The organism is Micromonospora sp. WMMD998, from assembly GCF_029581235.1.
Classification (GTDB): Bacteria; Actinomycetota; Actinomycetes; order Mycobacteriales; family Micromonosporaceae; genus Micromonospora.
Window position 1 is genome coordinate 2924021 of record NZ_CP120740.1, and the last position, 56814, is coordinate 2980834.

The window sequence follows — 56814 nt, forward strand, 5'->3', positions numbered from 1 at the left end:
CCGGTTCGACACCGGGTTACGCAGGGTGCCGTTGCTCTGGGCCTGCCAGACCTGGGCGCCGGTGCCGTTGCAGTCCCAGATCTGGATCTTGGTGCCGTTCGCGGTGCCGGCGCTCGTCACGTCGAGGCACTTGCCCAGCGCCCGCAGGGTGCCGTCGCCGCCGACGGTCCAGCTCTGCGCGGCGGTGCCGTTGCAGGCGTAGAGCTGGACCGCGGTGCCGTTGGCGCTGCTGGCGGCGGCGACGTCGACGCACTTGCCGCCGATGCCGGTGACCGGGCCGGTGCGTCCGGACGGCGGCGGGGTGGTGCCGCCCCCGGTGGCGGCGTCGTAGATCGCGGTGACCAGCGACGTCGCGCCGGTGGTGTCCTGGGACAGCTCCCAGTTCATCATCCCGCCGGCGTTCGCCCGGGCCCACTGCGTCTTGCGCTTGACCGTGGGCAGGCCGTTGTAGCACTGCTGGACGCCGCCGGCCGTGGTGCAGTCCCGGTTGGCGTTCGCCGGATCCATGCCGACCAGCGCGGCGTACGTGTAGTAGCCGGGCCGGCTGTAGAAGGGCACGCCGAGCACCGCCTTGGCGGCGGGCACGCCACGCGCCTTCCATCCGTTGACGCTGGCGATCGCCCAGTCGTAGTTGGCGTGCGGGCTGCCGCCGTCGTACGCCATGATGTTCAGCCAGTCGACGGCGCCGAAGACCGCCGTGGGCACCCCGTTGACGTAGTAGCCCTCGGCGACCACGGCGGCGGTGAGCAGCTTGCCGCGGCTGTGCAGCGCGCTGCCGAGCTGCTGCATCAGCAGCGTGTAGTTGTTCGCCGACGCGCCCGGGTCGGGATATTCCCAGTCGATGTCGACGCCGTCGAGGTTGTACTGGTTGACGAAGTTGACCACGTTGGTGACGAACGCGCCGCGGGCGCCGGAGTTGGCGGCGAGCGCCTCGAACGCGGAGTCGTCGCCGTCGTTCCAGCCGCCGATGGCGATGGATACCTTGACGTTGTTGGCGTGGCCGAGCGACACCAGCGAGGAGAGCTTGCTCGGGTTCTCCACCGCGCGCAGGCTGCCGTCGCCGTTGGGTAGCGCGAAGGCGTAGTTGACGTGGGTGAGCTTGCCGTACTGGATGCTGTTGACGCTGCCGCTCCAGGACGGCATGTAGCCGACGCTCTTGAAGCCGTTGGGCAGCACGGCCGCCTCGGCGGCGGACGGGGCGAGGGCGAGCGTGGCGGTGGCGGTGGCCAGCGCGAGCGCACCGGCGGTGAGGCGACGCCGGAGGTGAGGTCTGGGCATCGAGGGCCTTCCCGGGGGACGGGGGCGGATGGGGTGTTCCTCGAGGTGGCCAGAATATTAAAGAGTATTAACTAAGCCGTCAATGCATGTCGGTCAATAAAAGGAGGGGCGGCCCGCCGTGGCGGACCGCCCCTCGCCGGTGCGTCGGTCAGGCGACCGAGGCCGGGAACCGCTCCCAGACCCGGTGCGCCGCCATCAGCCCCTGCACGGCTTCCAGCACCTCGGCGCCGGAGCCGCCGCCGACCACGCCCGGCGAGCCGGCGACACCGGCCCGCTGGAGCACCTCCGCGCCGGCGCCCCACGCGCCGATCGCCTTGGCGTGCCGCCACGCCTCCTCGACCAGCAGCAGCACCCGGGGGTCGACGGCGGGGGAGCCCGCCGCGCCGGCCTTGGCGTCCCGGGCCGGCAGCGCGTCCGGCGCCGGCGCCGGGGCCCCGGCCAGCAGGACCGCGTCGAACTCGACCGAGCGGGCGGTGGCGAACGTGCGCTGCACCGGCAACCCGCCGACGGTGCCGCCGTGCGCGGCGATCAGCAGCGGCACCATGCCGGCGGCGAACACCGCCCGCTGAACCTGCCCGACGTCGTCCAGGTCGCCGTCGGCGTCGACCACGATGCCAACCATCCGGCCGTCCGCCGGCCACTCCCGGCCGACCTGGGACAGCGCCGGGCTGGGCTGCGCCTCGGCCAACGGGACGGTGGGCTGCGGCGCGGGCAGGCCCAGGCCGGTGGCGACCTGCTCGCAGAGCACCGGGTCGATGTTGGCCAGGCACTGGAGCTGCCGCTCCTTGATCGCCTGGTGGTAGCACTTGCCCAGCTCGAACGTGTACGCCCGGACGATGTGCTCCTTCTCCACCGGCGACATGCTCGCCCAGAAGAGCCGGACCTGGCTGAAGTGGTCGTCGAAGGAGGCCGGGGCCGCCCGGACCTTCGGCGCCTCCGCCACCGTCACCGGTACGTCGACGAAGGCGTGCTCCCGGTCACCGGCCGGGAACGGGTTGCCGCCGTCGAGCGAGTTCGGTCGGTAGGGGGCCACCCCGGCGTGCACCGCGTGCTGGTGGAAGCCGTCCCGCAGCATGTCGTTGACGTCGGCGTGCGGCCGGTTGATCGGGATCTGGGTGAAGTTCGGCCCGCCCAGCCGGGTGAGCTGCGTGTCCAGGTAGGAGAAGAGCCGACCCTGGAGCAGCGGGTCGTTGGTGACGTCGATGCCCGGCGGGAGGTGCCCGAGGTGGAACGCCACCTGCTCGGTCTCGGCGAAGAAGTTACGCGGCGTCCGGTTGAGCGTCAGCGTGCCGATCGGCTGCACCGGTGCCAACTCCTCCGGGACGATCTTCGTCGGGTCGAGCAGGTCGATCCCGGCGAACGTCTCCTCCGGCGTGTCCGGGAAGACCTGGATGCCCAGCTCCCACTCCGGGAACGCGCCGGCCTCGATCGCGTCGTAGAGGTCGCGCCGGTGGAAGTCCGGGTCCATGCCGCCGATCAGTTGGGCCTCCTCCCACGTCAGCGAGTGCACCCCGAGCTTCGGCTTCCAGTGGAACTTCACCAGCACCGTCGCCCCGGCGTCGTCGACCAGGCGGAAGGTGTGCACGCCGAAGCCCTCCATGGTCCGGTAGGACCGCGGGATGCCCCGGTCGGACATGTTCCAGATGGTGTGGTGCTGCGCCTCGGTGTGCAGGGAGACGAAGTCCCAGAACGTGTCGTGCGCGCTCTGCGCCTGCGGGATCTCCCGGTCCGGGTGCGGCTTGCCGGCGTGGATGATGTCCGGGAACTTGATCGCGTCCTGGATGAAGAACACCGGCATGTTGTTGCCGACCAGGTCGAACGTGCCCTCGTCGGTGTAGAACTTGGTGGCGAAGCCCCGGGTGTCGCGGACCGTGTCCGCCGACCCGCGCGAGCCCAGCACGGTGGAGAAGCGGACGAAGACCGGCGTCTCGCGTCCCTTCTTCAGGAAGCCGGCGCGGGTGACCTTCTCGGCGGCGCCGTTGGCGACGAAGACGCCGTGCGCGCCGGCGCCCCGGGCGTGCACCACGCGCTCCGGGATCCGCTCGTGGTCGAAGTGCATGATCTTTTCGCGCAGGTGGTGGTCCTGGAGCAGCACCGGGCCGCGCGGACCGGCCTTGAGCGAGTGGTCGGTGTCGCGCAGCCGGGCGCCGTTGGCGGTGGTGAGGTACGCCCCCTGCTGTCCCTTGGCCGCCTTCGGCACGCCGGTCTCCGCGCCGGTCGGGGTGCGGGTGTCCGGTGCGCCCTGCTCGCCCTTGGGCGGCAGCGGGCCGCGCGGGGTGGTCGGCTCCTCCCGCGAGGGTGGCACGCTGCCCGGCGCGCCCGGCACATCCGGCGTCAGCGCGTCGCCGACCTTCTCCACGGCGGTCTCGACGACATCCTTGACGACCTGGGCGGGCTTGCTGGATTCCATCAGGCTTTGTCCTCCCTGCGGCGATTTATCAAGCCCTCAGGGCCCTACCCGTGGCGGAGGAGGACAAACACGGATCACCCGGACGGGTCGCCGGGGTGCGGCACGACCACGGCGGTCACCACCAGCCCACCGGCGACCAGCCATCGACCGTCGAGCACGCGCAGCGGCGGCCCGCCGTCGGCCCGGGCGCCGTCGACAAGGATCCGGGCGGCGAACCGGCCGCCCGGAGCGATGGTCAACGCCGCGTCCTCGAACCCGAGCCAGCGGCCGGTCAACGGGTACCACGCCTTGTAGACGGACTCCTTGGCGCTGAACAGCAGCCGGTCCCAGTGCGTCGCGGGGTCGGCGGCGCGCAGCGCGGCCAGGTGCGCCGGCTCCCCGGCGGTGGTGACCGCCTCGGCCACACCGTCGGGCAGCGGCCCGTGCGGCTCGGCGTCGACGCCCAACCCGGCCAGCGCGGCGGCCCGCGCCACCACCGCCGCCCGGTAGCCGGCGCAGTGGGTGATGCTCCCCACCACCCCGGACGGCCATACCGGCTCCCGGCGCGGGCCGGGGAGGATCGGCGCCGGCGCGTACCCGAGCCGGCCCAGCGCCTCCCGGGCGCAGCGACGGGCGGTGACGAACTCCCGGCGGCGACCCTCGACCGCGCGGGCTACCAGGTCCTCCTCCCCGGGGTACGGCGTCTCGCCGGGCACGTCGGTGAACGCCTCGACGGCCACCGCCGCCGCCGGCAGCAGCGCCTCGATCACCCGGCACCGCCGAGGATCCGCCGCATCGGCCGGGGGTCACCGCCCCGGCGACCCCACTCCCGCGGGTAGCCGAGCGACACCTCCTCGAACCGCACCCCGTCGTAGTGGGTGGTGCGGGGGATGTGCAGGTGGCCGTAGACCGCGACGGCGGCCCGGTGCCGCACGTGCCAGTCGGCGGTGCGGTCGGTGCCGCACCACTGGGCGAACTCCGGATACCAGAGCACGTCGGTGGGCTGGCGGACCAGCGGCCAGTGGCTGACCAGCACCGTGGGCAACGCCGGGTCCGCGGCGGCCAGCCGCCGCTCGGTCGCGGCCAGCCGCGCCCAGCACCACGACTCCCGATCCGGGTACGGGTCGGGATGCAGCAGCATCTCGTCGGTGCACACCACGCCGGAGGCGTACGCCACGCGCAGCGACTCCTCCTTCGTCGTCGTCCCGGGCGCCCGGAAGGAGTAGTCGTAGAGCAGGAACAGCGGCGCCACGGTGACCGGCCCGCCTGCGCCCCGCCACACCGGGTAGTCGTCCTCCGGGGTGAGCACGTCCAGGTCGCGGCACATGGCGACGAGCGCCTCGTAGCGCGCCACCCCGCGCAACGTCACCGGGTCGGCCGGGTGCGTCCACAGCTCGTGGTTGCCGGGCGCCCAGATCACCCGGGCGAACCGGTCGCGCAGGTCGCGCAGGGTGCGTTCGATGTCGGCGAAGGCCTCGCCGACGTCACCGGCCACGATCAGCCAGTCGTCGGCCGTCTCCGGTCGCAGCCCGTCCACCACCGCGCGGTTCTCCGCGTACGACACGTGGAGGTCGCTGACCGCGTACAGCCCAGCCGTCACCCCGTCGATCTTGCCAGTGGCGCTCCCGGAAGGCCAGGCGTGGAGCCCGGTCAACCGGTCGGATCGGCGACCCGGTCGACGGCGCGCAGCAACTCCCCGGCGATGCCCGGCTCGGCCGCCGAGTGACCGGCGTCCGGCACGATCCGCAGCTCCGCCTCCGGCCACCGGCGGGCCAGGTCGTACGCGGACACCGGCGGGCAGCACAGGTCGTACCGGCCGTTGACGATCACGGCGGGCAGGTGCCGGATCCGGTCCACCCCGTCGAGCAGTTGACCCTCGGCGAGAAAGCCGCCGTGCACCGCGTAGTGCGACAGGATCCGGGCGATCGGCAGCGCCCGCTCGTCGTCGGTGAAATGGGCGAGCGCCTCCGGGTCGGGCCGCAGCGACGAGTTCACCGCCTCCCACCGTCCCCAGGCGCGGGCGTACGCCCGGGCCTCGTCGACGTCCGGGCCGTGCAACCGGCTGTGGTAGGCGGCCAGCACGTCACCGCGCTCGGCCGGCGGGACCGGGGCGACGAACCGCTCCCACTCCTCGGGCTGGAGGTGGCGCAGGCCGCCCTGGTAGAACCAGTCCCGCTCGCTGCGCCGCAGCAGCAGCACACCGCGCAGCACCAGGCCGGTCACCCGGTCCGGGTGGGTCTGCGCGTACGCCAGGCCGAGGGTGACCCCCCACGACCCGCCGAAGACCAGCCACGACTCGATGCCCAGGCGCTGCCGGATCGTCTCCAGGTCGGCCACCAGGTGCCAGGTGGTGTTGGCCCGTAGCTCGCCGAACGGGGTGCTGCGGCCCGCGCCGCGCTGGTCGAACAGCACCGCCCGGTAGCGCCGGGGATCGAAGAACCGCCGCGCCGCCGGCACCAGGCCGCCGCCGGGCCCGCCGTGCAGGAACACCACGGGTACGCCGTCCGGCCGCCCCACCTCCTCCACGTGCAGGACGTGACCGTCGCCGACCGGGATGCGGTGGGTGGCGTACGGCTCGACGGGCGGGTGGAGGACGGTTCCGGTCATGCCAGGTGATTCTGCCCGCCCGGCACCCGTCGGGCGGGCCGGTCAGCAGGCGACGTTGGCGCCGAGGTTGTCGAGCAGCGCGTCGGCGGCCCAGCCGGACACCCCGGTCGTGGTGTCCTTCAGGTAGGTCCAGGTGTAGGTGGTGCGCCCGTTGGCGCTGACCCGGTCGCCGCTGGCGAAGCAGTGGAAGTCGACGCCGTGCGAGAGCTGGCCGTAGCCGAGCGACCCGCAGCTCGTGTGCGGACCGGTGCGGATGTTGACGTTCGTGGCGTTGAAGAGCTGGCCGAACTTGTTGTCCACGTTGGAGTGGGAGTGGCTGCAGCTCGCGCTCGCCGGTGCGCCCGCGCCCACCACCGCGACACCCGCCGCGGCGACGGTCAGGACGACCGCCGCGCCGATCGAGGACGCCTTGCGCATGCTCATCAACCCCCGGGCTAAGGCCGCCATTGATCCACATATTTGCATATGGCAAAGGCAGGTGGCAAGCACGCCGGCTCGGTAAGGAGGGGCCCCTTTTTAACACACGTGTGTTAAAAAGGGGCCCCTCCTTACACCTCAGGCTGGGGTGCGGACGTCCGTCTCCTCGTCGGGCACGGGGCGCGGCGCCGGCGTGCGCACCGCGAACGCGTCGAAGCTCGGCCCGTCCAGCCGTTCGATGAACGGCTCGGCGCTCGGCCGGTCGGCCTCGCCCCGCTCGGACTCCGCCCGCTCGGACTCGGCCCGCTCGTTGTCGGCCCGTTCGGCGTCGGGCCGCCCGGCGTCCGTCCGCCCGGCGTCGGGTGCCGGCTCGGCCACCGCCGGCACGGAAGCGGCCGGGCGCGCGAGCACCTGCGGGTACTCGGCGGTCTCGCCGCCACCCGCAGCCGCCGCCATCACCGCCGCCGCGGCCAGGTCGGCCACCCGCTTGGCCTCCCGCTGCACCCGGGCCCGGGTCTCCTTGGCGTGCTGCTCCGCCAGGTCCGCCGCGCGCCGCGCCTCGTCCAGCCGTCTGGTCTCGGCGGCCAGGTCCCGGCGTACGCCGACCAGCCGCTCCTCCAGCTCCGCGCCGGCCCGCTCGATCGCGGTGATCTCGCCGCGGGTCTCCTCCAACTGCTGGCCGACGGTCTCCATCTCGGTCTTGAGCTGGGCCAACGCCTCCTGCCGCTGCTGGATCTCCCGCTGCACGCCGGTGAGCTGCTCCTGGTGCGCGGCGTTCTCCTCGTCGGCCCGCTCACGCACCTCGGTCGCGTACTGCTGGGCCTCGGCGACAAGCGCGGCGATGTCCCGCTCGGCGGCGGTGGCCCGGTCGGCCAGCTCCTGCTCGGCGGCGGCCCGCCGCTCGTCCAGCTCGCGGGCCATGGTGGCCTGCCACTGGGCCAGCTCCTGCTGCGCCTTGCTCCGGTTGGCCTGCACCTCCTGCTGGATCTGGGTGCGCGCGGCCTTCACCAGCGCCTCGGACGCCGACCGCGCCTGCTCGACCTGCTGGGTGCTCTGCTCAGTGATCCGCTTCGCCTCCTGCTGGGCCCGGTCGTGCACGGCCTGACCCTCGGTGCGCAGCTTCTCCGCCAGCTCCCGCGCGGCGGTCAGCTCCGCCTGCGCGGCGGCCCGCCGCTCCTCGTCCGCGCGCTCCTGTTCGGCCCGGCGGGTGGACAGCTCCTCGTCCAGCTCGCGCCGGTCCCGGGCGGCCTGCTCCTGGGCCGTGGCCAGCACCTTCTCCGCCTGCGCGTGGACGTCCTCGGCGCGCTTGGTGGCCATCTCGGTGATCTGGCCGGCCTGCTTCTCGGCCAGGTCGAGGATCTGGTCGACCATCGGGCCGAGGTCCCGGAAGGACGCCCGGTCGACAGGCGTCGGGCGGTCGCGCAGCTCGACCGCCTCGGCCTGCGCCCGCTGCATCTGCGCGGTCAACTCGCGGACCTGCGCGTACGCCCGGTCCCGGGCGGCGGTCAACGAGCTGACCTCACCGTCCATCTGCTCGACGTACCTGTCGACCTGCCGTTTGTCGTAACCGCGCAGGGCCGGGTCGAACCGTGGCCGCGCGGACACGTCGTCGTGGGGTGCGAACGGTTCCTCACCGTTGGACATGCGCCATCCTCCGTGGGTTCGCCAGCGCCGGGCCGCGGGGCACGATGAGGCGCTACGCTACCGTGTCCGCGCGCGCCGTTGACCCCGCCCCGCCCCGGGACCGCCGGTTGGTCGGTCGGTCAGACCGGGAAGTGGGGATTCCCCGCCGTCAGTCGGATGGTGAAACCGTCGGCGTCGCGGTGCGAGGTCACGTGGTCGCAACTCTGGTGGGTGATCCAGAGCCCCAGGCCGCCCTCGCTGCCGTCGCCCGCCGGCAGCAGACCGGCGTACGGGTCCTTGGGGCCGGGACCCCGATCGTGGACGGTCACCACGATCCGGTCCGCCGCGCACCACACCCGCATGCGCACCGGCGTCGTCCCGTGCCGCAGCGCGTTGCACACCACCTCGCTGACGGCCATCACCAGGTCGTCGACGCCGTCGGGCGGGAGCAGGTGGCGGTCGGCGGAGCGTACCGCTTCCCGGGCGCGCGCCGGCGTCGGATCGGTGAGGTCGACCGCGGGCGTGGTGTGCTGGAGCGGGTCGAGCGGGGCCGGGCGGTGCTCGGCCAGGTAGCTGACCGGTTCGGTGTAGACGCCTGTCGGCTCGTGGGCGTCGTCCGGCCCGGCGATCCGGGGATGGGTGCGCGCCACGTCGGCCAGCACGTGCGGCGGCGCGACCCGCCGGTCGTACGCGCACATGCTCCAGAGCGGGAACTCGTCGTAGGCGTGGTTTATCGCCGACTCGTAGCGGGCCCACCAGTCCCAGGTCGCGCCGAACATCACCGGCGGCAGTTCGCCGACGATCCGGATCTGCGTCGCGCCCGCCGCCACGTGCCCGGCGAGCAGTTCCCGGTAGGCGCGGATCGCCGCGGTGGGCCGGGCGTAGACGTCCCCGCCGGGCAGGAACGTGACCCCGGCGCCGGCCGGCAACGCCCGGCGCACCAGGTCGGCGTTGCGGGCGCCGAGGCCCACCACGGTGGGCTCACCGGCCTCGACGCCGCCGGTCAGGAACGGCAGCACCACAGCCAGCAGGTGCTCGTCGGAGTCGTAGAGGATCGCCTCGTGGAAGTAGCCCACGTGCCCGGCCGCCGCACCGGTCCTCATCGGAGCACCTCCACCCGTATCTCGGTCAGGCCCAGCAGCCCGACCAGCCGGGCCACGGCCGGGCGGCGGGTGCGCAGCACCACGGCGGCGTGGTGCCGGCGGGCATGGTCGCGCAGGCGCAGAAGCGCGCGGTGGTCGACGAAGCGCAGGTCGGTCGCGTCGACGACGAGCCGCCCGGCGACCGGTCGCGGGTCGGCCCGGTCCAGCGCGGCGGTGAAGAGCGCGTGGTGGGTCGAGTCCAGCTCGCCCCCGAGCGCCACCACCGCGTCACCGTCGCCGGCGTGCAGCCGGAACGGCACGTCGGCGTTGCCCTCCGGGTGCAGGCAGGCCAGCTCGGCGACCGCCGCGTCGCCGAGCGCCCGGCGGTCGTAGGCGCACACCGCCGACATCGGCCGGTGCCGCATCCAGCGGTCGATGTGGTGCTCGTAGCGGGCGAACGCGTCGCGCCGGGCGGCGTCGCGGACCAGGTCGGTCGCGTCGGCCACCACCCGCAGGCCGGTGTGGCCGGCGGCCAGCGCCTCGGCGGTGGCCCGCGCGTACGCCCGGACCTGTCGCCGAGGGTCGACGGCCCGGTCGTGCCGGTATGCCTCGCCGGTCGTGAACAGTCGCACCGTGCCGCGACCCAACGCGGCGTCGAAGCCGGGGACGGCGCCCAGCCGCCGGGTCACGGCGCCGAGCTCCTCCGGGCCCACCACCCAGACCCGCTCGCCGGCCGCGAGACCGACGGTGACCTGTTCGACCGTGCGGGCGCGCCACGTGGCCGGGTCGTCGTAGGCGAGGCAGGCGTGGCCCGCCGCAGCCACGCTCGTCACCTGCTCCGCCCCATCGGGTCATTCTAAGCCCAGCCGAGCTGGAGATCGCGCCAGGCGGTCGACTCCAACGGCGGGTCGCCCAACGGCACGCCCGTCGAGTTGTTCCAGTACGCGATCGCGTCCACGTCGTGCTGTTGCCGCAGCCAGGTGACGTGATCCCGGAGCGCCTGGGCCCGGCCCGCGCCCGTGGTGTCGGCGGTGGTCCGGCTCAACCCGTACTCGGGCACCAGCAGCCGGACGCCGGGGACGGCGGCGCGCACCTTGCCGAAGGCCACCCCGAACATCCGGGAGGCGGGCCAGTACGCGGCCGTGTCCTGCGAGTAGCAGTCGACCCCGTAGTGCGTCATGCCCGGGTAGACCCAGTCGGTCGGGTTGCCGCGCCCCTCGTCCAGCCAGTAACGGGTGACGATCGGGCCGTGCCCCAGCACCCAACGCCGCTGGGGGTGCGCGGCCACGATCTGGCTCACCCGAGCGGCGGTGGCCCGGTAGGTCGCCGGCGTCACGTCGCCCATCGGCTCGTGGTACCAGGTCAGGTAGATCGGCCGACGCACCTCGTCGAGCCAGCCCGCCAGTTGCTCGACGTCGTCCTTCCAGGAGACGTGCATGACGGCCGACGGCGCGTCGGCGAACTTCCCGGCGTTCAGCGGGGGCAGCTCCGGCAGCGCGTCCGGGTCCGGGCCGTCGGTGCCGTAGTCACGCATGTAGCGGATGCCCGGATAGTCGGCGACGATCCGCCGGGTCCGCGCCCCCTTCTCGGCGGACATGCCGACCAGCAGTGGCACCGTCAGGGTGGCGCTGCCGGTGCCGGCGCGCCCCGCGCCGTCCCGGGCGGTCGCGGTGAGCGTCACCGTGCCCGGGCCGGCCAGCACGCCGACCGTGAAGCGGGTCGGGTCGGCGTCGGCGGGCGTGACGGTCACACCCGGTGACGCGCTGCCGAGTTGCACGGTCAGCGGCACGCTCAGGTCCAGCCGGACCGGGCAGTCCCAGGCGGCCCCGGTGGGGTCGCTGACCCGGCCGGGGAGGGTCAGCAGTCGCGAGTCGGGATGGTAGGCGTCGACCCGTACGGTGGTCGACTGCCCGGGTGTCAGGACGGTCTGCTCGGCGGTGACGGAACGGATCACGGGTGCGGCCATGACGATCTCCTTCGGCGTGCGCCTACGCGCTCCAGCCGCACGTCTTCGGGTGACCAGATAGGCTCTGAGCTGCTCCTTTACTAGCTTGCGCCGATTCGGTGCGGACCGCCACAGGCGGTCGCAGATGGTGCGAAACCTGCGGCAGGGGCACGGCCCTTCGGTCACTCTCGGCGGCGAGGTTTGCCGGACGCGCTCGGCGGTACTGCACCCGGGACGGCAACGAGACGGTGGGGGAGTGAGGCACGGTGGACGTGAGCGACCTGCTGACCGAGGCGTACGGGCGGCTGCCGGACCTGGTCGCCGGCGCGCTCGACGGGCTCGACCCGGAGCAGCTTCGGCAGGCCCCGGCCGACGGGGCGAACCCGGTCGGCTGGTTGATCTGGCACCTGACCCGGATCCAGGACCATCACGTGGCGGACCTGCTCGGCGAGAAGCAACTCTGGGCCACCGGCGACTGGGCGGGGCGGTGCGGCCTGCGCCCCGACCCCGACGACACCGGCTACGGTCACGGCCCCGGGCAGATCGCCGCGGTGCGGCCGGAGGACGGCGGCGTGCTGCTCGACTACCACCGGGCGGTGGTGGAGCGGAGCCTGGCATACCTGCGCGGGCTCGGTCCGGGCGATCTGGACCGGGTGGTGGACGAGAGCTGGGACCCGCCGGTCACGCTCGGCGTACGACTGGTGAGCGTGCTCGACGACGACCTTCAGCACGTCGGGCAGGCGGCGTACGTGCGCGGGCTCATCCGCCGGGGTTGACCGCCGCCCGGGCGCGGCCCAGCGCGGCCCGCCCGAGCAGGTGACAGGACTGCGCCTCGGGCGAGGTGCCCGGCCCGGCGAACTCCGGCGCCCCGCTGACGCCGGTCACCCGGCCGTGCCGGTCCACCCGTCGACCGGCGGCGGCGAGCAATTCCGCCCCGGTGTCGAGCCACGACGACGGCAGCCAGCCGTCGGCCACCCCGGTCAGCGCCGCGTACCCGAGCAGTTGGGCGGTGTTGGCCTCGCGGAACGTGCCGGGGTCGTCGAGCACGTCGGGGAAGAGGCCGTCGTCGGTGCGGTGTCTCAGGCAGGCCGTCAACACCTCCTCCACGTGCCCGGCCAGCTCGGCGCGCGTCCCCGCCGGCCACCGCGGCGCGAGCCGCAACGCCCGGGCGATCCCGGCGACCACCCAGCCGTTGCCGGTGCCCCACGGTCCCGGCCGGTCCAGCTCGCCCCGGTCGTCGTCCCAGCGGGCCGCGTACAGGCCGGTGCGCGTGTCGTGCAACCGGAGCCGGTGGCCCGCCACCTGCGCGGCGGCCTGCTCCGTCCGGCCGGTCAGCGCGAGCAGCGGCACCACCATGTAGACCGTGTCGGCCCACACCTGACGCCCGCCGAGCAGGTGGAACAGGGTGCCGTCGGCGGCCCGGGGCACCCGGCGCGTCAACCAGTCGAGCTGCGCGGCCAGAGCGGCGGCGTACCTCGGCTCCCCGGTGGTGACCGCCGCGTGCCGGACCACCTCGCCGCACGCGGCGCCGTTCACCGCGCCCACCGAGCCGGCCAGCTCACCGAGACGGCCGTCCGGCCGCTGCCGGGTCACCGCGGCGTCGGCGACGAGCGTCGCCATCTCGGGCAGGCCCAGGTCCAGGAGCGCCTGCCCGAGGAGCCCCTGCTCCCACGACTCCCGCTGCATGGTCAGCAGCGCCAGCAGCACCCGGTCGGTGGCGGCGTCCCCGGTCATCGACATGGCCCTGCCGGTACCCGCTGCGCCGGCCCGTCTCACCCGGAACGGGTGAGTTGGACCGACCCGCGCGGTGGGAACCCAGCGCCTCGGGCGGAGTCCGCCGCCACGGATGAGGGAGGGACCGATGAGCGCCTCCGCCGCGGAGCACCTGGCCCGGGGAGCGGCCGGCCATCACCCCGGGCTGCCCGAGACCACCTCCGGCACGATCCGCCTGGACCTGGGAGAGAGCGGCCGGACCGAGCACTGGTATCTGACCATCGACCGCCAGGAGGTCGAGGTGTCCCGCTCGGCCGAGGCGGCGGACCTGGTGATCCGGGCCGACCGCGAGGTGTTCGACCGGATCGCCACGGGCCGTCTGCACCTGGCCGCGGCGATCCTGCGCAACGACATCAGCGGGCAGGGCAACCTGCGACTGTTGACGATGTTGCGCCGCATCTTCCCCGGCCCGCCGGGCGCCCGGCATCCCCGGGACGTCGTCGCCTCCCCGCACCGGCTGGCGGCGCGATGAAGCAGGAACTCGTCTCCGTCCTCGCCGGCAACGCCTTTGCCATGGGCGACGCGCAGGGCGACATGGAGTCCGAGCCGTGCGCCCCGATCGGTCTGTTCTCCTTCGACACCCGGTTCCTGTCCCGCTGGATCCTCACGATCGACGGCGAGCGGTTGCACGCGCTGTCCCGGGACGACCTGAGCTACTTCGAGACCCGCTTCGTGCTGGTGCCCGGCGCCGCCAGCCACTATGTGGACGCCGACGTCTCGGTGATCCGGTACCGCTCCCTCGGCGAGTCGTTCCACGAGGAGATCACGGTGCTGAACCACTCCGCCGAACCGGCCGAGTTCACGGTGCGGATGGAGATCGGCAGCGACTTCGCCGACACCGCCGAGATCCATCAGCCCGGCCCGCGCCGTCCGGCCACCACCGCCGACCCGGAGCGCCGCGAGCTGCGGATCCGCTACCAGCGCGAACGGTTCACCCGGGAGACGGTGGTCTCCAGCACCGCCCCGGTCGAGGTCGACTCCCGAGGGATGACCTTCCGGCTCCGGATCGAGCCGAACGGCTTCTGGCGCACCGACCTGCACGTGGACATGGTCATCCAGGGCGCCGGCGAACACGACCTGCGGACCGACATCGAGGCCCACCGCCAACAGGTCCGGCAGAGCATGGCCGACGACCTGGCCCGGTGGTTCGACCAGGCGCCGCAGTTGGTCGCCGACCGCGCGCCCCTGGCCGCCGCCTACCGGCAGGCCCTGGCCGACCTGGCCGCGCTGCGCTACACCCCGCTCGCGTTCGCCGAGCGGGTGCCGGTCGGCGGGCTGCCCTGGGCGATGACCCTGTACGGCCGGGACGCGCTGGTCACCTGCCTGGAGACGCTGCCGTTCACGCCCGAGCTGACGCCGCCGACGCTGCGGATGCTCGCGTTCACGCAGGGCAGCCAGCTCGACGACTACCACGACGAGGAACCCGGCAAGATCCTCGGCGAACTGCGGTACGGCGAGCGGGCCGCGTTCGACGAGGAGCCCACCGCGCTCTACTACGGCGCGGCGGACACCACCCCGCTCTTCGTCGTCCTGCTCGACGAGTACGAACGCTGGACCGGCGACGCCGACCTGGTCCGGCAACTGCGCCACCCGGCCCGGATGGCGCTGGACTGGCTGACCGAGTACGGCGACCCGTACGGCGACGGCTACCTGCGCTACCAACCGCGCAACACGACGAACGGGGTGGCCAACCAGACCTGGCGCAACTCGCCGGAGGCGATCGTCGATCGGCACGGCGTCGTGCCGCCGTTCCCGCGGGCCACCTGCGAACTACAGGGGTACGCGTACGACGCGCGGATCCGGGGCGCCCGGCTGGCCCGGGAGATCTGGAACGACCCGGAGTACGCGCAGCGGCTGGAGGCCGACGCGGCGCGGCTGCGGGAGCGGTTCGACCGGGACTTCTGGCTGCCGAACCGGGGCTACTACGCGCTGGCCATCACCCCGGACGGGGAGCCCGTCGACGCGCTCACCTCCGCGCTCGGACACCTCCTCTGGAGCGGCATCGTCACACCCGAGCGGGCCGACTCGCTCGCCGCCCACCTGTGCGGGCCGGACCTCTTCTCCGGCTGGGGAGTGCGCACCTACGCGGAGGGGCAACGGCCGTACAACCCGGTCGGCGCGCACCTCGGCGCGGTGTGGCCCTCGGACAACGCGCTCGTCGCGGCCGGTCTGCGCCGATACGGCTACGACGCGGAGGCCGCCGAGGTCGCCGCCGGTGTGCTCGCCGCGGCGGAGACGCTCGGCGGGTCGGTGCCGGAGGTGATCGCCGGCTACCCGCGCCGGCTCACCAGGTACCCGGTCCAGCTTCCGACGGCGGGTCGACCGCAGTCGTGGGCCTCCGGCGGCCTGCTGATGCTGCTCGCGACCATGCTGGGCCTGCGCCCGTGCGGGGACAACCTGCTGGTGGACCCGGCGATCCCCGCCGGCTACGGAAAGATCGAGCTGCTCGACGTCCCGGGCCGGTGGGGCCGGGCCGACTCGTACGGCCGGGAGCGCGGCAGTCGTCGACGGCTGCGCACCGGCGGGGGAGCGGACCGGCACGCCGCCTGACCGCGCCCGCTCAGCCGGAGCCGGTGCCGCTTGGCTCCCGGGTCGCCGGTCCGGTCGCCCCGGGAGCCGGCGGCGGGGCGGCCCGGGACGTCCGGGCGAGCAGCCGGTCGACACCCACGAAGAGCAGGCCCAACAGCCAGAACACGGCGGCGAACCCGAGCGCGCTGAGCCCGACGCCGTCGTAACCGAGCTGCCCGGCGTCCAGGAACGGGTACGGGTAGCGGTGCACGACGAGCCCGCGTACCAGCGCGAACCCGAGGTAGGCCAGTGGGAAGGCCAGCCACCAGGCGGCGTACCGGGGGCGCAGCCGGCCGCGCCGGTCGAACAGCGCCCAGTCGGCCACGGCGAGCAGCGGCACCACCGTGTGCAGGAGTTGGTTGCCCCACCACTCGCCCGGCTCCCGGTGCGGCTGGACCATGGCGAACGGGCTCGCCGGGTTGGCCAGCACCAGGTGGTAGACCGTGCCGGTGATGGTGATGTAGAGCGTCACCGCACCCTTGAGGGCGCTCGGCGGCTCCGGCCGGTCGCGCGCCGCGCACCAGGCGGCGTAGCCGGCGAGGACGCCGACGGCCACGTTGCTCTGGATCGTGAAGTATGGCAGCAGCCCGGTCACGGTGGCCGGGCCGAGCGCGGTGAGCACGATGCCGGCCAGCACGGCGAGCACCACGGCCAGGCGGAGGAGGATCGCCGGTCGGCGACGCCGGGGGGTCACCGGGGCAAGTTACCAGCCGGTTCGGATCAGGGCGCGGCCGGTCGTTCGAGTGTGGGATTCGGGCTGTCGGGAGGTCCGGCGGCGTCGGACCGGGTGCCGGCCGACGATCGAGCGGCGCTGGGCACGGGACCGGCGGCACCGGTGCCGGCGTCGGTCGGTGGGCCGGCGGCGTCCGGGGTGGGTGCGCCCCCGGTCGGTGGTTCGGCGGGCCGGCTGGTCCGATGGCCGGTCCGACCGGCGCCCGACGGCGGGCCGGCCGGCGCCGGCGGACCGGCGCCGGCGAGCAGGCCGGCGCAGTAGCCGGGCACCCGGTCCCGGCCGCCGGCGGCAGCGACCAGTCCGGCGAAGGCCGGAGCGTCCAGGGCCCGGCCCCGCTCGCCCTCGGCGACGGCCCGGTACGCCACGCAGAGCCCGGCCGGTGCGGACGGGTCGGCCGCCGTGGCGGTGGGGCCGGTGCCGGCCGGGTGGCTCGGGTGCGCCGTGCGCGTGGTGGCGGCGGTGGGCATGGGGACGGTCGTGGGGGTGGTGCCCGTGGTGGGCGCGGCGCTGGTGCCGGGCGTCGCCGGTGGCGCGTCGACCCCGATGCCCCCGGGCAGGTTTCCGGTCACGGCGGCCAGCGCGACGCCACCGGTGAGCGTCGCGGCCAGGGTGGCGACGGCGAGTTTCGCGCCGAGCAGCCCGGCGGTGAACCGTCCGACGATCGGGGTCGTCGCCCGCGCCGCCCGGTACGCCGCGACCGCCGCCGCCTCACCGTCGAGTTCCCCGGAGCCGGGTACGGTCCGGACGGTGTCGAGGAGCCGCACGAGGGCGCGGGGCGCAGCGGACTCGGGGCCGCCGGACGTGCCGGCGAGCAGTCGCTCGACGGTTTCCTGGTCCAGGCGGGCTGCGTCCATCTCGTGACCCTCAGCGCCGCCACCTGCCGCGGCGTCACACGCCGGCGCCACCGAACCGGGTGAGCCCGGTCACGCCCTCGCCCCGACCGTCAGCCCATGGTCTTCGCGCCGTCGATCGACTCGCGGAGGATGTCGGCGTGGCCGGCGTGCTGGGAGATCTCAGCGATCAGGTGCAACAGCACCCGGCGGACCGTCCAGACGGCGCCCGGCGGGAACCACGGGTCGTCGGGCAGCGGGTGTGAGACGTCCAGGTCGAGCGTGGCGACCAACTCGTCCGTCGCGGCGGCCACCCGGTCGAACTCGGCGAGCAGCCCGGTCAGGGTCTCGCCCTCGACCATCCGGAACTGGCCGGCCCAGTCGACCGGCTCGCTGCGCATCGCCTCGGTGCCGCCGACCGCGAAGCGCATCCAACCGCGCTCGGTGGTGGCCACGTGCTTGACGAGCCCACCCAGGCACAGCTCGCTGGCCGTGCTGCGGCGCGCCGCCCGCTCGTCGTCGAGCCCCGCCACGGTCTGACGGAGGAAGCCGCGGTGCCGGCGCAGGGCGGCGAGCAGGTCGGCCCGCTCGCCGCTGAGAGTCTGGTCGGTGACGTCCATGCGCTCGTCCTTTCGATCGACAGCCACGGGCCACGGTACGACTCCGCCCCGACACTTCCGGCGCCCCACGCCCGAGCGCCGGAACCGCGAAGACGCATCGACGCCTCCGGTTGCCGGTTCGTCCGGTTCGGGGTGAACTGAATGACATGGGTGTCATCAAGGTGGGCACGTCCTCGTGGGCCGACCAGATGCTGGTCCGCTCCGGCTGGTATCCACGCGGGACCAACACCCCGGCCGGCCGGCTGGGCTGGTATGCCGAGCACTTCGGACTGGTCGAGGTGGACACCTCGTACTATGCCGTGCCGGCGCCGGAGACCACCGCGGTCTGGGCGGACGCGACCCCGTCGGGCTTCACCTTCGACGTCAAGGCGTTCCGGCTCTTCACCGGCCACCACACCCCGGTCGAGGCGCTGCCGAAGGACCTGCGACCGGCGGGGGGCCCGAGCCGGATCCGCTGGCGGGACCTGTCCGCCGGGGCGTACGACGAGTTGTGGGACCGGTTCCACGCGGCGCTGGCGCCGCTCGCGGCGGCCGACCGGCTCGGCGCGGTGTTGTTGCAGTTCCCGCCCTGGCTGGCCCGCGGCGACGCGGCCCGGCGCCGGATCCTGGACGCCGCGCGGCGGTGCCGGCCCGTCCCGGTCACCGTCGAGCTGCGACACTCCTCCTGGTTCGCCGAGGACGCCGTGGTCGACACCGTGACGTTCCTGCGCGAGAACGGGCTCGGCTACGGCTGTGTGGACATGCCGCAGGGGCACGCCTCCTCGGTGCCGCCGATCCTGGTCGCCACCACCGACCTCGCGGTGGTCCGGTTCCACGGGCACAGCGACGCCTGGGAGAGCGGCGACAAGCAGGAGCGGTTCCGCTACGCCTACGGCGAGCGGGAGCTGCGGCACTGGTCCGTGCTGCTGCGCGAGCTGGCCGGCACGTGCGCCGAGCTGCACGTGCTGATGAACAACTGCTGCGGCGACCAGGCCCAGCGGGACGCCGCCCGCCTCGCCGCGCTTCTCGGTGCGGTTCCCGCCACCGCACGCGCCTGAGGGTGCCCTGCCGGGGACGGCGCCGGCCCCCGGGCACGGGCACCGCGTGGCCGGCGCCCCACCCCGATGTGGGCCGCCGGCCACGCGGTGGTCAGCGGGCGGCTCCGGCCAGGTGACGCTTGGCCGCGCCCATCGCGGCCACCTTGCCGACCGTCTTCGGCGCGGACATCAGCCCGCCGGCGCGATCGAGCATGCCGCGGAACACCTGGGTCGGCTTCTGCTGTTCGCTCATGTACGCCGTCACCACGACCAGCGCGCCGGTCAGCGCCGGGATCGCCCACTGGAGCATCTTCATCTGCCGCTGGCTGGCGGCGACGTTCGCCGGGGTGTGGTGGTTCGGCTGGGTGATCCCGTCGACGGGTGGCCCGCCCGCCCGTTCCAGGCGCATGCCGACGAGCTTGCTGTACCCGGTCACCGCCAGCGCGCCGACGGTGAGCGCGGTCTTCACCGCGCTCGCCTTGCCCACGCCGGACTGCCGGGCCATCCGTGGGGTCTCGGTGACCAGCTCGCCGACCGCGCCGGCCAGGTGCGCGCCGATCGCCGCCGCGTTCACCGGGGTCCACCGCGACCAGCCGGCCGAGGCCACCGGCAGCCGCTGGGTCGTGTCGTCGATTCGTGCCGCTGCGCCGTTGACGCCGAGCGCTCCCATCAGGGAGCCGCCGAACCAGGCCGCCAGGCCCAGGTCGTGCATCGAGCGCAACGTGGTGTGCCGTTCGGACATCTGATCCCCCTCCGCCGTGTTCGGGCGGTGCGGCATACCCGTCCTGGTCCCGCTCACGCCCCCGGGACGCGGGTCGGCAGCGCGGCGGCGAACGCGGCCACCCGGGCGGCGAGCGGCGTCGCCGCCCGGACCCAGGTGAAGTGGTCGAGCGCGGCGCCCGCCTCGGCGACGGTGTAGCGGTGCCGGGTGACCGGCGCGCCGGCCAGCTTGTCGCAGAGGTGGTCGAGCGTGTCGTGCGGCGTGTACTGGTCGTCGTCGACGCTCACCGCGAGCACCGGTGTCCGGATCCGCCGCACGGCGGCCTCCGCGTCGACCCCGTCGAGCGCCGGGAAGCGCCCGGTGCGGGCGGTGTGCGCCCAGTCGCGGATCACGCCGCGCGCCTGCCGGCCGCCGAAGCCCCAGCCGGGCCAGACGCCGAGCAGCCGGGCCACCGCCGCGATGCCCTGGGTGTACGGCAGCACACCCCAGCCGCGCCGCCCGGGAAACCGCCGCCACCATGGCAGGCCCACCGCCACCAGCGCCAGCCCGTCCACCCGGCCGGCGTCGTGCAGGGCCTGGTGCAACACCGCGACCTGCCCGCCGAGGGAGTGCCCGAGCAGCACCCGGACCCGGCCGTCCAGCCGGGGCTTGAGCGCGTCGAGCACCGCGCCGACGTCGCCGGCCAGCTCGGCGTAGCCGTACCGGCAGGTGCGGGCCGGGGCGGGGGTGCTCTCCCCGGTGCCGCGCAGATCCGCCACGATCACCGCGAGCCCGGCCTCGCGCAGCGCGGCGGCGAACGGCCGGTAGTAGCGGGCCCGGACGCCCATGGCCGGCCAGATCACCACCACCGGCGCGCCGGGCGGACCGGCCGGCTCCGGATAGACCTGCACCCCGATCCGGGCGCCGTCGACGTCCACGTGCTCCTGCGCGTACTCGACACTCACCGGCCCAGCGTAGCTACCGGCGGGTAGCAAGGGGTGGTCGGGCCCGCTGCGTCGGCATCGCCCGCGTGGCCGACTCCACCCGGTCCACCGCGGCCAGCACCGCCGGCACGTCCAGCGCGTCCAGCGCCGGGTGCACCGCGTCATCGGTCGCCGCGTCACCGTCCGGCCGCGCCGGGCCGCTGTCCGTCGGCACCGGGCCGGTCCAGAGCGCCTCGTGCCACGGCCGGTCCGGCGGCGGCCCCCACCAGGCCGGCGGGACCGGCCCGAACAGCAGCACCGACGGGGTCGCGTAGGCGGTGGCCAGGTGCCCGACGCCGGTGTCGCCGCAGAGCACCAGCCGGGCGTGCGCCACCAGCGCGGCCAGCTCACCCACGTCGGTCGCGCCGGCCAGCACCGCGTCCGCCGGCAACCCGGCCGCCGTGGCCACCGCCGATGCGAGACCCCGCTCGGCCGCGCTGCCGGTCACCACCACCCGGTGACCCCGCGCCGCCAACTCCCGGGCCACCCGCGCGAAACGGCTCACCGGCCAGCGCCGCGCCGGCGCCTTCGCCCCCGGGTGCACGATGGTCACGCCGACCGGCAACGCGCCCGGGTCGGGACGGCGCAGCGCCAGGTCGGCCCGATCCGCCGCGATGCCGTACCAGGCCAGCATCCGGCACCAGCGGTCCACCTCGTGCTCCTCGGCCCGCCACGGCGGCCCGTCCGGCGCCCCGGCGGCGGCGTTCGCGAACGCCAGCAGCCGGCCCGGCCGCGACGCGGCCAGCATCCGGTGCGACTGCGGACCCCGGCCGTGCAGGTTCACCGCCAGCTCCGGCGGCGGGCCGGACCACCGGAGGCGGCCCAGCCCGTCCGCGTGGACCTGCCGGTCCACTCCGCCGACCAGGCCGACAAGCGGCGACAGCCAGCGCGGCGCGACAAGCGCCAATTCCCGACCGGGGTACGCGGCGCGCAGCGCGCGCACCGCCGGCACCCCGGTCGCGAGGTCACCGACGCCGAGCGCCCTCAGCACGAGGATCACGGGTACGAGGACTCCTGCTCGGCGCAGACCACCAGCTCCCGTACCGCGCAGCCGGGCGGCTGGGCGAGCGCGAACATGACCGCCGCGGCGGTGTCGGCCGGATCGTTGAGGATCGCGTCCGGCCCCGGCTTGTACTTCTCGTCACGCTGGTCGAAGAACGCGGTCCGCATGCCGCCCGGGACCAGCAGCGTCACGCCGACCCGGCCGGCCAGTTCCGCCGCGAGCGCCCGGGTGAAGCCGACCACCCCGAACTTCGCCGCGCAGTATGCGGTCGCGTCGCTGACCGCCTTCACGCCCAGCGTCGACGCCACGGTCACCACCGTGCCGTGCGCCCGCTCCAGCTCCGGCAGCGCGGCCCGGACCACCGCGGCGGTGCCGAGCAGGTTGATCGCCACGATCCGCTCCCAGGTGGCGCCGTCGACGTCGGCCAGCCGGCCGGGCACGTCCATGCCGGCGGCGGTGACCACGCCGGCCAGGCCGCCGGCCTGCTCGGCGAGCTGCCGGGTGGCCGCCTCGGCGGCCCGGCCGTCGGCCAGGTCGCACTCCAGCCAGGGCACCCCGTCGGCGGGGGCGCGTTGATCCAGCACGTACGGCCGGCCGCCGGCCTCGGCCACCGCGGCCACCACCGCCGCGCCGAGCCCGCTCGACCCCCCGGTGACGAGCACGGCCTGGTTACTCAGATCCCTGGTCATACGACTCCCTCGACGAGGTGCAGGCCACGCTGGCGCGCGGCCGAGATGGTGCCGGTGGTGGACCGGCCGGCCAGATAGGGGACGGTGACCACCCGACCGCCCCAGCGGTGGACCAGCTCCGCCTCGGGCAGCTCCACGTCGCCGTAGTCGCCGCCCTTGACCCACACGTCTGGGCGCAACCGGGCCAGCACCTGGTGCGGGGTGGGCTCGTCGAAGACCACCACCGCGTCGACACAGTCCAGCGCCGCCAGCAGGCGGGCCCGGTCGTCGGCCGGGTTGACCGGGCGGTCCGGCCCCTTGAGCCCGCGTACGCTGCGGTCGGAGTTGAGGCAGACGATCAGGCAGTCGCCGAGGCGACGGGCCGCCTGGAGGGTGGCCAGGTGCCCGGCGTGCAGGATGTCGAAACAGCCGCCGGTGGCGACCACGGTGCCGCCGCCCGCGCGTACCGCGGCGGCCAGTTCCTCGGCGGTGCGCACGGTGTCCGGTGCGGTGGCCTGTTCCGGCGGCCGGTGCAGCCCGGCCGCGCCGCCGGCCGCCACGTACGCCGACGCCGCCTCGACCGCGGCCCGGACCGCCTCCGCGACCGGCGCGCCGTCGCCGAGCGCCAGCGCGGCGGTGGCGGCGAACCGGTCGCCGGCCCCGCAGGTGTCCTCGACGCGGTCCGGTACGGACGACGGCGGCAGCACCACAGGCGTGCCGCCGGCCTGGCAGAGCACCGCGCCGCCGGGGCCCATGGTCACCGCGACCGCGCCCGCCCGCCATCGGCGGCGCAGCTCGTGGGCGGCGCGGGTGGCCGCGGCGAGCGTCGGGCCGCCGCCCGCGTCGCCGGTGAGCCGGCGCAGCTCGTCGAGGTTGGGGGTGGTCAGCCGGGTGCCGGGCACCGCGGCCGGACCGCGCGGGTGCGGATCCCAGACCACCGGGGCGGACGCGTCGGCCAGCGCGGCGCGCAGCGTCGGTTGGCGGAGCAGCCCCCGACCGTAGTCGCTGACCAGGATCGCCCGGGCCCGGCCGAGCAGCTCCCGCACCGCCTCCGGCGGCTCGCCCGGGAGTTGCGGCTCCCCGCCCCGGTCCAGTCGGAGCAGCGTCTGCCCGCCGGCCCGGAGCCGGATCTTCTCGGCGGTGGCGCCGGGCAGGCGCACCGGGTAGACCTCGACGCCCACGGCGGTCAGCAACTCGGCCAAGCGAGCCCCGCCGGCGTCGTCGGCGAGCGCGGTGACCAGCGCGACGTCATCGTCGTGTGCCGCCGCGAGCAGGGCCGCCAGGCCGGCGCCGCCGGGCCGGTCGGTCGCGGTGGTTTCGTCGAGCACCGGCACCGGGGCGTCCGGGCAGAGCCGGCTGACCGTGCCGGTCACGTCGCGGTCCAGCAGCGCGTCGCCGACCACCACCAGCGGGCCGCTCACGGCTCCACCCGATCCGGCCCGTGCCCGTTCGGTCCGTGTCCGTTGGGTCCGTGTGACCCGTGTCCGTTCGGGGCGTGGCTGTTCGGTCCGTGGCCGTCGACGCCTGACGGCACGACGCCATCGACCGTGGCCAGTACCAGGCCGCCCCGGTCCCGGCCCTCGTCGGCGGACCGGGCCGCGCGGGCCGGCCGGACCGGATGCGCCGCGTGGGGCGACGCCGGCGGGGCGGGGGGTGGCCCCGGCGGTCGCCAGGACGCGCCGGGAAGCTGCCGGACCAGCGGCAGCGCCTGGTCGACGTACTCGCAGAGCAGGTGCGAGGAGACCAGGTGCAGCTCCTGCACCACCTGGCTGTCCTCCGACGGCACGGCGAGCACGTCGTGGCAGAGGTCGGCCAGGGGGTTGGGGGCGGGCCCGGTGAAGGCCCAGCAGCGCAGGCCGGTGTCGTGGGCGGCCCGGGCGGCGGTGAGGAGGTTGGTGCTGGCGCCGCTGGTGGACAGGAGCAGGAGGAGGTCGTCGGGGCGGCCGTGGGCGCGGACCTGGCGGGCGAAGACCTCGTCGTAGCCGTAGTCGTTGCCGATGGCGGTCAGGGCGCTGGTCTCGGCGTGCAGGGCGATGGCGGACAGGGGTTGGCGGTCGTGGCGGAGTTTGCCGACGAGTTCGGCGGTGAGGTGTTGGGCTTCGGCGGCGCTGCCGCCGTTGCCGGCCACCAGCAACCGGCCGCCGCGGGCCAGCGTCCAGGCCAGCTCGGTGCCCCAGGACGCCAGCCGCTGCGCCTCCCGCCGGTACGGCAGCAGGGCCGAGGCCAGCCCGGACAGGTGCGCGTCGAGCGTGTCGAGCGGCGTCATCAGGCCACCGCCGACGCCGGCCGGGCCGCGGCGACGAGCGTGCCGTAGACCGCGCCGAGCTGCTCCGCGCAACGCTTCCACGAGTAGCGGCTGCGGACCCGGTCCAGCGCCGCGGTCGCGTACGCGAAGCGGCGCACGTTGTCGGAGAGCAGCCGGCGCAGCGCGGCGCCCAGCGCGCGGGAGTCGCGCGGCGGCACCAGGTCACCGGTCAGCCCGTCCACCACGCTGTCGGCGATGCCGCCCACGTTCGTGCCGATCACCGGCACGCCGCAGGCCATTCCCTCCAACGGGGTCAGGCCGAACGGCTCGTACCAGGGCGCGGCGACCAGCACGTCCGCCGAGCGGTACCAGGCGCCCATCTCCTCCCGGGGCACGCCGCCGAGCAGCCGTACCCGGTCGGCGACGCCGCACGACTCGGCCAGCGCGGACAGCCGGCGGGCGAACGCGTCGGCCGGCAGCAGGTCGGCCGGTGGGCCGCCGACCACCACGCACTCCGCGTCCGGGACCGCCGGCAGTGCCCGCACGACGTCCAGGAAGCCCTTGCGCTCGACCATCCGGCCGACGGTGAGGATCCGCGGGCGGGCCGGGTCGCGCGGCGCGACCGGGCCGTCCGGGTGGAACACCGTCTCGTTGACGCCGGACGGGACCAGCGCCATCCGGGACCGGGGCACGCCCATCCGGAGCAGCTCGCCGACCTCGTCCTCGCACTGCACGATCACCCGGTCGACGGCCCGGCCGAGTGCCCGCTCGTAGCCGATCCGCCCTGGTGGACTGGTGTCCCGGGCGCCCTGGTGCCGGCGCTTGACGGTGCCGAGCGCGTGGTACGTCAGCACGGTCGGCACCCCGGTACGGCGGCTGGCGTGCACGGTCGCCAGGCCGCTCATCCAGAAGTGCGCGTGCGCCACGTCCGGGGTCCAGCCGCCGTGCCGCCAGGTGTCCGCCAGCCAACTGCCGAACTCGCCCATGTACGGCAGCAGGTCGTCCTTCGGCACCCGCCGGGCCGGGCCGGCCGGGACGTGCCACACCTGGTAGCCGTCCGGGGCGGGGACCGCGTCGGGCTGGGCGGGGGAGTCGCGGCGGGTGTAGACGCGGACGTCGTGGCCGCCGCCGACCAGCGCGGCGGCGAGTTCCGCCACGTGGGTGTTCTGCCCGCCGGCGTCCTCCTCGCCGAGGGCGGCGAGCGGGCTGGCGTGTTCCGAAATCATCGCGATGCGCATGTCTCCTCCTCCATGATGCGATCCCAGTCGGCGAGGAACCGGTCCAGGCCGTACCGTTCCTTGGCCACCTCCCGGGCCCGCGCCCCGAGCCGGTACGCGGCGTCCCGGTCGTCGGCCAACCAGCGCGCCGCCTCGACGAGCGTCTCCACGCGGGTGGAGAGCACCCCGGCGTCGGGTGGCACCGCCTGCACCGCTTCGGTGGTGGCCAGGGCGATCACCGGCATGCCGATGGTCATGGCCTCGACGAGGCTGAGCCCGAGCGAGGTCCAGCGGCACAGGTGCAGGTAGGCCCGGCGTCGGGCGAGTTCGGCGTGCATGGCGGCCTGCGGCAGATCCTCGTGGCCGGTCACCGGCAGACCGGGCGCGCCGGCCGCGGCGAGCGCGTCGGGCAGCCCGGCCACGCCCATGCCGAACACGTCCAGCGGGGCGACGGCGGCGAACCGGGGCATCAGGTCGGTGCCGGTGATCCGCCAGCGGCGTACCGGCTCGTTCGTGACGACGGCGAGGCGGTCGAGTTCGCCGGTCCACTCGACGGCGGGTGGGACGACGCCGTGGTCGACGACGGTGGTGCGGGTGGCGCCGGTGTCCCAGAACAGGTCGTTGAAGTGTGTGACGTGGGTGAGGAGCAGGTCGTCGCGGTCGGCCATGGGGTGGCGGGTGTTCGGGACGTCGCCCTTGGGGGTGTTGTGTTCGACGTAGATCGCGGGCAGGTCGCGTCCGGGCCGGCGGCCGAGCCATTCGGTGGCGAGGTCGAGTTCCTCGGGTCGTTGCAGGATGACCACGTCGACGTCGGTGGTGCGCAGGTCCTGCGGGGTGATCTCGATGGCGGTATCGGGCCAGGGGTAGGTGCGGGCGCGGCCGAGCCCGTAGGCGTCCCGGGCCGGGTTGGTCGGGATGAGGTAGCGGTGTTTGCCGTGCACGAACGACGTGGTCCAGGAGCCGTGCACGTGCCAGAGCAGGATGTTCATCTCTCTCCTCGACGGACGGGTCAGCGGGGAACCAGCGTGCGGACGGCGGCGACCACCCGGGCCGGGTCGACGCCGTCCAGGCAGGGGTGTCCGGGGACCGGGCAGGCGGTGGCGCGGGTGTCCCGGCAGGCCGCCGCGGCGTCGCCGAGCCGCACGGTCGGCACCCGGTACGGTCCCCACTGGCCGAACGGGACGGTCGGGGCGAACAGACTGACCACCGGTGTGCCGACCGCGGCGGCCAGGTGCGCGGGGCCGGTGTTGCCGACCACCAGGCACCGGGCGCCGGCCAGCAGGCGGGCCAGCCCGGCCAGGTCGGTCGCCCTGCCGAGGTCCACCCCGCCGGCGGCGGCGACCCGGGCGGTCAGTTCCCGCTCGTCCGGCCCGCCGGTGACCAGCACCCGATGACCGTCGGCCGTCAGGGCGGCCACGATCTCCGCGCAGCGGCGCGGCGGGCAGGCCCGGGCGGGCACCGACGCGCCGGGGTGCACCACGACGTAGCCGGGGGCCGGCAGGTCCGGCTCCGGCCCGTCCCGGTCGGCGCGCAGCCGCAGGCGGGGTTCGTCGTGGTCGGGCAGGGCGAAGCCGGCGGCGGCGGCGAGGGACAGGGCGCGTTCGGGTTCGGGTACGCCGACCGGGACGCGGTGGCGCACGTCGAGCAGGGCGCCGGGGTAGTCGTCGCTGATCGCGCTGATCCGGGGCACGCCGGCGAGGCGCAGCAGCAGGGCCAGGGGCAGGGGCGACTGGTGGAAGGAGGTGAACACCACGGCCTCGTCGGCGGCGACGGCGGCCAGCCGGTCGGTGAGCGCGCGCATGTCGTCCGGGTCCACCGGTTCCGGGGAACCGTCGATCCAGGGCAGTCGCCATTCGATGATCTCGTCGACGCCGGGCAGCAGGTCGGCGGCGGCGCGTCCGCGCGGGCCGCAGAGCAGCACCACCCGGCGCGCGCCGGCCGCGACCGCCCGGATTCCGGGTCCGGTGACCAGCACGTCGCCGGCGGAGTCGCTACGCACCACGAGCACCGTGCCGGCCGGTACGTCCCGGGGTGTCGCCGGCCGGACCGCCCGCGTCCGCCGCAGGATCTCGTCGACGGCGCCGGGCAGGTCCCGGGCCACGGCCGGCGCGGCGGCCACCTCCTCGGGCCGGGTGACCGGGGTGGGCACCATGAGGCCGGCGGCGCCGGCGGCCAGCGCGGCGGCCATGTCCCGACCGATGTCGCCGATCAGCACGCATCGGGTGACGGCGGTGCCGAGCGCCCCGGCCGCCTCGTGCACCAGCCCGGGCGCCGGCTTGCGGCAGGCACAGCCGTCGCCGTCGGCGTGCGGGCAGATCGCCCAGTGGTCGAACGGGCCGAGCAGTTCCTCGATCCGGGCGTGCACGGCGTGCATCTGCGCGGCGGTGAACAGGCCCCGAGCCAGCCCGGACTGGTTGGTCACCACGGCCAGTCGCAGCCCGGCCGCGCGCAACCGGTCCAGCGCCTCGCGGGCGCCCGGCACCGGCCGCACCTTCTCCGGGTCGCCGTTGTAGGGCACGTCCTCCACCAGCGTGCCGTCCCGGTCCAGCAGCACGGCCTCGTACAGCCCGGCCATCAGCGGCCGTCCCCGGCCGGCACCGCGCGGGCGCGCCACCAGCCCCGTACCCAGTGCCCGACCGCCAGCGGCGGGATGAGCGCGCTCGTGGCGAGCATGGTGGCGACCTCGTCCGGGGTGCGCGGGCCGGGCGCGATCCGGGCCCGGGCGAACTCGGCGGTGCCGGCCGCCCACCCGAGCGCGGCCAGCCCACCGACCACGCCGAGCGCGCGTCGGACCCGGGCCGACGGCAGCGGGGTGGCGCGCACCGCCGCGGCGGTCAGCGCCAGCGCACCGGCGGCGGCCACCGCCGCGTGCCGGGGCCGCCGTCCCGGCGGCAGGCCCAGCTCGGCGCGCCAGCGACGACCGTAGAGCCGACGCAGCAGCGCGTCGTCGGCGTTGCCGCGCTGGGTCCGCAGGCTCACCCAGCGGCTCTCCGGGCGCACCGGGTGGGTCACCCGCCGCTGGCCGCGCACCAGGTCCCAGCCGGCGTGCCGGATCCGGTGGGCCAGTTCGGCGTCCTCCCGGTAGGCGCGCGGAAACCGCTCGTCGAAGCCACCGACGGCGGCGAGTGCGGCCCGGCGGTAGGCCATGTCCGCGGTGATCCACCGGCCCGCGGCCAGGCCGGCGGTGCCGCGCTCCCAGTCGGTGGGCCGCCGGTGCGCCGGCAGCGGCACCTCCACCACGCCCTGCACCCCGCCGACCCGACCGGGCACGGCCAGGTCCGCGCGCAGCCGGCGGACCCAGTCCGGCGCCGGGACCACGTCGTCGTCGAGGAAGACCACCCAGTCGCCGCATGCGGCCCGCCAGCCCAGGTCGCGGGCCGCCGCCGGGCCCGCGCCACGCCCACGGAGCACCTTCGTGTACGCGGTGAGCGCCCCCGGCACAGCCAGCTCGCCGTGGTCGTCGCGCCGGTCGTCGACCAGCAGCAGCTCGACGTCGGCCGCCCCGCGCAGGTGGGCGGCCAGCGCGTCCAGCAGGGTGGCCAGGCTGGGCCGTCCCAGCGTGGGCACCACGACGCTGATCATCGGGCGTCCCCGAACGACCGCCGGTGCACCGCGAACGGGCCGAGGGCCAGCAGGTCCACCGGCGCGGAGCCGAACAGCTCCATCGCCTCGCGCGGCGTGTCCACCATCGGCCGGCCGGCGGTGTTGAGCGACGTGTTCACCACCACCGGCAGCCCGGTGCGCCGCTCGAACTCGGCCAGCAGCTCGGCCACCAACGGCTCGGTCTCCGGGTGCACGGTCTGCACCCGGGCGGTGCCGTCGACGTGGGTGACCGCCGGGATCCGGTCCCGCCACGCCGGCTTCACCCGGTGCACGAAGAGCATGTACGGGCTCGGGTACGTGCCCTCGAACAGCTCCCCGAAACGTTCCGCGCGCACCATCGGCGCGATCGGCCGGAACTGCTCGCGGCCCTTGACGTCGTTCATCCGGCGGGTGGTGTCCCGGTCGCCCGGGTGGGCGAGCAGCGACCGGTGGCCCAGCGCGCGCGGGCCGTACTCGCTGCGTCCCTGATACCAGGCCACGATGCCGTTGTCGGCGAGCACCCGGGCCGCCTCGGCGGCGATCGACGCCGGCCGGGTGTACGGCAGCGCCGCCCGGCGCAGTTCCGCCTCCAACTCCTCGTCCGACCAGCCCCGGCCGAGGTCCACGCCGGTCATCGGTGCGGACCGGTCGCCCAGCTCGCCGGCCACGTGCAGGGCCGCGCCGAGCGCGGTGCCGGCGTCACCGGCCGCCGGCTGCACCCACACGTCGCGGTACGGGCCCTCGGCGGCGAGCCGGGCGTTGGCCACGCAGTTGAGCGCCACCCCGCCGGCCATGGCGAGCGTGCCGGCGCCGCCGGAGGCGTCGTACAGCCAGCGGGCCAGGTCGAGGACGACCTCCTCCAGCCGCTGCTGGACGCTGGCGGCCAGGTCGGCGTGCTCCTCGCCCAGCTCCCCGCCGGCGGCGACCTCCTTGGCCAGGCCGGCCCAGTCGATCCGCTCGACCCGGAAGCCACCGTCGTCGGTGACCCGGACCAGCTCCCGCAACACGCCCAGGTGCCTCGGCGTGCCGTAGGAGGCCAGCGCCATCACCTTGTACTCGTCGCTGGAGTGCAGGAAGCCCAGGTGCCGGGTCAGCTCCTCGTAGAGCAGGCCGAGCGAGTGGGGCAGCTCCTGCGAGCGCAGCGGCGACAACTGGCCGTCGGTGTAGACGCCGGCGAGGTGGCTGGCCACCTCGCCCCGGCCGTCGAGCACCAGCACCGCGGTGTCCTCCCCGGCCGGCGGCGCGGCCAGCCCCGCCGAGGCGGCGTGCGCCACGTGGTGCGGCACGAACCGCACCTTCTCCGGGTCGAGCCCGGGCAGCGCGGCGGCGAGGAACTGCGGCGCCCGCCGCGCGTAGTCCACCCGCAGCCCGTCCCACGGGTCGGCGAGGCCCAGCTCGGCCGCGTCGCGGCACAGGCCGGGATCGAAGGAGTACGCGACCGCGTCCAGGCTGTCGACGTCGACGCCCGCGCCGGCCAGGCACCAGGCCGCGGACAACTCGGGCAGCTCCCACGCGGAGAAGGGCACCGGCCGCTTGCCGTGCTTGCGGCGGCTGAACCGCTCCTCTTCGGCAGCGGCCACGACCCGGCCGTCCACCACCAGGGCGGCGGCCGGGTCGTGGAAGATCGCATTGATGCCAAGGACACGCATGTCAGCCCCGTACCCTGGCGATCCCTCCCTAATCTGAAGGTCATCGACTTCTCGCCGCGCGTCATGTCCACCGTGGATCGGATGAACGCCCTGGTCGGCCGTTGTCCCTGGAAAAGGGTGCGATGGACTCCTTTTTTGCCGCCACCATCTCGAGCGGGCACGGCCGTGTCACATTCGGCGTCCAGTGGCTAGGGTCGGTGCGTGAGGCTCAATCGATCGACCGACATGGCGTTGCGGATCGCCATGCTGACCGCCGCGTCCCCGGTCCGCGCCACGGTCGACGAGCTCGCCACCCGACTCGCGCTGCCCCGCAGCCACGTCGCCAAGGTGGTGCAGCGGCTCCAGCGGCTCGGCGTGCTGGTGACCATCCGGGGCCGTTCCGGCGGGGTGGCCTTCGCCGAGCACGCCGGTGAGCTGACCGTCGGGCACGTGGTCCGGGCCTTCGAGGGCGACGACGAGGTGGTCAACTGCGCCGAACCCGCCTGCCCGCTGGTCACCGGCTGCCGGCTGCGCGGCGAACTGCGCCGCGCCCAGGCCGCGTTCCTCGCCGTGCTCGACGGGACCCGTCTCGGCGACCTGGTCGACGGCGCGGCCGGCCCGCTCCTGCTCAGCCTCGGCGCCCCACCGGCGGCCCGCTGATGGGCTTCTCCCACCCGATCTTCGCCCGGCTCTTCGCCCGCGCCAGCGTCGCCATGGACGAAGCCGGCGCCGCCGCGCACCGGCGCCGCCTGGTGGCCGGGCTGCACGGCCGGGTGGTCGAGGTCGGCGCCGGCAACGGACGCAACCTGTCGCACTACCCGCCGGCGGTGACAGGCGTGCTCGCCGTCGAGCCGGAACCCCGGCTGCGCGCCCTCGCCCGGGCCGCCGCGCCCGACGCCGGAGTGCCGGTGACCGTCACCGCCGGCCTGGCCCAGGCGCTGCCGGTCACCGACGGCGCCGCCGACGCCGTGGTGTTCTCGCTGGTGCTCTGCTCCGTGCCCGACCAGGCGGTCGCGCTCCGGGAGGCGCGCCGGGTGCTACGGCCCGGCGGCGAGCTGCGCTTCTACGAGCACGTGGCCGCGTCGACGCGGGGCCTGCGCCGGGCCCAGCGTCTCGCCGACGCGACGCTCTGGCCGCTGTTCTGCGCCGGCTGCCACAGCGGTCGCGACACCATGGCCGCGATCCGGGCCGCCGGCTTCACCGTCACCGAGCTGGACCGGTTCCGCTTCCCCGCGCGGGGGATCCCGGCGCCCGCCTCGCCGCACGTGCTCGGTGCCGCGACCCGGAGCTGAGCGCGGCCCGGCGCGGGCCGGCGTACCCGGAGCGGGAACGCCGGCCCGGGGACTCAGCGCACCGTGACCGTGCCGTCCGTGGCGCGGACGCAGGCCACGGTACGGGCACCCGTCGCCGCCGCCCCGCTCAGGCACTGGCCGAGCACCCGATGGCCGGCGGCGCTCGGGTGCCACGACTCCTGGCAGGTCTGGAAGTAGGTCCCGCAGGCGTTCGCGATGCGCTGGATGTCGAGCTTGTCCTTGCCGGAGAGGCTGGTCACGAAGACGCCGCTCGGGCCGTCCATCAGCCGGATCGGGGTGGCCAGCGCGTTGGCCGGGCTGCCCGACGACTCACAGAGCCGGGCGCCGTCGAACGCCCGTTGCACGTTCAGGTAGACCAGGTCGTCGGCCGGGAACTCGGCGGCGAGCGTGCCGCGTACGGAGCTGACCAGGGAACCGAGCCCCTGGGAGAAGCGCTGCCCGGGCGCCAGGCTGGCCCGGTGGATCGGGCAGCCGGCCGCGTACCGCTCGGCGCCCAGGGCGCGGAACTTGTCCCGGGTGTCGTCCCGGTTGTCCTCACTCCAGTAGCTCTGCGCCAGCTCGGGCGGCAGCGGGTTGGTGTAGTCCTGGAACACGACCCGGTGCTGGCCGTCCGCGTCGACCTCGTCGAGCGTGGTGAGCAGCCGGCGCAGCGCCGTCGTGGTCTCCGCGGTGGCGGCGGAGAACTGCGCGGCGGTGCCCAGGTCGGCGTCGGTGCAGGGCTTCTGCTCCACCGGCCCGCCCAGGTAGGCCCAGAACTCCCACCAGCCGGTCCAGGCGTCGGCGATGAACCGGTTGGCGCACTTCTCCGCCACGCTGCCGAAGGTGAACGAGCTGTTGTTCGAGCCGAGGCCGACGAGCACGAGGTCGATGTCGTGGGTGCGCGCCACCGACCGGAGCTGGTCGAGCTGGGCGGCCACCTGCCGGCCCTTGGCCCGGGTGGCCGAGGCGTTGGCGATGTCGTACGGCTGCCCGCCGGAGCAGGCCAGGTTGAACCGGGCGGCGATCCCCGGCAGGTCGGCCTGGAACAACGAGGCGTTCGGGGAGCGGTGGCAGAAGTAGGCGTTGGCGTTCGCCGCCGACCAGCCGGGGAAGCCCTGCGCGACGCCGTTGACGTCGACGACCGGGGCGTACGCGCCGGCGCCTTCGCCACTGATGAAGCTGTCACCCAGCGCCACCGCGGCGGTGGGCAGCGCCGCGGCGGCGGGCGCGGCGGGCGCCACGGCGGCCGGTAGCCCCACCGTGGCGAGCGCCAGCGCCGCCGCGAGCACGGAACGACGGAACACGGTCATGCCGACCTCACCCTCACCCATCGAAACATGAAAGATTCTTCAAGGGGGCGATCAGATCACGTACGTGTAACGAACGTCAATGGCTGCACACCGGCCCGACCCGGACCGGGAAGACAACCGGCGGGTCGCATCGTTGTCGTGTGCGGACGCCTCCTCATACCGTGGGCCCTCGCACCCGCTGATCAACCGGACAACGCACCCCACCGGGTGCGTCGGACCTGTCAGGGTGCCGGGCTAGGCTCGCTGCGGCGCGCCGCGCCCGGCGAGCGCCGTGGGGACACGCACGGTGAACGGCACCACACCGCCGAGACCTGGGAGTACGACCAGTTGACCGCACAGCCTGAGACGCTCTACGGAGCCGACGACCTGACCCACCTGGAGGGCCTCGACGCCGTCCGCAAGCGCCCCGGCATGTACATCGGCTCGACCGACAGCCGTGGTGTGGGTCACCTCGTCAACGAGATCCTCGACAACTCCACCGACGAGGGTGTCGCGGGCCACGCCACCACGGTCGACGTGATCCTGCGCGCCGACGGCTCGGTGCAGGTCGACGACGACGGCCGGGGCATCCCCACCGACGTGCACGCCAAGTCCGGCATCTCCGGCGTCGAGCTGGTGCTCACCCGGCTGCACGCCGGCGGCAAGTTCGGCGGCTCGGGCTACAAGACCTCCGGCGGCCTGCACGGCGTGGGCGCCTCCGCGGTCAACGCCCTGTCCCGCCGCTTCGACGTCACCGTCCGCCGCGGCGGCAAGGTCCACGCGATGTCGTTCCGCCACGGCGTACCCGGGGCCTTCGACGGCGACGGCCCGGACGCGCCGTTCAGCCCCGGCCCCGGGCTCCAGATCGTCGGCGCGATGAAGCGCGGCCAGCGCACCGGCACCTCGATCCGCTGGTGGCACGACCCCCGCTACTTCGAGACCGGTGCCGCGCTGGACGTCGACGCGGTCCGGCTCAAGCTGCGCAACACCGCCTTCCTCGTCCCCGGCGTGGCCTACCGGCTGCGCGACGAGACCGGCGAGGAGGCCGCCGAGGAGCGCTTCCACTTCCCCGCCGGCCTGACCGACATGGTGGAGTTCCTCGCCCCGGCCGGCGACCGCCCGGTCTCCGGCACGCTGCTGGTCACCGGCGAGGGCACCTACCGCGAGAACGCCGCCGACGCCAACGGCGTCATGCAGTCCAACGTGCAGCGCCGCGCCGAGGTCGAGATCGCGTTCCGCTGGGGCACCGGCTACGACCGCACCGTCGAGTGCTTCACCAACACCATCCGCAACGCCCACGGCGGCACCCACCGCAAGGGCTTCGAGCGGGCCTTGGCCCGCACCCTCGCCGAGGCCGCCCGCAGCGCCCGCGGCCTGCTCAAGCCCAAGGAGGACGCGCCCACCCTGGACGACGTCCTGGAGGGCATGACCGCGGTGGTGCACGTCCGCATCCCGGAGCCGCAGTTCACCTCGCAGACCAAGGACGAGCTCTCCACCGCCGGCATCACCAAGGTCCTCCAGGGACTGGTCGAGGCGCACCTGAAGAGCTGGTTGGACGACCGCCGCACCAAGGCGGAGGCCCGCACCGTGCTGCAGAAGATCGTCGACGCGGCCCGGGTCCGGCTCACCCAGAAGCAGCAGAAGGACGCGGCCCGCCGAAAGACCGCGTTGGAGGGCGCGGCCATGCCGGCCAAGCTTGTCGACTGCCGCGCCGGGGGCATCGACCGGAGTGAGCTGTTCATCGTGGAGGGGGACAGCGCCCTCGGGACAGGGCGACTTGCCCGAAGCGCTGAATATCAGGCGCTTCTCCCGATTCGCGGCAAGATCCTCAACGTGCAGAAGGCGAACCTCCAGCAGGTGTTGGACAACGCCGAGTGCGCCGCGATCGTGCAGGTGCTGGGTGCCGGTTCCGGTCGCACCTTCGACCTGTCCACGATGCGCTACGGCCGGGTGCTCATCATGGCCGACGCGGACGTCGACGGGGCGCACATCCGCACGCTGCTGATCACGCTCTTCGCCCGTTACATGCGCCCGCTGATCGAGGCCGGTCGGCTCTACGCGGCGATGCCGCCCCTGCACAAGATCACTACGAAGGGGCGCAACGCGCAGACCGTCTACACCTACACCCAGGCCGAGATGGAGGCGACGGTCCGCAAGCTGGAGAAGGCCGGCAAGCAGATCGTCACGCCGATCCCCCGGTTCAAGGGTCTGGGCGAGATGGACGCCGACGAGTTGTGGGAGACCACCATGAACCCGGCGACCCGGGCGGTCCGCCGGATCACGCTCGACGACGTCGAGGCCGCCGAGCGGATCCTCGACCTGCTCATGGGGGAGAAGGTCGAGCCCCGCCGCAACTGGCTCATCGACTCCGCCGACCGCGTCGACCGCGACGCCATCGACGCCTGACCACCGCGTTCGTTTCGGAAGGAAGCTGCACCATGGCACGCCGCAAGGACGACCGCGCCAAGGCGGACCTCTCCGCCTTCGACCAGGCCGGCGCACGGGTCTTCGACAACCCGCTGGTCACCGAGGTGTCCGACTCCTACCTGGAGTACGCGTTCTCGGTCATCCACTCCCGCGCCCTGCCGGACGCCCGGGACGGGCTCAAGCCCGTGCACCGGCGCATCCTCTGGTCGATGCACGAGTCGGGGTTCCGGCCGGACCGGTCCCACGTCAAGTCGGCCCGCGTGGTCGGCGACGTCATGGGTCGTTACCACCCGCACGGCGACACCGCGATCTACGACGCGCTGGTCCGGCTCGCCCAGGACTTCTCGCTCAACACGCCACTCATCGACGGGCATGGAAACTTCGGCAGCCCGGACGACGGCCCGGCGGCGGCGAGATACACCGAGTGTCGGATTTCCCGGCCCGCGATGCTGCTCGTCGGGGAGCTGGGCGAGGACACCGTCGACGTCGAACCCAACTACGACGGTTCGCTGACCCAGCCCACCGTGCTGCCGGCCGCCTTCCCCAACCTGCTGGTCAACGGCGCGTCCGGGATCGCGGTCGGGATGGCGACCAACATGATCCCGCACAACCTCGGCGAGGTGGTCCAGGCCGCCCGCTGGCTGATCAACCACCCGGACGCCAGCCTCGACCGGCTGATGGAGTTCGTGCCCGGCCCCGACCTGCCCACCGGTGGGCTGCTGCTCGGCCTGGACGAGGTGCGCCGGGCGTACGAGACCGGGCGCGGCGTGGTGCGGATGCGCGGCCGGGTCGAGATCGGCCCGCTGGAGGGCAGCCGCGGCCGGCAGGCCATCACGGTCACCGAGCTGCCGTACGGCGTCGGCGCCGAGAAGGTCATCGCGGCGATCACCAACGAGGTCAACAAGACCAAGCGGCTGACCGGCATCGCCGACGTGAAGGACCTCACCGACCGGGAGAACGGCACCCGCCTGGTGGTCGAGTGCAAGGTCGGGGTCAACCCGCAGGCGTTGCTCGCCGACCTCTACCGGCTCACCCCGCTGGAGCAGTCGTTCGGCGTGAACAACCTGGTGCTCGTGGACGGCCAGCCGCGTACGCTCGGGCTCAAGGAACTGCTCGAGGTGTTCCTGTCGCACCGCTACGAGGTGGTGACCCGGCGCAGCGCCTACCGCAAGCGCAAGCGGGAGGAGCGGCTGCACCTGGTCGACGGTCTGCTGATCGCCCTGCTCGACATCGACCGGGTGGTCAAGCTGATCCGGGCCAGCGAGGACGCCCAGGCCGCCAAGGACGGCCTGATGCAGAGGTTCACGCTCTCCGAGATCCAGGCCACCTACATCCTGGACACTCCGCTGCGCCGGTTGACGAAGTACGACCGGCTGGAGCTGGAGGCCGAGCAGGAGAAGCTGCGCGGCGAGATCGCCGAGTTGTCGAAGATCCTCGACGACCCGAAGGTGCTGCGGAAACTCGTCTCCGACGAGCTGGCCTCGGTGGTGAAGCAGTTCGGCGCCGAGCGGCGCACCACGCTCGTCGACGGCGACCTGAAGGAGGTGCTGGCGGCCTCCGTGCCGGCCGGTCCGCTGGAGGTCGCCGACGACCCGTGCCAGGTGATCCTGTCCGCCACCGGGCTGGTCGCGCGGACCGCGGCCGAGTCGGAGGAGGCCGCCGAGGCGCGCCGGCGCAGCGGCCGGGTCAAGCACGACGCGGTACGCGCGGTGGTGCACTCCACCGCCCGGGGCCGGGTGCTGCTGGTGACAAGCGCCGGCCGGGCGTTCAAGATCGACGTGTTGCCGTTGCCGGTGTTGCCGGAGCAGTCCGGCACGGTGTCGCTGCGCGGCGGCATGTCGGCCGCGGAGCTGGCGCCGTTGGCGCCGGGGGAGACGGTGGTCGGGCTGGCGCCGCTGGGGCCGTCCGCCGAGGGGTCGCCCGGCCTGGCGCTCGGCACCCGGCAGGGCGCGGTGAAGGTGTGCGCGCCCGACTGGCCGGTCCGCTCCGACGAGTTCGAGGTGATCTCGTTGCGGGACGGCGACGAGGTGGTGGGCGCGACGTGGTTGACCGACGGCGCCGAGGCGCTGGCCTTCGTCTCCTCGGAGGCGTCACTGCTGCGTTTCGCGGCGTCCCTGGTCCGCCCGCAGGGCCTCAAGGGCGGCGGGATGGCCGGCATCAACCTGCCGGCCGGGGCGCGGGTGGTCTTCTTCGGCGCGGTGCGCACCGACGATCCGCAGCACGGCGAGCCGATGGTGGTCACGTCGACGGGCGCCACGGTCAAGGTGACGCCGCTGAAGGCGTACCCGGCGAAGGGGCGGGCGACCGGCGGCGTGCGCGCGCAGCGGCTCCTCAAGGGTGAGCTGGACCTGTCGGTGGCCTGGATCGGCCCGCGGCCGGTGGCCGCGACGGCGAACGGTGACCCGGTGGACCTACCCCCGGCGGACCCGCGCCGCGACGGCTCCGGCTTCGCCGTAATGCTGGGCCCCACCGTAGTAGGCCACCACATAGACCGCGACTAACCCCACCCCCCACCCCCGTGCGGCGATCATGAAGTTATTGCCCGGCATCGCGGCGTGTCGTGGCAATAACTTCATGATCGTCCGGGGTGGTGCCTCGGAGGTGGGCGATCAGGCGCATGCCGTGATAGATGGCCAGGGCGGCGGCGGTGCCCAGGGCGATGCCGTTGAAGGACAGGTCGCCGGCCGTCAGCGTGTAGTTGGCGGCACCCACGATCACCGCGACCGCGGCGGTGAACAGGTTGACCGGGTCGTGGAAGTCGACCCGGTTCTCGATCCAGATCCGGGCGCCCAGGACGGCGATCAGCCCGTAGAGCGCGGTGGTCGCGCCACCGAGCACGCCCGCCGGCACGGTGAGGATCAACGCGCCGAACTTCGGGCAGAGGCCGAGCAGGATCGCCGTGCCGCCGGCCACCCAGTACGCGGCCGTGGAATAGACGCGGGTCGCCGCCATCACGCCGATGTTCTCCGCGTACGTGGTGGTGCCGGAGCCGCCGCCGGAACCCGCCAGCACGGTGGCAAGCCCGTCGCCCAGGAACGCCCGACCCATCTGCCGGTCGAGGTTCCGGCCGGTCATCGCGGCGACCGCCTTGACGTGCCCGGCGTTCTCCGCGATCAGCACCAGGATCACCGGGATGACCAGCACGACCGCGCGCAGGCTGAAGCCCGGCGTGTGGAACTCCGGCAGCCCGACCCAGGAGGCCCGCCGCAGCCCGGTGACCGCCTGCTGGTCGAGCTGGCCGGCCAACGCCGCGACCAGCCAGCCGACCGCCACACCGACCAGGATCGACAGCCGGGCCAGGAAGCCGCGGAACACCACGGTGGTGACCAGGATCGCGAGCAGGGTGAGCACGGCGATCAGCGGCTGCGCCTTGACGCCGGTGCCGGCCCCGCCACCGTCCCACGCCACCGGCGCGAGATTGAGCCCGATCAGCGCCACGATCGCGCCGGTGACCACCGGGGGCATCAGGGCGTCGATCCAGCGCGCGCCGGCCAGGTGCACCACGACGCCGACAAGCGCCAGCGCGGCGCCGGCGACCACGATGCCGCCGAGGGCCGCCCCGATGCCGCCGTCGGTCTTGGCGGCGAGCACCGGGGCGATGAACGCGAACGACGACCCGAGGTACGACGGCAGCCGGTTGCCGGTGATCAGCAGGAACAGCAGCGTGCCCAGGCCGGAGAAGAAGAGCGTGGTGGCCGGCGGGAAGCCGGTGATCAGCGGGACGGTGAAGGTGGCGCCGAACATGGCGACCACGTGCTGCACGCCCACCCCGACGGTACGCGGCCAGGAAAGGCGTTCGCCCGGGTGGACCACGTCGCCGGGGCGCACCGACCGGCCGTCGCCGTGCACGGCCCATGCGGGGAACCGGGTCATCGCCTCGCCCTTCACATCTGCGGTGCGGGGTGATTGTTTCTAGCACGGCTCCGGGGCGGAGTCAGGCCACCCCGGCGGGGCGGAACTGGACGCTGACCCGGGGACCCACCGGCCGGGTGGTCTTCGGCACCGCGTGTTCCCAGGTGCGCTGGCAGGAGCCGCCCATCACCACCAGGTCGCCGTGTCCGAGCGGGAAGCGCAGGCCGGCGCCGCCACCGCCGCGCGGGCGCAGCAGCAGCGGGCGGGGCGAGCCGAACGAGACGATCGCGACCATGGTGTCGGTGTGCGCGGAGCGGCCCTGGGTGTCGCCGTGCCAGGCCACGCTGTCCCGCCCGTCGCGGTAGAGGCACAGGCCGGCGGTGACGAACGGCTCGCCCAACTCCGGCGCGTAGTGCCGGGTGAGGGTGTCGCGGGCGGCGGTGAGCACCGGGTGCGGCAGCGGGCGGCCGGCGGCATACCAGCAGAGCAGGCGGGGCACGTCGACCTCGGTGTCGTACATGGTGCGGCGTTCCGCCCGCCACGGCACGTCGTGTCGCAGCGCGTCGAGCACCGCGTCGGAGCCGCGCACCCAGCCGGGCAGGTGGTCGACCCAGGCGCCCCGGCTCAGCTCGTGGCGGCGCAACCGGCCCCCGAGCGGGCCCAGGGTCGGGCCGTCGGGGGCCAGGTCGAGCATCGAGGGCTGGTACGCGACGTCGGACACGCCCGCCATCGTACCCGGTGATCGAACATGCGTACGATCGTCAGCGCCCCAGCATGCGGCGGACCGGGTCCGGGACGGCCTGCTTGATCCGCTGGCGCAGCCCCTGGGCGCGGAGCCCGTCGATCGTCTCGGCGAGCGCCCGGTTCTCGTCGCGCAGCCGCTGGATGCGGGTCAGCAGCTCGGCCGGCGTGGCGGCGGCGGCCGGCCCGACGGCCGGCGGGAACTCCGTCTCCTGGACCTGCTTGTCGAACCGGGCGGCGCTGTCGCCGTCGGCGAACGAGGTGCCGAGGTCGTGCTTGGCCAGGAACGCGGTGATCGTGTCGAAGCGGGCCTTGTGGCCGGCGGTCAGCGCGGTGTAGTCGGCCTCGGCGTGGAGGTCCGCCGCGTCGACGTCGGCCGGCACGTCCCGCATGATCCGGTGCGGGATGTCGAAGTAGCGGGCCAGTTCCAGGGTGCGTGAGTCGTGGGCGAAGAGGTAGCCGGGGGTGCCGGCCAGCAGTGCGGTGATGGTGCCGTGGATCCGGGTGCCGAAGTTGAAGTCGAAACCGGACAGGTGTGCCATCCAGGTCCACGGGTCGACGAACATCCGCACCTTGTCCTGAACGAAGAGCGGGTGCGAGGTGTGCAGCGGCATCTCGCTGCGCTTGCCCCGGTGCTCGGGCGCGTCGCCGTAGAGCAGGGTGCCGAGGGTCCGCAGGTCCTGCGGGATGTAGCACAGGTTCGGGTAGCGCTCCCGGTGATGGCGGACGACCTTGGCCATGGAGGCGACGTACGGGGAGATGGTCAGCGCGATCCGGGCGTCGGTGGTCAGCTCCGGGCGCTTCTTCGCCAGCGGGAACTCGTCGCCGTGCAGGAACATCGACGGACAGCCGATCTGCTCCACCGCGGAGAAGCCGAGGGTACGCAGGTAGCTCTCGGTGATCTCGCCGCGTACCCCGATGCTGTGCGAGCGGTCGAGCACGGCCCGGCAGAACGCGCTGACCGGCTCGTCGATCTGGCGCAGGTATTCCCGGTCCCCGTCGACGTTCGTCTGCACGCCGACGCCGAGGACCACCACCGGGATCTTCAGGCGCTCGATCAGCCGGGTGAGCGGGTTGAGGCGGTGCACGAAGCTGCGGCGGAAGGCGTTGGCGAGCGGCACCACGAAGACGTCGTACCGCTCGTTGATCTCGTCGGCGTCGCGCGGGTCGGCCGGCGCCCGGTTCGGGGTGATCTGTGCCGTGGCGGTGGCCAGCAGCTTGTGCGCGGCGTGGCTGAACACCAGGTTGCCGCTGTTGTCGCCGATCCAGTTGCCGGCGAAGGTCTCCTCCGGCGTCAGGACGTCGAACGGGCCCTTGCGGGCGCGGAGCAGGATCCGCTGGTGCATCCGGTCGCTCACCTTCCGTACGGGCCCGGCGGGGCCCGGACCGGCCCCGCACGTGCGGGAACGGAAAGCCTATCCGGCGTTTCCCGGGTGCCGGCCGGCCGCCGCCGCGCGGCGGCGGGCCGCCCGCCACGGGTAGGGTCCCCGGGGTGACAAGTGCGCCGACCACCACCCGCGCTCCGCGGCTGCCGTCGCTGACCGGGCTCCGGTGGGTCGCCGCTCTCCTGGTGTTCGGCTTCCACGCCGGCACCATGCGGATCATCGCCGAGCCGGACCTGAAGGCGGTGGTGGACCGCGCCTTCAGTCTCGGGCTCTCCGGCGTCGAGTTCTTCTTCATCCTCAGTGGATTCGTGCTGGTCTGGTCGTACCGGGACGGCGAGCGCGGCCGGACGTTCCTGCGGCGCCGGTTCGCCAAGATCTATCCGAACCACGTGGTGACGTTCGTGGCGGCGCTGGCCGTGGCGGCCTGGTTCGCCGACCCGGTCCTGCCGTGGGCCGCGATCGGCAACCTCTTCCTGGTGCAGGCGTGGATCCCGCTCAACGGCTACTTCTACAGCGTCAACAACGTGAGCTGGTCGCTCTCCTGCGAGCTGGCCTTCTACCTGTGTCTGCCGCTCGTGGTGCCGTGGCTGCGCCGGGCGCGTACCGGTGCGTTGGCGGCCGTGCTCGTCGCCGCGCCGCTGCTCATCCTGGCGCTCTGGCCGGGCCAGCACCTGGTGCCCGAGGACCAGCGGTGGTGGTTCACCCAGATCTTCCCGGTCACCCGCTCCTTCGAGTTCTGGATGGGTGCCGCCGCCGCCGAGCTGATGCGCCGCAACCGCTGGCGCGGCCCCACCCTGACCGTGGCGAGCGCGCTCTTCGTGAGCACCTGGGTGGTCGCCGCGCTGTGGATCCGGGCCGAGTTCTGGGCGGCGCTGCTCGCCGTGGCGTACCTCCTGGTCATCACCGCCGCGGCGGACGCCGACGTGCGGGGCCGGCGGACCCCGTGGCGCTCCCGCCCGATGGTCTGGCTCGGTGAGGTCTCGTTCGCGTTCTACCTCGTGCACGTGCTGGTCATGGTGACCGTCCTGCGGCTCACCGGCGACTGGGGCACCGGACTGCCCGGGTGGCGCGGCCCGCTCGCGGTGCTCGGCTTCCTGCTGCTCACCCTGGCGCTCGCCGCCGCCCTGCACCGCTGGGTGGAGGTGCCGATGATGCGCCTCCTCGGTCCGTCGCGCCGGGCCCGCCGCGACCGGGCCGCCACCGCGCCGGCCGTGCCCGCACCCCGGCCGGCGGCCGAGGACACCGACCGCTCGATCGAGTACGCCGAGTCGCGCCGGCCGGACTGACCGCTCCACCCTGTCCGGTGGCGGCGCGACACGCCGGGTGACGGTGCGTGGCGGCGGGATCGCGGGTAGTTTGTACCCGTGCTTCCGATCGCGCTCACCTGTCCCGTGTGGTGGGTGGCGCGCTGGGCCGCACGCATGCTCGCCAGCCTGGCCGTGGTCGTCGCCTGCTCGTTCGGCGCCGCCTCGTTGCCGGCTGCCGCCTCGTTGCCGGCGCCGGCCGGCTCGGTTGGCCCGGTCGCCGCATCGACGTTCCGCACCGATGCCGGCACGCGGGCGGAGCACGACGCCGCCACCGAGCGGCAGACCGCCTCCACCGGCGTCCCGGAGCCCGGGCCGGAGGGCGACGCCGTACGCCCGGCCGGCCAGCATCCGGTCCCGGCCGGTCAGCCGCCGGCGCCGGCCGGCCCGCGGGCCCCGCCCGCCCGCTGACCCGCCCGCTGCCCCGCCCCGGGCCGGTCCCGTCGCCCACCCGAACCTCACCCGCACCCGCCGCTCGGCGGCCCGGTCGCGCCCGGATCCCGGCCCCCGACCGGCCGTGCGGAATTCCCCGTCACCGTCTCCCGTGAGGTGCCCGCCGATGTCGCAGACCGTTCTCCTCAACTTCCTCACCGCGGTCCCCGAGGCCGCCGCCATCTGGTCGGCCCTGACCGTGCTCGCCCTCGTCCTGCTCACCGTGCTGGTCGCCCGCCCCGAACGCGACGGCGTGGTGGAGGCCGAACCCGACCCGGCCGACGTCGAGGCGCTGCACCGGGCCGACCTGACCCGGTACGCCGACGAGGTGGCGGTGGCCGCCGCCGGAGCCGCCCAGACCGCCCGGCGTCGCCGCGAGCGGTGGCTGGCCGCCCAGGACGAGGCGGAGCGCGCGTGGTCGACGTACGACGAGGCGGACTCGGCCGCCCGCCGCCTGGCCGGCGCCGCCGCCCTGCCCGAACCGAGGACGCCTCGCACCCCGTCCGAGTACGCGGCACGGGAACGCTGGCTGCGTCACGCCGCGATGGCGGCACACTGGCGGGGCGACCTGACCGCCCGCCAGCTCGCCGACGTGCTGGCCGGACGCAACGGGTGGGACCCCTGCCACCACCCGGCGGCGCAGGAGATCGTGCTGGCCCGGACGGTCCGCGACGGCCGCCGAGCCGCCTGGGAGACGGCCGCCGAGCGGGAACGGCTGGCGTGGCGGGACGCCGAACTGGCCGCCGAGTCGGCCCGGACGCTCGCCGCCGAGGCGTACGCCGCCGCGACGGCGCTGCGGCCCGCGCCGGCGTTCCGGGCCGCGCCGGCGACCCGTGTCCCGGTGCCGGCTCCGGTGCGCAGCGCCCGCTGGCGTCCGGCCCGCGTCGGCTGAGCGGCGCTCTCGGCTGAGCGGGCGGTCCGGGGTCGGGTCCTGCCGCGGCTGGGCGGCTGCCTCGGCCGAATCGTTACCGAACGCGGTGAGCCGGGTCACCGGTCCGCCGCGGCGGCGAAGCCGATGTCCCCGGTCGCCCCCGGCGCCCGTTTCTCCGCCCGCCGGACGTCCGGTTTCCGCCGGTCGGCGTCGACGGCACCCGTCGTCCCATTGAGTCACGTCGGTGACCGGCTGTGCCGAAATTGTAGTCACCGAACACGTTTCCGCAGGTGGGAGCGCTTGGCATGCGCCGTACCCATCGGTAGTGTCGGCGCGTCCGGTGCGGTTGTCGATCGCCGATGGCGTCGCCGCGCCGACCCGCCTAATCGTGCACACGAACCGGGGACCCACAGCAACACCGGGGTGAATCCGCGGAGCCCACGGCCCCGCGGTAGGGCGTACTTCCCGCCCGAATCCGTCAGCTAACCCGGTCGGCGGCCACGGAAGGAGCTACCTCCTCGTGCCAACCACCCCCCGACCATCCCCCCGCCTCCACGGCCAACGGGGGCCGGCGCGCGCCTGAGCGACGCGTACCCGACCCCTGATCCGCCCGGCATCCCGGGCCACCCAGCCGCGGCCGTCCAGCCCGTCAGCGTGCGTGAGTTCCCCCGCGCGCCGGGCCGGCGTGTGCCGCCCACCCCCGTGGAGGAATCCGTGAAGCACCACCTGAAGCGTCAACTGCGGCGGCTCGCGACCGAGCGCCCGTACCAGATCATCGCCGGTTCGGCGGCGGCCCTCGTGCTGGCCGGCGGCGCCGGCGCCACCCTGACCGCCACCGACGACGCCCCGGCTCAGCGGGACACCGCCGCCGTGGCGGAACTCGGCTCCCGCCTCGACGACGCCGTGACCCGGAGCGAGGCCCGGGTCGCACTCCCGTCGCCGAGCGCGTCACCGAGCGCCTCGCCGAGCGCGTCGCCCAGCGCCTCTCCGACGGCCTCGCCCGTGGCGAAGGCCGCGGCCAAGTCCGCCAACCCGGACACCACGCCGAAGGCCAAGCCGAAGCCACCGTCGAGCAAGGTGCTCGACTACGACTACCAGGCGCAGACCACCTACTACTACTGCGGCCCGGCGGCCGTGCGGAACGCGCTCAGCGCCGCCGGCATCGAACGCAGCCAGGACACGCTGGCCGTCGCGCTCGGTACCACCGAGATGGGCACCAACTCGGCCGAGGACACCACCCGGGTGCTCAACCAGCAGGTCAAGGGCAACCCGTACCGGACCCGCATGATCCCCGGCGCGGCCACCCCGGACCAGACCGACCGGCTCCAGGCCGACGTCGTCAACGCGGTCAGCAACGGCCGGGCGGTCGTCTCGAACATCGTCGGCGACGCCACCGACACCAACGGCGGCTGGCACTCGTTCCCGGGCGGCCACTATGTCGCCGTGATCGGCTACAAGAACGACGGCCGGACGGTACGGATCGCCGACTCGGCCGACCCGTCGCTGCCGTCCTACTGGGTCGCCACGACCGACCTGGCGAACTGGATGTCCACGCGCGGATACTCCGCCTAACCCATTTATCGAGTACGTGAAGGCCGGCACCCCGTTGTTGCAGGGTGCCGGCCTTCGTCTGCGCTTACTTGTTCCAGTGCTGGTTGACCAGGTCGGTGGCCTGGTTCTCCCACTGGGCGTAGGCGTCGGGGTACGCGGACACCTGCACGGTCTGGGCGGCCTCGGTCAGCGGCATGTCCTGCCAGCCGTCGACCTGCTTCAGGCCCTTGAGGAACGCCAGGGTCGAGTACTCCGGGTCGGTGATCTGCTCCGGGCTGCCCCAGCCGGAGGAGGGGCGCTGCTGGAACAGACCGAGGGAGTCGTGGTCGTTGGAGTCGCCGAGGTGGCCCAGGTTCTCCAGCTTCGACTCCTGCAAGCTCGTCGCGATGGAGATGACCGCGGCCCGCTCGGGCAGGCCGGCCTTCTTCGTCGCGGCGATGATCGCCTTGACGTTGGCCGTCTGCTCACCGTTGAGCGTGATGCTCGACTGCTTACCTTCGGCCTGCACGGCGACCGGCTTACCCGCCGTGGCGGCGTGGGCGGTGTCGGCGTGGGCGGCGATCGGACCGGCGAACACACCACCGGTGAACGCCAGACCAGCGATACCCAGGACGCTCTTACGCAGGATCGTGTTCATCAGGGGGCTCCATTCCGGGGGTCGACACACACACCACACGGGGGGTCGGGCGCGTGTGCAAGCACCGTCAGGCGCTCAAAGCTTTACGGGGGGGGTCCGGCGGCTTCGCGGGGCGGGGCCTCAACGCGGATGGCGCCGGGGTGACTGTGTAACGACCGGCTGCCCACCGCCATTCCCAGGGGGCAGGTCGGGCCGCGCGGCATGGTGTCGGCGCTGGCCTTCCTCGGTCGTTCACCGGGTTACAACGCCCCCACCCCCGCGACGATTCCACCGTCGGAGTGCCACCCACCACCCTCGAACCGGACACCCCACCCACCCGCGCACGGCGACCGGATCCCGCACACCGTCAAACACCCCAAGCCCACAACGGGAACGATGCGGGCGCCTCAACACACCCGACACACCCACCCCGTTCCACCCGCGCCCCGCCCGGGCCACGACTGGAACGTCAGGGGTGTCTCAACGCGCCGGAGACACCCGTAGCGTTCCACCCGTGCTCCGCCCGGGCCACGACTGGAACGTCAGGGGTGTCTCAACGCGCCGGAGACACACTGGCGTTCCACCCGTGCTCCGTCGAGCCGTGAGTGGAGCATCACGCGGGTGCCTCAGCGCGCCGTAACGACCCACCCCGCCGCACCAGAGAGGACCCGGCACCACGGAAACCGCGTGGTGGCTACCGTGGGCCGGGAAGAGGTCTGAGTCGTCCAAAGGGGCCGAGGCGGGTGCACGGCCCGATGACGACCTGCGCGAACATGACGCGGGTGCGCGACCGCCGGACCGGAGTCGCGCATCAGCGCGGCCCGCGCCGGCGCATGACGTCGTCCGCGTGTGACGTCGGTGTCCGCTCTCGCGCACCGTGTCTGTCCGGTGGCAGACTGCGCCGTATGGGCGATGCGAGGGGGACCCGTCACCTGGTGCTCCTACACGGCATGGGGGCCACCGGCGAGGTGTGGTTGCCGTGGGCGCCACTGCTGGAGCGCCGCTGGCCAGGACGCTGGCTCGCCCCCGACCTGGCTGGACACGGCTGGTCACCGCCGCTGCCCCCGAGGCCCGCCACAGGCGGGGCCGCCATTGCGCCGGGAGACACCGATGGCGCCGCGACCGCGCCCGGTGTCGCCGCCGCGCCGGGAGACGTCCACGGGGTGGCCAGTGCGGCGGGACGCGCCGACGGGGTGGCCAGCGCGGCGGGAGACGTCGGCGAGGGCGCCACCGCGACCGGGTACTCCTTCGCGGCCCTCGCGCGGCGCGTCGTGGACGGGTTCGGTGCGGTCCGGCTCGGCCCGGATGACCGGCTGGTGTTGCTCGGTCACTCGCTCGGTGGCGTGGTGGCGCTGGCGGTGGCCGCGCGCCGGTGGGGCCTGCCGGTGGACGCGGTGGTCGGGCTCGGCATCAAGGTGGCCTGGTCGGTGGCCGAGTTGGCGAAGGCGGAGGAGTTGGCCGCCCGGCCGGTGACCTGGTTCGCCACCCGTGACGAGGCGGCCCGTCGTTACCTGCGGGTGTCCGGGCTCGCCGGGCTGTTCGCGCCGGACCATCCGGTGGTCGACGCGGGACTACGGCGGGGGGACGGGCGCTGGCGGTTGGCCATGGATCCGGCCGCGTTCGCGGTGGGGGCGCCTCGGCTGCCGGCCCTGCTCGCCGCCGTCGACGTGCCGGTGCTGCTGGCCCGGGGCGAGCTGGACCCGATGGTGACCGACGCGCAGCTCAAGGAGTTGGGCGTTCCGGTGGCCACGCTGCCGGGGCTGGGCCACAACGCGCACGTCGAGGATCCCGCAGCGGTGCTCGCGCTGCTCGACCCGTACCTCTAGGGTCCGCCGCAGGCCGGGTCCCTGCGCGACCGGGCAGAGCCGGCCCGGTCTCGACTCGACCACCCCTGCGAAACACGACCCCGCGGAACCGGCCCTACGGCGTGCGCGGCGCCGGGACGGCGAAGTCGGGCTCCAGCTCGCGGCGGGCGGCGGTGAGGAACGCCTCGGCGTAGCCGTCGGTGGGGAAGTCGCCCAGGTAGCGGGTCCGGGCGGCCCAGCGGTCGGCCGCCTTCGGGTCGGTGTCCAGCAGCGCGGTGAGTACGTCGTCCACGTTGGACATGTCGCGGCGCAGCACGTAGCCGGAACCGGCGAGGGGGAACCGCTCGACGAAGTGCGCGCCGTCCGCGCCGGTGTCGGTGACCGCGTACGGCTTGCCGGAGTAGAGCCAGTCGGAGATGACCCCGGAGACGTCGGAGACAAGCGCGTCGGCGCGGTTGACGCACTCGGTGAGCGTCAGCTCCCGGGTGGCCGCCGCACCCCACAGGTGCGCCCGGCCGGTCTTCGCCCGGTCGGCGGCGAGCAGTTCGGTGAGCCGGGCGAGCTGCCGGGCCGAGGCCGGGTTCCGGTCGGTGTAGGGGTGGGCGCGCAGGATCACCGTGGCCCCGCGGTCGAGCAGCCGGCGGATCAGCGTCTCGGCCACCGGCAGGGAGCAGTAGTTGGCGTCGGCGTTGTGCCCGGTCCAGGTCGGGGTGTAGAGGACGGTCGGGTGCGCCGAGGTGGGGGCCGGCTCCCGGCGTACCTCGATCTCCTCGACCTGGGGGCGGCCGACCACGACGAACTTCTCGGCGGGGATCTCCACGCCGGCCCGGGCGTACCTGTCGATGGCCGCCTGCCCGGCCACGAAGATCTTGTCGAAGATCGCGGAGACCGGGTTGGCGCTCGGGGCCTTGTCGCTGTCACCGTGGTGCAGTTGCACGTGGGTGAGCTGGTGGAACCGGATGCAGTGGGCGTTCTTCGCGCCGTGGTTGACGTAGAACGCCACCCGCAGGCTGGGCACCAGGGCCTCGTCCAGGGCCTTGAGCGTGGGGCAGAGGACCACCGGGGCGCGGGTCGCGGCGGCGACGGTCGGCAGGAACTCCGGTTCGCGCAGCACCACCAGGAACGGGCGGCCGATCCGTTCCAGGTACGGCAGCCACATGGTCACCTGGTATTCGGAGCCGGGCGGGGCGGAGAAGTGCAGCACGAACTCCGGTTGGTGCCGGCGTAGCGCCCGGCCGATCGGGCCACCGCCGGCCGGCGGCCGGAACCGGCGCCGGGCGAGGTCGAGCGCGACCGCGGCGCAGCCGGCGCCGACGAGCAGCGTGGCGACGAGCGGGAGCCAGGCCGGCAGGGCGAGCGCGGCGGCGAGCGCCACCAGCGCCAGCAGCACCAGCAGGGCGTCGCCGAGCCGGGCGGCGACCGGTGGCGCCCAGGAGCGGACCGGCAGGTTGGCCGCCCGGATCTCCAACGCGGCGGCCTGGCGCAGCGGGCCGACGAGCAGCACCAGGCCGAGCAGGACGAGCGCGGTCACGGCCAGCGCCGGGTCGAATCCGTCGTCGGCCCGGCGGGCGTAGCCGACCAGGATCCCGGCGGCCACCAGCACCGTCTCGACGAGGCCGTCGGCGCTGGGCCGGACCCGCCGCTCCCAGGCGGTGGCGGCAAGCGCGGCGACCGCCACGGCCAGCCCGGCGGCGGTGGCGCCGGTGAGCGCCAGCAGGAGGAACGCCAGCACCGCCAGCCCGCTGGTCAGCACCCGGGCGAGCAGTTTCCGGACCAGGTCCCCACGCATCTGGTTCGTCCCGTCGGTCAGGCGTCGGTGGTCAGCTCGGACCGGTGCGGGCCGGGTTGCGCCGGCACCGCGGCCACCGGCTCGCCGGGGGCCCGCCGGACGTCGACCACCTGGCCGGTCAGCTCGGAGATCAGCACGTCCAGGGACGCCTGGGCGACCGCCTCGGAGGCGAGCAGGGTGTGCTCCGGCTCTTCGCCGAACGCCCTGGTCCGCATCGGGGTGGCGGTGCGTTCCGGGTTGACGCAGTTGACCCGTACGCCGAACTCCGCCCACTCGTCGGCGAGCGCCTGGGTCAGGTTGACCAGCGCGGCCTTGGTGGCCGAGTAGAGCGCGTAGCGGGCCCGGCCCCGGGTGTAGGAGCTGGACGTGTAGAGCAGCAGTTGCCCCTTGGTCTGCTGGAGGTAGGGCAGCGACTGCCGGGCGATGGTGACCGGCCCGACGAAGTTGACGTGCAGGAGACGGTCCATCGTCTCGTCGTCCATCTCGGCGAGCGCGCCCTTCTCCAGGATCCCGGCGGTGACCACCACGTGGTCGATCCGGCCGGTGGCCTCGAACGCGGTCTTCAGCGCGGCGGCCACGTCCTCGGCGCGTTCGACGTGGGTGCCGGTGGTGGAGCGGCTGAACGGGAAGACCTGCGCGCCGTAGCGGCGGGCCAGCTCGGTGAGGTCGTGGCCGATGCCGTAGCTGCCACCGAACACGACGATGGTCCGGCCGGTCAGCTCCTCGGCGTAGCCGCGGTGGGTCAGCCGGGGCGCCTGGGCGGCGGCGAGCTGGAAGAGCTTGTCGGCGAGGTGCACGTCGACCGGGTGGGTGACCTTGATGTTCTCGTCCGAGCCGTCGATCACCTTGATCGGCGTGCCGGGCAGGTAGCGCAGCACCACGCCGCAGTCGTCGGTGGCGGCGAAGTCGGGGTCGCCCTCGGCCCGCCGGTACGCCTCCCGGATGGTGCCGGAGCGGAACGCCTGCGGGGTCTGCCCGCGGCGCAGGCGGGACCGGACTGGGATGTCGGTGATGCACTCGTCCGCGTCGACCTGGATGATCGTGTCGGCGGAGGGGATGGCCACGTCGACCGCCGAGTAGCTCCAGAGCGCGTTCACGCACTCGCGCACGATCCGGGCGCTCACCAGCGGGCGGACCGCGTCGTGGAAGAGGATGTTGACGTCGCCCTCGCCGACCGCGTCGAGTGCGATCCGGGTGGTGTCGTTGCGGGTGTCGCCGCCCTCGATCACCTTGGTGACCTTGCGGAAGCCGGCGTCGGCGACGATCCGTTCGGCGTCGGGCACGTGGCCGGTGGCCATCAGCACGACGATCTCGTCGATCTCCGGCGCGGCCTCGAAGACGGCGAGCGTGTGCTCGATGATCGGCTTTCCGGCGATCTTCAGTAGTTGCTTCGGGATGCCCAGGCCGAGGCGGGTCCCGGTGCCCCCGGCGAGGATCACGGCCACCGTACGCGCGGGTCGCCAGGGTGCCGGGTTCGCCGGCGCGGCGTCCGGTGCGGTGGTGTGGTCCTGCGTCATTGCCGTACCTCACTTGGTGGAAGGGTGACCGGTTGGTGAACTTTGACCGACGGCCCAGCAAACCTTAACTCGTACGACGGAGCGCACCGTCCGGGCGGAACCCGGCCGGTGCGCTCCGGTGGGCTACTTCTGGTTCTCGTAGGCGTCGCAGACCTCTTTGGTGGGGCCGTCCATCTTCAGCACGCCGCTCTCCAGCCAGATGGTCCGCTCGCAGGTGTCCCGGATCGAGCCGATCGAGTGGCTGACCAGGAAGACCGTGCCGGCGCTCGCGCGTAGCTCGCGGACCCGCTGCTCGCTGCGGGCGCGGAACTTCCGGTCGCCGGTGGCGAGCGCCTCGTCGATCAGGAGCACGTCGTGCTTCTTGGCCGCGGCGATGGCGAAGCGCAGCCGGGCACCCATGCCGGAGGAGTAGGTGCGCATCGGCAGCGAGGCGAAGTCGCCGCGGTCGTTGATGCCGGAGAACTCGATGATCTCGGGGGTGAGCCGCTTGACCTCTTCCGGCGCCATGCCCATGGCCAGGCAGCCGAGCACCACGTTGCGCTCGCCGGAGAGGTCGTTGAGCAGCGCGGCGTTCACGCCGAGCAGGGACGGCTGGCCGTGGGTGTAGACCGCGCCGCGGGCGGGCGGGAGTAGTCCGGCGATGGTCCGCAGCAGCGTCGACTTGCCGGAGCCGTTGCTGCCGATCAGGCCGATCGCCTCGCCCTCGTAGGCGGTGAAGCTCACGCCCTTGACGGCGTGCACCTCGCGGATGTTCGGCGCCTTGGTGCGGGAGGCGAGGCGCTTCAGCGCGGAGACCGGGGTGGTGCCGCTGGACGCGCCCTTGTGGATCCGGTAGATCACGTGCACGTCGTCCACCACGACGGTGGGGACCCGGCCCGAGTCGGTCACGGTGCCGGCGCCCGCCGGCAGGGTCTGCTCAGCCACGGCCGTACTCCTTCTCTCCACGCCAGAAGTAGACGAACCCGCCGACACCCATCACGACGGCCCAGAACAGGCCGAGCGACCACAGCTTCAGCGGTGAGCTCACCAGGTTGGGCTGGTGCGAGTCGAGCAGCGCGTAGCGGGCCAGCTCGATGAAGACGAGCGGCGGGTTCCACTCCAGGATGTTCGCCGCCCATCCGGGCAGGTGCTCGCGGATGAGCGCCACCGGGTAGAGCACGCCGGAGGCGTACAGCCAGGTGCGCATCACGAACGGCATGATCTGCTTGAGGTCGGTGGCCTTGGAACCGAGCCGGGCGGTGACCATGGTCAGCCCGATGTTGAAGACCGTCTGGAGCAGCAGCGTCGGGGCGAGCAGCACCCAGCGCCAGGTGATCGGCTCGCCGGTGAGCAGCACGATGGCGGCGAGCACCACCATCGACATCAGCAGTTGCTGGAGCTGCACCAGGGTGACCGTGATCGGCAGCGCGGCCCGGGGAAACTGGAGCGCCCGGATCATGCCCAGGTTGCCGTTGATCGCGTTGGTGCCGTTGGACGCCGCGGTCTGGGTGAAGATGAAGATGAACACACCGGTGCAGAGGTACGCGATGAAGTTCGGCACGTTCCGGTGCTGGGCCAGGATCAGGCCGAAGATCAGGTAGTAGACCGCCGCGTTGGTGAGCGGGGTCAGCACCTGCCAGAGCTGGCCGAGCTGGGTGTTGCTCAGCGAGGACGCGACCTTCGCGCGCGAGTACGCGGTGATGAAGTGCCGGTACGCCCACAGCCGGCGGGCGTACTCGGCCAGAGGCGGTCGTTCCCCGGCCACCCGAAGCCCGTACCGGCGGGCCAGTTGGGCCCGGCTCAGTCCAGATTCGGGGTCGGCCACCGCGGTGTCGGCCATGGTCAGGCGCTCCGATCTGTCGTGCTGATGGGGAGCAGTGCGGTGAAGTCGTCCAGCGTGGCCGGGCGGGGAGGAGCCGCCTCGCTGCTGCATGGAAGGTAGTCCACCGAACGTCGGGACGCAACCGTACCGTCGTTGCGCTACATTGTTCCACGTGACGACCGAGAAGAGGCGTGCCCCGGCCGGCGCGGCGGTGCTGCGTGGGGAGATCACCAGTGCCATCCGCACCGCCGTGATGCAGGAGTTGGCCGAGGTCGGATACGGGCGGCTGTCGATCGAGGCGGTGGCCCGGCGGGCCGGGGTGAGCAAGACCGCGATCTACCGCCGGTGGCGCTCCAAGCTCGACCTGGTGCTGGACATGGTCTCCGCGGTGGCCGGGCGTAACCTGCCCCTGCTGGACACCGGGAGCCTGCTCGGCGACCTGGAGATCCTGCTGCACGTGATGGCGCGTGCGTTGCGTCACCGGCTGGCCGCGCAGATCATTCCGGACCTGCTCGCCGAGGCGGCCCGCAACCCGCAGATCGGGGAGAAGCTCCAGGCCGCCCTGGACGACTACCAGCAGGCCGTGGGCCGGATCCTGATCGGCCGGGCGGTCGAGCGCGGCGAACTCTCGGCGGACACCGACAGGCGTGCGGCAGTCGACCTGATCGTCGGTCCGATCTACTGGCGGATGGCCATCTCCCGGGCCCCGCTGAGGACCGCCGAGGTGCCGCGGATGGCCGCCGCGATCGTCGCGGCGCTGCGGGTAGCATGCGTGGGGCCCGCTCGCGACGAGGTGGAGATCTGAGCCCCGCGATCATGAACAGTGGGTCACATCCGGTCGGACAATAATCGCAATCGCCTGGTTTTCGTCACAAACCGCTACCATCCCCAGACGTCCCCCGTGCACCACGTGTCGACAGGAGGAAGCCCCATGGTCGGGCCGCATCCAGAGTTCATTCCCCCAGCACGACCGATCATCGGCGAGGCCGAGATCGAGGCGGCTGTCCGGGTGCTGCGGAGCGGCCGGGTCGTGCAGGGCCCGGAGGTCGCGGCGTTCGAGGAGGAGTTCGGTGACCTGGTCGCCGGCCGGCACTGCGTCGCCGTCAACTCCGGCACCTCCGCGTTGCAGCTCAGCCTGATGGCGCTCGGGTTCGGCCCCGGCGACGAAATCATCGTGCCGTCGTTCTCGTTCGCGGCCAGCGGCAACGCGGTCCGGCTGGTCGGCGCCGAGCCGGTGTTCGTCGACATCGAGCCGGGCAGCTTCTGCGTCGACCCGGAGGCGGTCGCCGCCGCGATCACGCCGAAGACCGTCGCCATCATGCCGGTGCACCTCTACGGTCACCCGGCCGCGATGGACCGGATCATGGCGATCGCGCAGCAGCACGGCCTGGCCGTGGTCGAGGACGCCGCCCAGGCGCACGGCGCCGAGCTGAACGGCACCCCGGTCGGCGCCTTCGGCACCGCCGGCTGCTTCAGCTTCTATCCCACCAAGAACATGCACTCGCTCGAGGGCGGCATGATCACCACCGCCGACGCCGGGCTGGCCCGCACGCTGCGGCTGCTGCGCAACCAGGGCATGGAGCAGCGGTACGCCAACGAGATCGTCGGCGCCAACATGCGGATGACCGACGTGGCCGCCGCCATCGGCCGGGTGCAGCTCGGCCAGCTCGACGGGTGGACCGAGCAGCGCCGGGCCAACGCCAAGGTCCTCGACTCCGCGATCACCGGCATGGTCACCCCGCCGGTCGCCGACGGCGCCAAGCACGTCTACCACCAGTACACGGTGCGGGTGCGCGGCGACCGTGACGCCGCCCAGGCCCGCCTCACCGAGCTGGGCATCGGCAACGCGGTCTACTACCCGACGCCGATCCACCGGCTCAAGCCCTACCTGACCGAGGCCGGCACGCCGGGCCCGTGGGACCTGCCGGAGACCGAGCGGGCCGCCGCCGAGGTGCTCTCGCTGCCGGTGCACCCGTCGCTGAGCGCGGCCGAGCTGGAGCGGATCGCCGACGGCGCGAACTCGGCCGGGGGTGCCGCATGACGGGGGCGCGCAAGCTGCGGGCCGGGCTCATCGGCCTCGGCGCCATGGGACGCAACCACGCCCGGGTGCTGTCCAGCCTGGACGGTGTCGAGCTGGTCGGCGTGGTCGACCCGGTCGGCGACTCGACCGGCACGCTGCGCGCGCCGGTCGTGCCCGAGGTGAGCGACCTGCTCGCCCTGGGTGTCGACTACGCGGTGGTCGCCTGCCCGACCGCGCTGCACGAGCCGATCGGCCTGGAGCTGGCCGCCAACGGTGTCAGCGCGTTGATCGAGAAGCCGCTGGCCCAGTCGGTCGAGGCGGCCACCAGACTGGTCGAGGCGTTCGAGGCCGCCGGCCTGGTCGCCGGCGTCGGTCACATCGAGCGCTACAACCCGGCGTTGCAGAGCCTGCGGACCCGCCTGGAGGCCGGCGAGCTGGGCGAGGTGTTCCAGGTCGTCACCCGCCGCCAGGGCCCGTTCCCGCACCGCATCGCCGACGTCGGCGTGGTGATGGACCTGGCCACCCACGACATCGACCTGACCGCGTGGGTGACCGGCCGGGAATACACCTCGGTGGCCGCCCGCACGGTCTCGCGCAGCGGTCGGCTGCACGAGGACATGGTCGCCGTCGTCGGGCAGCTCTCCGACGGGACGATGGTCAACCACCTGGTCAACTGGCTGAGCCCGCTCAAGGAGCGGTCCACGGTGGTCACCGGCGACAAGGGCTGCTTCGTGGCCGACACGCTCACCGCCGACCTCACCTTCTATGCCAACGCCGCCATCGACACCGAGTGGGAGGCGCTGCGCGCCTTCCGTGGCGTGGCCGAGGGCGACATGGTCCGCTACGCCATCCCGAAGCGGGAGCCGCTGCTGGTCGAGCACGAGCGCTTCCGGGACGCGGTGGAGGGCAAGCAGAGCGACATCGTGACGCTGCGGCAGGGCCTGCGTACCGTGCAGGTCGCCGCCGGGCTGCTGGAGTCCGCCGCGGACGGCAAGGTCGTCTCGGTCACGCCGGCCCAGGGCGCGGCCCGGCAGTCCGCCGGCAGCGCCGCCTGACGCCAGTTTCGGCTTCCGCGGCGGCGGCGGATGTTCCGCCGCCGCCGCGAAGTCATCCCCGGGTCGCCGGCGTCCGGCCGGCACCCGCCCGGCCGGGTGGCCCGGCACACCGCGAAAGGACAGGGATGGACCCGGACAGCACCCGCCCACGAGGGCGGGT

General features: G+C 74.0%; 49 protein-coding genes, 1 pseudogene and 1 riboswitch (1 of these 51 running past the window's edge). Of the genes and pseudogenes, 16 read left to right on the plus strand and 34 right to left on the minus strand.

The features are described from left to right. From O7619_RS13675 to O7619_RS13720, 10 genes are all read right to left on the minus strand, one after another. Positions 1-1278: the 5' portion of a glycosyl hydrolase family 18 protein gene (locus tag O7619_RS13675; RefSeq protein ID WP_282288124.1), read on the minus strand. 99 nt of this gene lie to the left of the window's left edge; 1278 of the gene's 1377 nt are visible here — the first part of the coding sequence; it begins with the start codon at positions 1276-1278; the stop codon falls past the left edge of the window. A gap of 148 nt (positions 1279-1426) precedes the next feature. Then, positions 1427-3688 (minus strand): catalase, encoded by a 2262-nt coding sequence (locus O7619_RS13680; RefSeq protein ID WP_282288126.1) that lies wholly within the window; start codon positions 3686-3688, stop codon positions 1427-1429. Positions 3689-3762: 74 nt separating this feature from the next. Next, positions 3763-4437 carry a 4'-phosphopantetheinyl transferase superfamily protein gene (locus O7619_RS13685; protein WP_282288127.1) on the minus strand — a complete coding sequence of 225 codons (675 nt, stop codon included), beginning with the start codon at positions 4435-4437 and terminating at the stop codon, positions 3763-3765. After that, on the minus strand, positions 4434-5267 hold the full coding sequence (locus O7619_RS13690) for a metallophosphoesterase (RefSeq protein WP_282288128.1): 834 nt from the start codon (positions 5265-5267) through the stop codon (positions 4434-4436). Before O7619_RS13690 ends, O7619_RS13685 begins: the two co-directional genes overlap by 4 nt. 50 nt (positions 5268-5317) lie before the next feature. Further along, entirely contained in the window at positions 5318-6274 is a 957-nt protein-coding gene (pip, locus tag O7619_RS13695) for a prolyl aminopeptidase (RefSeq protein WP_282288130.1), read from the minus strand. Between the two features lie 42 nt (positions 6275-6316). Next, complete coding sequence (locus O7619_RS13700; protein ID WP_282288131.1) at positions 6317-6697, minus strand: hypothetical protein; 381 nt, start codon at positions 6695-6697, stop codon at positions 6317-6319. A gap of 132 nt (positions 6698-6829) precedes the next feature. Continuing rightward, a complete protein-coding gene (locus O7619_RS13705; RefSeq protein WP_282288132.1) occupies positions 6830-8335 on the minus strand; it encodes a hypothetical protein in 1506 nt (501 codons plus the stop codon). A 119-nt stretch (positions 8336-8454) separates the two neighbouring features. Then, positions 8455-9417, minus strand: coding sequence for a sensor histidine kinase (locus O7619_RS13710; protein ID WP_282288133.1), 963 nt, complete (start codon positions 9415-9417; stop codon positions 8455-8457). Then, on the minus strand, positions 9414-10220 hold the full coding sequence (locus tag O7619_RS13715; protein WP_282288134.1) for an MEDS domain-containing protein: 807 nt from the start codon (positions 10218-10220) through the stop codon (positions 9414-9416). Before O7619_RS13715 ends, O7619_RS13710 begins: the two co-directional genes overlap by 4 nt. A 32-nt stretch (positions 10221-10252) precedes the next feature. Beyond that, positions 10253-11362 (minus strand): hypothetical protein, encoded by a 1110-nt coding sequence (locus O7619_RS13720; RefSeq protein ID WP_282288136.1) that lies wholly within the window; start codon positions 11360-11362, stop codon positions 10253-10255. A 245-nt stretch (positions 11363-11607) separates the two neighbouring features. Here O7619_RS13720 and O7619_RS13725 point away from each other — a divergent pair, with 245 nt between their 5' ends. Further along, entirely contained in the window at positions 11608-12117 is a 510-nt protein-coding gene (locus O7619_RS13725; RefSeq protein ID WP_282288138.1) for a DinB family protein, read from the plus strand. Here the strand turns inward: O7619_RS13725 and O7619_RS13730 are convergent. Beyond that, positions 12101-13081 (minus strand): glycoside hydrolase family 88 protein, encoded by a 981-nt coding sequence (locus O7619_RS13730; RefSeq protein WP_282288140.1) that lies wholly within the window; start codon positions 13079-13081, stop codon positions 12101-12103. The two genes, O7619_RS13725 and O7619_RS13730, sit on opposite strands and share 17 nt — an antisense overlap. Before the next feature lie 121 nt (positions 13082-13202). On the opposite strand from O7619_RS13730, the gene O7619_RS13735 reads away from it, so the two are divergent. Continuing rightward, a complete protein-coding gene (locus tag O7619_RS13735) occupies positions 13203-13586 on the plus strand; it encodes an SCP2 sterol-binding domain-containing protein (protein ID WP_282288141.1) in 384 nt (127 codons plus the stop codon). After that, complete coding sequence (locus tag O7619_RS13740) at positions 13583-15664, plus strand: glycogen debranching N-terminal domain-containing protein (RefSeq protein WP_282288142.1); 2082 nt, start codon at positions 13583-13585, stop codon at positions 15662-15664. The genes O7619_RS13735 and O7619_RS13740 overlap by 4 nt, the downstream gene beginning before the upstream one ends. A gap of 10 nt (positions 15665-15674) precedes the next feature. On the opposite strand, the gene O7619_RS13745 is transcribed toward O7619_RS13740, so the two are convergent. The 3 genes from O7619_RS13745 to O7619_RS13755 all read right to left on the minus strand — a co-directional run bounded on the left by O7619_RS13745 (position 15675) and on the right by O7619_RS13755 (position 17865). Then, on the minus strand, positions 15675-16376 hold the full coding sequence (locus O7619_RS13745) for a Pr6Pr family membrane protein (RefSeq protein ID WP_282288143.1): 702 nt from the start codon (positions 16374-16376) through the stop codon (positions 15675-15677). A 26-nt stretch (positions 16377-16402) separates the two neighbouring features. After that, on the minus strand, positions 16403-17269 hold the full coding sequence (locus O7619_RS13750) for a hypothetical protein (protein WP_282288144.1): 867 nt from the start codon (positions 17267-17269) through the stop codon (positions 16403-16405). An 89-nt stretch (positions 17270-17358) separates the two neighbouring features. Then, complete coding sequence (locus tag O7619_RS13755) at positions 17359-17865, minus strand: DinB family protein (protein ID WP_282288146.1); 507 nt, start codon at positions 17863-17865, stop codon at positions 17359-17361. Between the two features lie 146 nt (positions 17866-18011). Between O7619_RS13755 and O7619_RS13760 the strand changes: the two genes are divergently transcribed. Continuing rightward, on the plus strand, positions 18012-18902 hold the full coding sequence (locus O7619_RS13760; protein ID WP_282288147.1) for a DUF72 domain-containing protein: 891 nt from the start codon (positions 18012-18014) through the stop codon (positions 18900-18902). 91 nt (positions 18903-18993) lie between these two features. On the opposite strand, the gene O7619_RS13765 is transcribed toward O7619_RS13760, so the two are convergent. The 11 genes and pseudogenes from O7619_RS13765 to O7619_RS13815 all read right to left on the minus strand — a co-directional run bounded on the left by O7619_RS13765 (position 18994) and on the right by O7619_RS13815 (position 30928). Further along, positions 18994-19623, minus strand: coding sequence for a hypothetical protein (locus O7619_RS13765; protein ID WP_282288149.1), 630 nt, complete (start codon positions 19621-19623; stop codon positions 18994-18996). Positions 19624-19676: 53 nt separating this feature from the next. Next, on the minus strand, positions 19677-20546 hold the full coding sequence (locus tag O7619_RS13770) for an alpha/beta fold hydrolase (RefSeq protein ID WP_282288150.1): 870 nt from the start codon (positions 20544-20546) through the stop codon (positions 19677-19679). 13 nt (positions 20547-20559) lie between these two features. Next, on the minus strand, positions 20560-21564 hold the full coding sequence (locus O7619_RS13775; RefSeq protein WP_282288152.1) for a glycosyltransferase family 9 protein: 1005 nt from the start codon (positions 21562-21564) through the stop codon (positions 20560-20562). Then, the gene (locus O7619_RS13780) at positions 21561-22256 is read right to left on the minus strand and encodes an SDR family oxidoreductase (protein WP_282288154.1); all 696 of its coding nucleotides are present in this window, start codon (positions 22254-22256) and stop codon (positions 21561-21563) included. Before O7619_RS13780 ends, O7619_RS13775 begins: the two co-directional genes overlap by 4 nt. Then, a complete protein-coding gene (locus O7619_RS13785) occupies positions 22253-23641 on the minus strand; it encodes a PfkB family carbohydrate kinase (RefSeq protein WP_282288823.1) in 1389 nt (462 codons plus the stop codon). Before O7619_RS13785 ends, O7619_RS13780 begins: the two co-directional genes overlap by 4 nt. Before the next feature lie 293 nt (positions 23642-23934). Next, positions 23935-24501 (minus strand): annotated as a pseudogene (locus O7619_RS13790) (SIS domain-containing protein); the annotation flags it as partial. Then, positions 24501-25718, minus strand: a complete 1218-nt coding sequence (locus tag O7619_RS13795; protein ID WP_282288156.1) for a glycosyltransferase — start codon at positions 25716-25718, stop codon at positions 24501-24503. The pseudogene O7619_RS13790 and the gene O7619_RS13795, both read right to left, overlap by 1 nt. After that, the gene (locus O7619_RS13800; RefSeq protein ID WP_282288158.1) at positions 25703-26686 is read right to left on the minus strand and encodes a glycosyltransferase; all 984 of its coding nucleotides are present in this window, start codon (positions 26684-26686) and stop codon (positions 25703-25705) included. The genes O7619_RS13795 and O7619_RS13800 overlap by 16 nt, the downstream gene beginning before the upstream one ends. A 20-nt stretch (positions 26687-26706) precedes the next feature. Next, a complete protein-coding gene (locus O7619_RS13805) occupies positions 26707-28272 on the minus strand; it encodes an HAD-IIIA family hydrolase (RefSeq protein ID WP_282288160.1) in 1566 nt (521 codons plus the stop codon). Next, positions 28272-29279 (minus strand): glycosyltransferase, encoded by a 1008-nt coding sequence (locus O7619_RS13810; RefSeq protein WP_282288162.1) that lies wholly within the window; start codon positions 29277-29279, stop codon positions 28272-28274. Before O7619_RS13810 ends, O7619_RS13805 begins: the two co-directional genes overlap by 1 nt. Further along, the gene (locus tag O7619_RS13815; protein ID WP_282288163.1) at positions 29276-30928 is read right to left on the minus strand and encodes a carbamoyltransferase C-terminal domain-containing protein; all 1653 of its coding nucleotides are present in this window, start codon (positions 30926-30928) and stop codon (positions 29276-29278) included. Before O7619_RS13815 ends, O7619_RS13810 begins: the two co-directional genes overlap by 4 nt. A gap of 201 nt (positions 30929-31129) precedes the next feature. Between O7619_RS13815 and O7619_RS13820 the strand changes: the two genes are divergently transcribed. Next, complete coding sequence (locus tag O7619_RS13820; RefSeq protein ID WP_281583954.1) at positions 31130-31567, plus strand: Rrf2 family transcriptional regulator; 438 nt, start codon at positions 31130-31132, stop codon at positions 31565-31567. After that, the gene (locus O7619_RS13825; RefSeq protein WP_282288165.1) at positions 31567-32199 is read left to right on the plus strand and encodes a class I SAM-dependent methyltransferase; all 633 of its coding nucleotides are present in this window, start codon (positions 31567-31569) and stop codon (positions 32197-32199) included. The genes O7619_RS13820 and O7619_RS13825 overlap by 1 nt, the downstream gene beginning before the upstream one ends. Before the next feature lie 53 nt (positions 32200-32252). Here O7619_RS13825 and O7619_RS13830 read toward each other — a convergent pair whose 3' ends face one another. Then, positions 32253-33509: a hypothetical protein gene (locus O7619_RS13830; RefSeq protein ID WP_282288825.1), complete on the minus strand. Its 1257-nt coding sequence runs from the start codon at positions 33507-33509 to the stop codon at positions 32253-32255. A 327-nt stretch (positions 33510-33836) separates the two neighbouring features. Here O7619_RS13830 and O7619_RS13835 point away from each other — a divergent pair, with 327 nt between their 5' ends. Next, positions 33837-35894, plus strand: coding sequence for a DNA topoisomerase IV subunit B (locus tag O7619_RS13835; protein ID WP_282288167.1), 2058 nt, complete (start codon positions 33837-33839; stop codon positions 35892-35894). A gap of 32 nt (positions 35895-35926) precedes the next feature. Next, positions 35927-38416, plus strand: a complete 2490-nt coding sequence (locus O7619_RS13840) for a DNA topoisomerase (ATP-hydrolyzing) (RefSeq protein WP_282288168.1) — start codon at positions 35927-35929, stop codon at positions 38414-38416. 34 nt (positions 38417-38450) lie between these two features. Here the strand turns inward: O7619_RS13840 and O7619_RS13845 are convergent, their stop codons facing one another. From O7619_RS13845 to O7619_RS13855, 3 genes are all read right to left on the minus strand, one after another. Further along, positions 38451-39788, minus strand: a complete 1338-nt coding sequence (locus tag O7619_RS13845) for a solute carrier family 23 protein (RefSeq protein ID WP_282288169.1) — start codon at positions 39786-39788, stop codon at positions 38451-38453. Positions 39789-39849: 61 nt separating this feature from the next. Continuing rightward, on the minus strand, positions 39850-40488 hold the full coding sequence (locus O7619_RS13850) for an alpha-ketoglutarate-dependent dioxygenase AlkB (protein WP_282288170.1): 639 nt from the start codon (positions 40486-40488) through the stop codon (positions 39850-39852). Between the two features lie 40 nt (positions 40489-40528). After that, positions 40529-41854 (minus strand): polysaccharide pyruvyl transferase family protein, encoded by a 1326-nt coding sequence (locus O7619_RS13855; protein ID WP_282288171.1) that lies wholly within the window; start codon positions 41852-41854, stop codon positions 40529-40531. 146 nt (positions 41855-42000) lie between these two features. On the opposite strand from O7619_RS13855, the gene O7619_RS13860 reads away from it, so the two are divergent. The 4 genes from O7619_RS13860 (at position 42001) to O7619_RS13875 (ending at position 46072) form a co-directional block, all read left to right on the plus strand. After that, positions 42001-43179: an acyltransferase gene (locus O7619_RS13860; RefSeq protein ID WP_282288172.1), complete on the plus strand. Its 1179-nt coding sequence runs from the start codon at positions 42001-42003 to the stop codon at positions 43177-43179. Positions 43180-43257: 78 nt separating this feature from the next. Next, positions 43258-43608 carry a hypothetical protein gene (locus tag O7619_RS13865; protein ID WP_282288173.1) on the plus strand — a complete coding sequence of 117 codons (351 nt, stop codon included), beginning with the start codon at positions 43258-43260 and terminating at the stop codon, positions 43606-43608. Between the two features lie 148 nt (positions 43609-43756). Then, a complete protein-coding gene (locus O7619_RS13870) occupies positions 43757-44521 on the plus strand; it encodes a hypothetical protein (RefSeq protein WP_282288175.1) in 765 nt (254 codons plus the stop codon). Between the two features lie 348 nt (positions 44522-44869). Further along, positions 44870-45012: riboswitch (cyclic di-AMP (ydaO/yuaA leader) on the plus strand. A 202-nt stretch (positions 45013-45214) separates the two neighbouring features. Beyond that, entirely contained in the window at positions 45215-46072 is an 858-nt protein-coding gene (locus O7619_RS13875) for a C39 family peptidase (RefSeq protein WP_282288177.1), read from the plus strand. Between the two features lie 64 nt (positions 46073-46136). Here O7619_RS13875 and O7619_RS13880 read toward each other — a convergent pair whose 3' ends face one another. After that, positions 46137-46688: a hypothetical protein gene (locus O7619_RS13880; RefSeq protein WP_282288178.1), complete on the minus strand. Its 552-nt coding sequence runs from the start codon at positions 46686-46688 to the stop codon at positions 46137-46139. An 884-nt stretch (positions 46689-47572) separates the two neighbouring features. Between O7619_RS13880 and O7619_RS13885 the strand changes: the two genes are divergently transcribed. Next, positions 47573-48493, plus strand: a complete 921-nt coding sequence (locus tag O7619_RS13885) for an alpha/beta fold hydrolase (protein ID WP_282288179.1) — start codon at positions 47573-47575, stop codon at positions 48491-48493. A 94-nt stretch (positions 48494-48587) separates the two neighbouring features. Here O7619_RS13885 and O7619_RS13890 read toward each other — a convergent pair whose 3' ends face one another. The 4 genes from O7619_RS13890 to O7619_RS13905 all read right to left on the minus strand — a co-directional run bounded on the left by O7619_RS13890 (position 48588) and on the right by O7619_RS13905 (position 53597). After that, on the minus strand, positions 48588-50261 hold the full coding sequence (locus O7619_RS13890) for a CDP-glycerol glycerophosphotransferase family protein (protein ID WP_282288180.1): 1674 nt from the start codon (positions 50259-50261) through the stop codon (positions 48588-48590). A 17-nt stretch (positions 50262-50278) separates the two neighbouring features. Further along, on the minus strand, positions 50279-51778 hold the full coding sequence (locus tag O7619_RS13895; RefSeq protein ID WP_282288181.1) for a bifunctional cytidylyltransferase/SDR family oxidoreductase: 1500 nt from the start codon (positions 51776-51778) through the stop codon (positions 50279-50281). A gap of 123 nt (positions 51779-51901) precedes the next feature. Next, a complete protein-coding gene (locus O7619_RS13900; RefSeq protein WP_282288182.1) occupies positions 51902-52702 on the minus strand; it encodes an ABC transporter ATP-binding protein in 801 nt (266 codons plus the stop codon). Continuing rightward, on the minus strand, positions 52695-53597 hold the full coding sequence (locus O7619_RS13905; RefSeq protein ID WP_282288183.1) for an ABC transporter permease: 903 nt from the start codon (positions 53595-53597) through the stop codon (positions 52695-52697). Before O7619_RS13905 ends, O7619_RS13900 begins: the two co-directional genes overlap by 8 nt. A 154-nt stretch (positions 53598-53751) precedes the next feature. Here O7619_RS13905 and O7619_RS13910 point away from each other — a divergent pair, with 154 nt between their 5' ends. The 3 genes from O7619_RS13910 to O7619_RS13920 all read left to right on the plus strand — a co-directional run bounded on the left by O7619_RS13910 (position 53752) and on the right by O7619_RS13920 (position 56654). Further along, a complete protein-coding gene (locus O7619_RS13910; RefSeq protein ID WP_282288184.1) occupies positions 53752-54384 on the plus strand; it encodes a TetR/AcrR family transcriptional regulator in 633 nt (210 codons plus the stop codon). A gap of 126 nt (positions 54385-54510) precedes the next feature. After that, positions 54511-55620, plus strand: a complete 1110-nt coding sequence (locus O7619_RS13915) for a DegT/DnrJ/EryC1/StrS family aminotransferase (protein WP_282288185.1) — start codon at positions 54511-54513, stop codon at positions 55618-55620. Next, entirely contained in the window at positions 55617-56654 is a 1038-nt protein-coding gene (locus tag O7619_RS13920; RefSeq protein WP_282288187.1) for a Gfo/Idh/MocA family oxidoreductase, read from the plus strand. The genes O7619_RS13915 and O7619_RS13920 overlap by 4 nt, the downstream gene beginning before the upstream one ends. Positions 56655-56814 lie beyond the last annotated feature (160 nt).

What these genes read in the sequence shown, in the direction of transcription:
- O7619_RS13780 (WP_282288154.1), bottom strand. Translation starts at nt 22,256, where the DNA reads ATGACCAGGGATCTGAGTAACCAGGCCGTGCTCGTCACCGGGGGGTCG.
- O7619_RS13885 (WP_282288179.1), top strand. Translation starts at nt 47,573, where the DNA reads ATGGGCGATGCGAGGGGGACCCGTCACCTGGTGCTCCTACACGGCATG.
- O7619_RS13920 (WP_282288187.1), top strand. Translation starts at nt 55,617, where the DNA reads ATGACGGGGGCGCGCAAGCTGCGGGCCGGGCTCATCGGCCTCGGCGCC.
- O7619_RS13680 (WP_282288126.1), bottom strand. Translation starts at nt 3,688, where the DNA reads ATGGAATCCAGCAAGCCCGCCCAGGTCGTCAAGGATGTCGTCGAGACC.
- O7619_RS13880 (WP_282288178.1), bottom strand. Translation starts at nt 46,688, where the DNA reads ATGAACACGATCCTGCGTAAGAGCGTCCTGGGTATCGCTGGTCTGGCG.
- O7619_RS13800 (WP_282288158.1), bottom strand. Translation starts at nt 26,686, where the DNA reads ATGAACATCCTGCTCTGGCACGTGCACGGCTCCTGGACCACGTCGTTC.
- O7619_RS13840 (WP_282288168.1), top strand. Translation starts at nt 35,927, where the DNA reads ATGGCACGCCGCAAGGACGACCGCGCCAAGGCGGACCTCTCCGCCTTC.
- O7619_RS13750 (WP_282288144.1), bottom strand. Translation starts at nt 17,269, where the DNA reads ATGGACGCAGCCCGCCTGGACCAGGAAACCGTCGAGCGACTGCTCGCC.
- O7619_RS13855 (WP_282288171.1), bottom strand. Translation starts at nt 41,854, where the DNA reads ATGCACCAGCGGATCCTGCTCCGCGCCCGCAAGGGCCCGTTCGACGTC.
- O7619_RS13915 (WP_282288185.1), top strand. Translation starts at nt 54,511, where the DNA reads ATGGTCGGGCCGCATCCAGAGTTCATTCCCCCAGCACGACCGATCATC.
- O7619_RS13730 (WP_282288140.1), bottom strand. Translation starts at nt 13,081, where the DNA reads ATGTCGATGACCGGGGACGCCGCCACCGACCGGGTGCTGCTGGCGCTG.
- O7619_RS13805 (WP_282288160.1), bottom strand. Translation starts at nt 28,272, where the DNA reads ATGGCCGGGCTGTACGAGGCCGTGCTGCTGGACCGGGACGGCACGCTG.
- O7619_RS13705 (WP_282288132.1), bottom strand. Translation starts at nt 8,335, where the DNA reads ATGTCCAACGGTGAGGAACCGTTCGCACCCCACGACGACGTGTCCGCG.
- O7619_RS13870 (WP_282288175.1), top strand. Translation starts at nt 43,757, where the DNA reads ATGTCGCAGACCGTTCTCCTCAACTTCCTCACCGCGGTCCCCGAGGCC.
- O7619_RS13740 (WP_282288142.1), top strand. Translation starts at nt 13,583, where the DNA reads ATGAAGCAGGAACTCGTCTCCGTCCTCGCCGGCAACGCCTTTGCCATG.
- O7619_RS13890 (WP_282288180.1), bottom strand. Translation starts at nt 50,261, where the DNA reads ATGCGTGGGGACCTGGTCCGGAAACTGCTCGCCCGGGTGCTGACCAGC.
- O7619_RS13815 (WP_282288163.1), bottom strand. Translation starts at nt 30,928, where the DNA reads ATGCGTGTCCTTGGCATCAATGCGATCTTCCACGACCCGGCCGCCGCC.
- O7619_RS13845 (WP_282288169.1), bottom strand. Translation starts at nt 39,788, where the DNA reads ATGACCCGGTTCCCCGCATGGGCCGTGCACGGCGACGGCCGGTCGGTG.
- O7619_RS13760 (WP_282288147.1), top strand. Translation starts at nt 18,012, where the DNA reads ATGGGTGTCATCAAGGTGGGCACGTCCTCGTGGGCCGACCAGATGCTG.
- O7619_RS13700 (WP_282288131.1), bottom strand. Translation starts at nt 6,697, where the DNA reads ATGAGCATGCGCAAGGCGTCCTCGATCGGCGCGGCGGTCGTCCTGACC.
- O7619_RS13830 (WP_282288825.1), bottom strand. Translation starts at nt 33,509, where the DNA reads ATGACCGTGTTCCGTCGTTCCGTGCTCGCGGCGGCGCTGGCGCTCGCC.
- O7619_RS13755 (WP_282288146.1), bottom strand. Translation starts at nt 17,865, where the DNA reads ATGGACGTCACCGACCAGACTCTCAGCGGCGAGCGGGCCGACCTGCTC.
- O7619_RS13765 (WP_282288149.1), bottom strand. Translation starts at nt 19,623, where the DNA reads ATGTCCGAACGGCACACCACGTTGCGCTCGATGCACGACCTGGGCCTG.
- O7619_RS13895 (WP_282288181.1), bottom strand. Translation starts at nt 51,778, where the DNA reads ATGACGCAGGACCACACCACCGCACCGGACGCCGCGCCGGCGAACCCG.
- O7619_RS13810 (WP_282288162.1), bottom strand. Translation starts at nt 29,279, where the DNA reads ATGATCAGCGTCGTGGTGCCCACGCTGGGACGGCCCAGCCTGGCCACC.
- O7619_RS13825 (WP_282288165.1), top strand. Translation starts at nt 31,567, where the DNA reads ATGGGCTTCTCCCACCCGATCTTCGCCCGGCTCTTCGCCCGCGCCAGC.
- O7619_RS13735 (WP_282288141.1), top strand. Translation starts at nt 13,203, where the DNA reads ATGAGCGCCTCCGCCGCGGAGCACCTGGCCCGGGGAGCGGCCGGCCAT.
- O7619_RS13720 (WP_282288136.1), bottom strand. Translation starts at nt 11,362, where the DNA reads ATGGCCGCACCCGTGATCCGTTCCGTCACCGCCGAGCAGACCGTCCTG.
- pip (WP_282288130.1), bottom strand. Translation starts at nt 6,274, where the DNA reads ATGACCGGAACCGTCCTCCACCCGCCCGTCGAGCCGTACGCCACCCAC.
- O7619_RS13905 (WP_282288183.1), bottom strand. Translation starts at nt 53,597, where the DNA reads ATGGCCGACACCGCGGTGGCCGACCCCGAATCTGGACTGAGCCGGGCC.
- O7619_RS13795 (WP_282288156.1), bottom strand. Translation starts at nt 25,718, where the DNA reads ATGCGCATCGCGATGATTTCGGAACACGCCAGCCCGCTCGCCGCCCTC.
- O7619_RS13710 (WP_282288133.1), bottom strand. Translation starts at nt 9,417, where the DNA reads ATGAGGACCGGTGCGGCGGCCGGGCACGTGGGCTACTTCCACGAGGCG.